This window comes from Klebsiella electrica, assembly GCF_006711645.1.
Classification (GTDB): domain Bacteria; phylum Pseudomonadota; class Gammaproteobacteria; order Enterobacterales; family Enterobacteriaceae; genus Klebsiella; species Klebsiella electrica.
In genome coordinates this window covers 1,610,287-1,667,748 of the sequence record NZ_CP041247.1, presented here as the reverse complement: position 1 = coordinate 1,667,748, position 57,462 = coordinate 1,610,287, and the positions used below count along the sequence as shown (strand labels likewise).

General features: G+C 57.1%; 49 protein-coding genes, 2 pseudogenes and 1 riboswitch (2 of these 52 cut by a window edge). Of the genes and pseudogenes, 20 read left to right on the top strand and 31 right to left on the bottom strand.

The features are described from left to right. On the bottom strand, positions 1–955 hold the 5' portion of the coding sequence (gene fbaB / locus Electrica_RS07990; RefSeq protein WP_015583867.1) for a class I fructose-bisphosphate aldolase. It extends 98 nt beyond the left edge of the window; only the first 955 of its 1,053 coding nucleotides appear in the window; the start codon lies at positions 953–955; the stop codon falls past the left edge of the window. 247 nt (positions 956–1,202) lie between these two features. Here fbaB and Electrica_RS07985 point away from each other — a divergent pair, with 247 nt between their 5' ends. Genes Electrica_RS07985 through Electrica_RS07975 form a run of 3 tightly spaced genes read left to right on the top strand, consistent with a single transcriptional unit; the run spans position 1,203 to position 4,443 of the window. Beyond that, positions 1,203–2,480, top strand: a complete 1,278-nt coding sequence (locus tag Electrica_RS07985) for a nucleoside permease (RefSeq protein WP_100685256.1) — start codon at positions 1,203–1,205, stop codon at positions 2,478–2,480. Continuing rightward, complete coding sequence (locus Electrica_RS07980) at positions 2,477–3,481, top strand: ADP-ribosylglycohydrolase family protein (RefSeq protein WP_141964218.1); 1,005 nt, start codon at positions 2,477–2,479, stop codon at positions 3,479–3,481. Before Electrica_RS07985 ends, Electrica_RS07980 begins: the two co-directional genes overlap by 4 nt. Next, a complete protein-coding gene (locus Electrica_RS07975) occupies positions 3,478–4,443 on the top strand; it encodes a PfkB family carbohydrate kinase (protein WP_141964217.1) in 966 nt (321 codons plus the stop codon). The genes Electrica_RS07980 and Electrica_RS07975 overlap by 4 nt, the downstream gene beginning before the upstream one ends. Here the strand turns inward: Electrica_RS07975 and Electrica_RS07970 are convergent. From Electrica_RS07970 to Electrica_RS07955, 4 genes are all read right to left on the bottom strand, one after another. Beyond that, complete coding sequence (locus tag Electrica_RS07970; RefSeq protein ID WP_100685259.1) at positions 4,417–5,163, bottom strand: GntR family transcriptional regulator; 747 nt, start codon at positions 5,161–5,163, stop codon at positions 4,417–4,419. The genes Electrica_RS07975 and Electrica_RS07970 overlap by 27 nt on opposite strands. Before the next feature lie 41 nt (positions 5,164–5,204). Then, entirely contained in the window at positions 5,205–6,005 is an 801-nt protein-coding gene (thiD, locus tag Electrica_RS07965) for a bifunctional hydroxymethylpyrimidine kinase/phosphomethylpyrimidine kinase (RefSeq protein ID WP_141964216.1), read from the bottom strand. Next, a complete protein-coding gene (thiM, locus tag Electrica_RS07960; RefSeq protein ID WP_141964214.1) occupies positions 6,002–6,778 on the bottom strand; it encodes a hydroxyethylthiazole kinase in 777 nt (258 codons plus the stop codon). The genes thiD and thiM overlap by 4 nt, the downstream gene beginning before the upstream one ends. Positions 6,779–6,812: 34 nt before the next feature. Then, positions 6,813–6,909, bottom strand: a riboswitch (TPP riboswitch). Between the two features lie 204 nt (positions 6,910–7,113). After that, positions 7,114–8,460: a glycoside hydrolase family 28 protein gene (locus Electrica_RS07955; protein ID WP_141964212.1), complete on the bottom strand. Its 1,347-nt coding sequence runs from the start codon at positions 8,458–8,460 to the stop codon at positions 7,114–7,116. 498 nt (positions 8,461–8,958) lie between these two features. On the opposite strand from Electrica_RS07955, the gene Electrica_RS07950 reads away from it, so the two are divergent. Next, entirely contained in the window at positions 8,959–9,381 is a 423-nt protein-coding gene (locus Electrica_RS07950; RefSeq protein ID WP_131048138.1) for a universal stress protein, read from the top strand. Here Electrica_RS07950 and Electrica_RS07945 read toward each other — a convergent pair. Continuing rightward, entirely contained in the window at positions 9,365–10,306 is a 942-nt protein-coding gene (locus Electrica_RS07945; RefSeq protein WP_141964210.1) for a LysR family transcriptional regulator, read from the bottom strand. The genes Electrica_RS07950 and Electrica_RS07945 overlap by 17 nt on opposite strands. 124 nt (positions 10,307–10,430) lie before the next feature. Here Electrica_RS07945 and Electrica_RS07940 point away from each other — a divergent pair, with 124 nt between their 5' ends. Then, on the top strand, positions 10,431–12,242 hold the full coding sequence (locus Electrica_RS07940; RefSeq protein ID WP_141964208.1) for an adenine deaminase: 1,812 nt from the start codon (positions 10,431–10,433) through the stop codon (positions 12,240–12,242). Positions 12,243–12,244: 2 nt separating this feature from the next. Beyond that, on the top strand, positions 12,245–13,588 hold the full coding sequence (locus Electrica_RS07935; protein ID WP_141964206.1) for an NCS2 family permease: 1,344 nt from the start codon (positions 12,245–12,247) through the stop codon (positions 13,586–13,588). Here the strand turns inward: Electrica_RS07935 and Electrica_RS07930 are convergent. Then, positions 13,585–14,511: a LysR family transcriptional regulator gene (locus Electrica_RS07930; RefSeq protein ID WP_141964204.1), complete on the bottom strand. Its 927-nt coding sequence runs from the start codon at positions 14,509–14,511 to the stop codon at positions 13,585–13,587. The genes Electrica_RS07935 and Electrica_RS07930 overlap by 4 nt on opposite strands. Positions 14,512–14,698: 187 nt before the next feature. Here Electrica_RS07930 and Electrica_RS07925 point away from each other — a divergent pair, with 187 nt between their 5' ends. Next, the gene (locus Electrica_RS07925; protein WP_100685271.1) at positions 14,699–15,016 is read left to right on the top strand and encodes an RcnB family protein; all 318 of its coding nucleotides are present in this window, start codon (positions 14,699–14,701) and stop codon (positions 15,014–15,016) included. 91 nt (positions 15,017–15,107) lie between these two features. Here the strand turns inward: Electrica_RS07925 and apbC are convergent, their stop codons facing one another. Further along, on the bottom strand, positions 15,108–16,217 hold the full coding sequence (gene apbC / locus Electrica_RS07920) for an iron-sulfur cluster carrier protein ApbC (RefSeq protein WP_131048141.1): 1,110 nt from the start codon (positions 16,215–16,217) through the stop codon (positions 15,108–15,110). Between the two features lie 152 nt (positions 16,218–16,369). On the opposite strand from apbC, the gene metG reads away from it, so the two are divergent. Both metG and Electrica_RS07910 read left to right on the top strand, forming a co-directional pair. After that, a complete protein-coding gene (gene metG / locus Electrica_RS07915) occupies positions 16,370–18,403 on the top strand; it encodes a methionine--tRNA ligase (protein WP_131048274.1) in 2,034 nt (677 codons plus the stop codon). A gap of 169 nt (positions 18,404–18,572) precedes the next feature. Continuing rightward, positions 18,573–19,034 (top strand): YehR family lipoprotein, encoded by a 462-nt coding sequence (locus Electrica_RS07910; RefSeq protein ID WP_141964202.1) that lies wholly within the window; start codon positions 18,573–18,575, stop codon positions 19,032–19,034. 310 nt (positions 19,035–19,344) lie between these two features. Here the strand turns inward: Electrica_RS07910 and Electrica_RS07905 are convergent, their stop codons facing one another. Genes Electrica_RS07905 through Electrica_RS07895 form a run of 3 tightly spaced genes read right to left on the bottom strand, consistent with a single transcriptional unit; the run spans position 19,345 to position 22,267 of the window. After that, entirely contained in the window at positions 19,345–19,812 is a 468-nt protein-coding gene (locus Electrica_RS07905; protein WP_141964200.1) for a YehS family protein, read from the bottom strand. Between the two features lie 53 nt (positions 19,813–19,865). After that, positions 19,866–20,585 carry a two-component system response regulator BtsR gene (gene btsR, locus Electrica_RS07900; protein WP_131048143.1) on the bottom strand — a complete coding sequence of 240 codons (720 nt, stop codon included), beginning with the start codon at positions 20,583–20,585 and terminating at the stop codon, positions 19,866–19,868. Further along, complete coding sequence (locus tag Electrica_RS07895) at positions 20,579–22,267, bottom strand: sensor histidine kinase (protein ID WP_141964198.1); 1,689 nt, start codon at positions 22,265–22,267, stop codon at positions 20,579–20,581. Before Electrica_RS07895 ends, btsR begins: the two co-directional genes overlap by 7 nt. Before the next feature lie 209 nt (positions 22,268–22,476). On the opposite strand from Electrica_RS07895, the gene Electrica_RS07890 reads away from it, so the two are divergent. Continuing rightward, positions 22,477–23,208, top strand: coding sequence for a MerR family transcriptional regulator (locus tag Electrica_RS07890; RefSeq protein ID WP_141964196.1), 732 nt, complete (start codon positions 22,477–22,479; stop codon positions 23,206–23,208). 59 nt (positions 23,209–23,267) lie between these two features. Then, positions 23,268–23,381, top strand: a complete 114-nt coding sequence (locus Electrica_RS07885) for a protein YohO (protein WP_004103838.1) — start codon at positions 23,268–23,270, stop codon at positions 23,379–23,381. Here Electrica_RS07885 and Electrica_RS07880 read toward each other — a convergent pair. The 5 genes from Electrica_RS07880 to bglX all read right to left on the bottom strand — a co-directional run bounded on the left by Electrica_RS07880 (position 23,356) and on the right by bglX (position 29,597). Further along, a complete protein-coding gene (locus Electrica_RS07880) occupies positions 23,356–24,093 on the bottom strand; it encodes an ABC transporter permease (protein WP_141964194.1) in 738 nt (245 codons plus the stop codon). The two genes, Electrica_RS07885 and Electrica_RS07880, sit on opposite strands and share 26 nt — an antisense overlap. Beyond that, the gene (locus Electrica_RS07875) at positions 24,077–25,024 is read right to left on the bottom strand and encodes an ABC transporter ATP-binding protein (protein ID WP_141964192.1); all 948 of its coding nucleotides are present in this window, start codon (positions 25,022–25,024) and stop codon (positions 24,077–24,079) included. The genes Electrica_RS07880 and Electrica_RS07875 overlap by 17 nt, the downstream gene beginning before the upstream one ends. Continuing rightward, complete coding sequence (locus Electrica_RS07870; protein ID WP_141964191.1) at positions 25,017–26,174, bottom strand: ABC transporter permease; 1,158 nt, start codon at positions 26,172–26,174, stop codon at positions 25,017–25,019. The genes Electrica_RS07875 and Electrica_RS07870 overlap by 8 nt, the downstream gene beginning before the upstream one ends. 7 nt (positions 26,175–26,181) lie before the next feature. Next, positions 26,182–27,099: a glycine betaine ABC transporter substrate-binding protein OsmF gene (gene osmF, locus Electrica_RS07865; protein WP_141964189.1), complete on the bottom strand. Its 918-nt coding sequence runs from the start codon at positions 27,097–27,099 to the stop codon at positions 26,182–26,184. A 200-nt stretch (positions 27,100–27,299) separates the two neighbouring features. Next, positions 27,300–29,597: a beta-glucosidase BglX gene (gene bglX, locus Electrica_RS07860; protein WP_141964187.1), complete on the bottom strand. Its 2,298-nt coding sequence runs from the start codon at positions 29,595–29,597 to the stop codon at positions 27,300–27,302. A 194-nt stretch (positions 29,598–29,791) separates the two neighbouring features. Here bglX and dld point away from each other — a divergent pair, with 194 nt between their 5' ends. Continuing rightward, positions 29,792–31,537 carry a D-lactate dehydrogenase gene (dld, locus tag Electrica_RS07855; RefSeq protein ID WP_100682674.1) on the top strand — a complete coding sequence of 582 codons (1,746 nt, stop codon included), beginning with the start codon at positions 29,792–29,794 and terminating at the stop codon, positions 31,535–31,537. Between the two features lie 85 nt (positions 31,538–31,622). Further along, the gene (locus tag Electrica_RS07850) at positions 31,623–32,177 is read left to right on the top strand and encodes a GNAT family N-acetyltransferase (RefSeq protein WP_100682675.1); all 555 of its coding nucleotides are present in this window, start codon (positions 31,623–31,625) and stop codon (positions 32,175–32,177) included. A 170-nt stretch (positions 32,178–32,347) separates the two neighbouring features. Here the strand turns inward: Electrica_RS07850 and pbpG are convergent, their stop codons facing one another. Both pbpG and Electrica_RS07840 read right to left on the bottom strand, forming a co-directional pair. Next, a complete protein-coding gene (pbpG, locus tag Electrica_RS07845) occupies positions 32,348–33,295 on the bottom strand; it encodes a D-alanyl-D-alanine endopeptidase (protein WP_131048151.1) in 948 nt (315 codons plus the stop codon). A gap of 218 nt (positions 33,296–33,513) precedes the next feature. Beyond that, positions 33,514–34,101, bottom strand: coding sequence for a Yip1 family protein (locus tag Electrica_RS07840; protein WP_100682677.1), 588 nt, complete (start codon positions 34,099–34,101; stop codon positions 33,514–33,516). Positions 34,102–34,480: 379 nt separating this feature from the next. Between Electrica_RS07840 and Electrica_RS07835 the strand changes: the two genes are divergently transcribed. Further along, positions 34,481–35,050 carry a DedA family protein gene (locus tag Electrica_RS07835; RefSeq protein ID WP_141964185.1) on the top strand — a complete coding sequence of 190 codons (570 nt, stop codon included), beginning with the start codon at positions 34,481–34,483 and terminating at the stop codon, positions 35,048–35,050. Positions 35,051–35,105: 55 nt separating this feature from the next. On the opposite strand, the gene mdtQ is transcribed toward Electrica_RS07835, so the two are convergent. After that, a complete protein-coding gene (mdtQ, locus tag Electrica_RS07830; RefSeq protein WP_141964183.1) occupies positions 35,106–36,551 on the bottom strand; it encodes a multidrug resistance outer membrane protein MdtQ in 1,446 nt (481 codons plus the stop codon). A 123-nt stretch (positions 36,552–36,674) separates the two neighbouring features. On the opposite strand from mdtQ, the pseudogene Electrica_RS07825 reads away from it, so the two are divergent. Then, positions 36,675–36,752 (top strand): annotated as a pseudogene (locus Electrica_RS07825) (SAM-dependent methyltransferase); the annotation flags it as partial. A gap of 212 nt (positions 36,753–36,964) precedes the next feature. Here the strand turns inward: Electrica_RS07825 and Electrica_RS07820 are convergent. The 5 genes and pseudogenes from Electrica_RS07820 to Electrica_RS07800 form a co-directional block, all read right to left on the bottom strand. Beyond that, positions 36,965–38,356 (bottom strand): glycoside hydrolase family 1 protein, encoded by a 1,392-nt coding sequence (locus Electrica_RS07820; RefSeq protein ID WP_141964181.1) that lies wholly within the window; start codon positions 38,354–38,356, stop codon positions 36,965–36,967. Between the two features lie 15 nt (positions 38,357–38,371). Then, positions 38,372–40,340, bottom strand: a pseudogene (gene bglF, locus Electrica_RS07815) (PTS beta-glucoside transporter subunit IIABC). A 32-nt stretch (positions 40,341–40,372) separates the two neighbouring features. Then, a complete protein-coding gene (gene bglG, locus Electrica_RS07810; protein WP_100682682.1) occupies positions 40,373–41,206 on the bottom strand; it encodes a transcriptional antiterminator BglG in 834 nt (277 codons plus the stop codon). A 164-nt stretch (positions 41,207–41,370) separates the two neighbouring features. After that, the gene (locus Electrica_RS07805) at positions 41,371–43,050 is read right to left on the bottom strand and encodes a glycoside hydrolase family 43 protein (RefSeq protein WP_141964178.1); all 1,680 of its coding nucleotides are present in this window, start codon (positions 43,048–43,050) and stop codon (positions 41,371–41,373) included. A 19-nt stretch (positions 43,051–43,069) separates the two neighbouring features. Next, positions 43,070–44,398, bottom strand: coding sequence for a glycoside-pentoside-hexuronide (GPH):cation symporter (locus tag Electrica_RS07800; RefSeq protein ID WP_242627879.1), 1,329 nt, complete (start codon positions 44,396–44,398; stop codon positions 43,070–43,072). Between the two features lie 210 nt (positions 44,399–44,608). Between Electrica_RS07800 and Electrica_RS07795 the strand changes: the two genes are divergently transcribed. Next, positions 44,609–45,469, top strand: coding sequence for a helix-turn-helix transcriptional regulator (locus Electrica_RS07795; RefSeq protein ID WP_131048158.1), 861 nt, complete (start codon positions 44,609–44,611; stop codon positions 45,467–45,469). A gap of 39 nt (positions 45,470–45,508) precedes the next feature. On the opposite strand, the gene Electrica_RS07790 is transcribed toward Electrica_RS07795, so the two are convergent. After that, complete coding sequence (locus tag Electrica_RS07790) at positions 45,509–46,873, bottom strand: carbohydrate porin (RefSeq protein WP_141964174.1); 1,365 nt, start codon at positions 46,871–46,873, stop codon at positions 45,509–45,511. A 353-nt stretch (positions 46,874–47,226) separates the two neighbouring features. Further along, positions 47,227–48,159, bottom strand: a complete 933-nt coding sequence (gene dusC, locus Electrica_RS07785) for a tRNA dihydrouridine(16) synthase DusC (protein WP_141964172.1) — start codon at positions 48,157–48,159, stop codon at positions 47,227–47,229. Positions 48,160–48,527: 368 nt separating this feature from the next. On the opposite strand from dusC, the gene Electrica_RS07780 reads away from it, so the two are divergent. The 4 genes from Electrica_RS07780 (at position 48,528) to sanA (ending at position 51,472) form a co-directional block, all read left to right on the top strand. Further along, on the top strand, positions 48,528–48,935 hold the full coding sequence (locus Electrica_RS07780; protein ID WP_100682688.1) for a CidA/LrgA family protein: 408 nt from the start codon (positions 48,528–48,530) through the stop codon (positions 48,933–48,935). Beyond that, positions 48,925–49,620 (top strand): CidB/LrgB family autolysis modulator, encoded by a 696-nt coding sequence (locus Electrica_RS07775; protein ID WP_100682689.1) that lies wholly within the window; start codon positions 48,925–48,927, stop codon positions 49,618–49,620. The genes Electrica_RS07780 and Electrica_RS07775 overlap by 11 nt, the downstream gene beginning before the upstream one ends. Before the next feature lie 127 nt (positions 49,621–49,747). Further along, positions 49,748–50,632 carry a cytidine deaminase gene (gene cdd, locus Electrica_RS07770; protein ID WP_141964170.1) on the top strand — a complete coding sequence of 295 codons (885 nt, stop codon included), beginning with the start codon at positions 49,748–49,750 and terminating at the stop codon, positions 50,630–50,632. 126 nt (positions 50,633–50,758) lie between these two features. Then, entirely contained in the window at positions 50,759–51,472 is a 714-nt protein-coding gene (sanA, locus tag Electrica_RS07765) for an outer membrane permeability protein SanA (RefSeq protein ID WP_100682691.1), read from the top strand. 99 nt (positions 51,473–51,571) lie between these two features. On the opposite strand, the gene mglC is transcribed toward sanA, so the two are convergent. The 5 genes from mglC to yeiB all read right to left on the bottom strand — a co-directional run. After that, complete coding sequence (mglC, locus tag Electrica_RS07760; RefSeq protein ID WP_100682692.1) at positions 51,572–52,582, bottom strand: galactose/methyl galactoside ABC transporter permease MglC; 1,011 nt, start codon at positions 52,580–52,582, stop codon at positions 51,572–51,574. Between the two features lie 15 nt (positions 52,583–52,597). Beyond that, positions 52,598–54,118: a galactose/methyl galactoside ABC transporter ATP-binding protein MglA gene (gene mglA / locus Electrica_RS07755; protein ID WP_131048160.1), complete on the bottom strand. Its 1,521-nt coding sequence runs from the start codon at positions 54,116–54,118 to the stop codon at positions 52,598–52,600. A 176-nt stretch (positions 54,119–54,294) separates the two neighbouring features. Continuing rightward, positions 54,295–55,293: a galactose/glucose ABC transporter substrate-binding protein MglB gene (gene mglB, locus Electrica_RS07750; RefSeq protein WP_100682694.1), complete on the bottom strand. Its 999-nt coding sequence runs from the start codon at positions 55,291–55,293 to the stop codon at positions 54,295–54,297. A 293-nt stretch (positions 55,294–55,586) separates the two neighbouring features. Next, a complete protein-coding gene (gene galS, locus Electrica_RS07745) occupies positions 55,587–56,609 on the bottom strand; it encodes an HTH-type transcriptional regulator GalS (protein WP_141964168.1) in 1,023 nt (340 codons plus the stop codon). A 155-nt stretch (positions 56,610–56,764) separates the two neighbouring features. After that, positions 56,765–57,462, bottom strand: partial view of a DUF418 domain-containing protein YeiB gene (gene yeiB, locus Electrica_RS07740; RefSeq protein ID WP_141964167.1) — the 3' portion only. It continues 460 nt past the right edge of the window; the window shows 698 of its 1,158 coding nt (coding positions 461–1,158); its start codon lies beyond the right edge, outside the window; its stop codon occupies positions 56,765–56,767.

Below are 57,462 nucleotides of genomic sequence, written 5' to 3'. Positions count from 1 at the left end.
GAATCAGCCCCATCCCGCCCGCGCGCTTATTGATAACCGCGGTACGTACGGCATCCGACAGGTCAGTTTCACCGCCCGCCGCGCCACCGGAGTTAATCAACCCGGCGCGCCCCATATAGCAGTTCGCCAGCTGATAACGCACCAGATCGATAGGGTTCTCCGAAGTCAGCTTGCTATAGACGCGATCGTCGGTATAACCAAAGTTCACCGCCTTGTAGCCGCCGTTATTTTCCGCCATTTTCTGCTTGACGATATCAGCGCCGATGGTGGCCGCCAGATGGTTAGCCTGCCCGGTTAAATCGGCCGACACATGATAATCAACGCCATCTTTCTTAAACGCCGGGTTGCGCAGATAGGCCCACAGTACCGTCACCAGTCCCAGTTCATGCGCGCGTTCGAACGCCGCGGAGATCTCTTCAATCTGCCGACGCGACTCTTCCGAACCGAAATAGATAGTCGCTCCTACCGCCACCGCGCCCATATTAAAGGCCTGCTCAACGCTGGCGTACAGCGTCTGGTCGAAGGTGTTCGGGTAACTCAGCGTCTCGTTATGATTGAGCTTCACGAGGAAGGGAATGCGGTGCGCATAACGCCGCGATACCGAGGCCAGCACGCCATAGGTGGACGCGACGCAGTTACAACCGGCTTCGATAGCCAGTTCGACGATATTTTTCGGATCAAAGTAGAGCGGGTTGGCGGCAAAAGAGGCCCCTGCCGAGTGTTCCACGCCCTGGTCTACCGGCAGGATGGAGAGGTATCCGGTTCCGGCCAGGCGCCCCGTATTGTACAGGGTCTGCATATTACGCAGCACCGCCGGCGGACGATTGTTATCCACCATCACCCGGTCAACGTAATCCGCCCCCGGCAGATAAAGCTGGTCGGCTGGAATGGTCATACAACGGTGCTGTAAAAGGCTGTCGGCATCTTTGCCAAGCAACTGCGTAATATCAGTCATAGCTATGCTCCCGTAAGTACCGGCCGCAGCCGGCATGTATTTTCCTGACCCACTTATTTGGGCAGGTTAAGCCTGGTACCGTCTTAGCATATTTTCCAGCCGGGATCGCATTTTTCAGCCATTTCAGCTGGCACGATTCAGGAATAAAAAGTGTTAGCCTGTTCAAAAAAACCACCCAAAGGTATTTTAAAGGTATTATCAAATGGTATCTTAAAGGCGTACCCTACCTGTCATGAAGGATCTAAAGATGAAAACTACAGCAAAGCTGTCGTTCATGATGTTCGTTGAATGGTTTATCTGGGGAGCCTGGTTTGTCCCCCTCTGGCTGTGGCTGAGCAAAAGCGGCTTCAGCGCCGGTGAGATCGGCTGGTCCTACGCCTGTACCGCCATCGCAGCGATTGTTTCGCCGATCCTGGTGGGCTCGCTGACCGACCGTTTCTTTTCCGCACAGAGAGTGCTGGCGGTGCTGATGTTCGCCGGGGCGATATTGATGTACTTCGCCGCGCAGCAGACGACCTTCGCCGGCTTCTTCCCGCTCCTGCTCGCCTACTCGTTAACCTACATGCCGACTATCGCGCTGACCAACGGCATCGCCTTTTCTAACGTGGCGGACGTTGAGCGCGATTTCCCGCGGATCCGGGTAATGGGGACCATCGGCTGGATCGGCTCCGGCCTGGTGTGCGGATTTTTACCGCAGATGTTCGGTCTGAGCGACATTTCGCCCACCAACGTCCCGCTGCTGATTGCCGCCGGCAGCTCGGCGCTGCTCGGCGTCTTTGCCCTGTTCCTGCCGGACACACCGCCGAAAAGCCGTGGAAAACTGGACCTGAAAGTGATGCTGGGGCTGGATGCACTCATCCTGCTGCGCGACAAAAACTTCCTCGTCTTTTTCTTCTGCTCTTTCCTGTTTGCCATGCCCCTGGCCTTCTATTACATCTTCGCCAACGGCTACCTCACCGAAGCCGGCATGAAGCACGCCACCGGATGGATGACCCTCGGCCAGTTCTCTGAAATCTTCTTTATGCTGGCTCTGCCGTTCTTTACCAAACGCTTTGGTATTAAAAAGGTTCTGTTGCTTGGTCTGATTACCGCCGCGATTCGCTACGGCTTTTTTGTCTTCGGCGGCGCGGAGAACTATTTCACCTATACGCTGATGTTCCTCGGTATTCTGCTGCACGGCGTCAGCTACGATTTTTACTACGTTACCGCCTATATCTACGTCGATAAGAAAGCGCCGGTATCGATGCGCAATGCGGCCCAGGGGCTGATTACGCTCTGCTGCCAGGGCTTTGGCAGCCTGCTCGGCTACCGCCTCGGCGGCGTGATGATGGAAAAAATGTTCGCCTATTCGCAACCGGTCAACGGACTCACCTTCAACTGGGCGGGCATGTGGACATTCGGCGCGATCATGATTGCGATTATCGCCGTGCTGTTCATGGTGTTTTTCCGCGAATCGGACAAAGAGATTACGACCATCGACGTCGATACAGAACATGCTGAGCTTAAACAAGGGGAAGTGAAATGAAAGCAGAACGTATTCTCGGTGCTCTTTACGGGCAGGCGTTAGGGGATGCGATGGGTATGCCGTCGGAACTATGGCCACGAACACGGGTGAAAGCCCATTTTGGCTGGATCGACCGCTTCCTGCCAGGCCCGGCGGAGAATAACGCCGCCTGCTACTTTGCCGAGGCGGAGTTTACCGATGACACCTCGATGGCCCTGTGCCTCGCCGACGCCATCATGGAATGCGACGGGCAAATCGTCCCGGATGTCATCGGCCGACATATTCTGCGTTGGGCAGAAGGCTTTGATGCATTTAATAAAAACGTCTTAGGACCGACATCGAAAATTGCCCTCAACGCGATTCGCCACGGCAAACCGGTGAGCGAGCTGGACAATAACGGGGTGACCAACGGCGCAGCGATGCGCGCCTCGCCGCTGGGCTGCCTGCTGCCGGGCGACAATCTCGATGCATTTATCCGCGACGTGGCCGCGGCCTCCAGCCCGACGCATAAATCGGATTTAGCCATCGCCGGCGCGACGGTTATCGCCTGGGCTATCTCCCGCGCCATCGACGGCGTCGGCTGGCCAGCGATTGTGAACGCCCTGCCGGCCGTGGCGCGTCACGCGCAGGAAAGGAAGATCACCACCTTCAGCGCCTCGCTGGCGCTGCGTATTGAGCTGGCGCTCCGCACCGTACGCGAGGCCGAGAGTCCCGAGTCCGCCAGCGAGCGGCTTTATCAACTGATTGGCGCCGGCACCAGCACCATTGAATCCGTCCCGTGCGCGATAGCGATGGTTGAACTGGCCGGTACCGACCCTAACCGCTGCGCCATTCTCTGCGCCAACCTGGGCGGCGATACCGACACCATCGGGGCCATGGCGACGGCGATTTGCGGCGCGTTACACGGGATTTCCGCCATCGATCGCGCGTTTAAAGCGCAGCTGGATGAGGTCAACAAGCTGGACTTCACGCGCTACGCCGATGCCCTGATGCACTATCGCCAGCAGCGGGAGGCCAAATGAATGCCCGACAGTTAACGGCTAAACTGGCCGTGCTGAAAGCGCAGCGTCCGGTCACCGTCCTCGGCGCCGCGGTGATTGACGTGATTGCCGACGCCTATGCCCTGCCCTGGCGCGGGTGCGATATCGAACTGCAACAGCAGAGCGTCAATGTCGGCGGCTGCGCGCTGAACATCGCCGTGGCGTTAAAAAGGCTGGGGATCGACGCGCAAAATGCGCTACCGATTGGCCAGGGCGTGTGGGCGGAAATTATCCGCCAGCGCCTCGCCAAAGAGGGATTAACCAGCGTCATCAGCCAGGCAGATGGCGACAACGGCTGGTGCCTGGCGCTGGTTGAGCCGGACGGCGAGCGCACCTTTATGTCCTTCAGCGGCGTGGAAAATCAGTGGTGCGATGCGTGGCTCGACCGGTTGCATTCCCCCTCCGGCGGCCTGGTCTATCTTTCCGGCTATCAGCTGGCATCCGCCAGCGGCGAACGGCTGGTCTGCTGGCTGGAGCGGCAGCCGCAGGTAAGCGCCTTTATCGACTTTGGTCCGCGGATTGCCGATATTCCCGGCACGCTGATGGCACGCCTGATGGCCCTGAAGCCGCTGGTGTCCGTCAATCGCCAGGAGGCCGCCATCGCGGCCGAAGCGCACGGATTCTCGCCCGAGGTCAGCGCATTTGGCGCCGCCTGGCTGAACAAATATGCCGCCCCACTGATCGTGCGTCTGGATAAAGAAGGCGCCTGCTATTTCAGCCCGCAGGAGAGCGGCCTCGCCGCCCCTTTTCCGACCGAGGTCGTCGATACGATCGGCGCCGGGGACAGTCATGCCGGCGGTACGCTTGCCGGGCTGGCCGCTGGCTGGAGCCTGGGGGAAGCGGTTACGCTGGGTAATGCCGTCGCCGCCTGGGTCGTGGGTCATCGCGGCGGCGATTGCGCCCCGCACCGCGAAGCGCTACTCCTCGCACACAAAAACGTATAGGTCGCTGCGGCAATAGCTGATGCTGTATTCGATGGGCTGCTGGTACTGATCGAGGGCAACCTGCTTGATAACCAGCACCGGGATGGCGCTGTCCATCTTAATATGCGACTGAAATTCGGCGTCTGGCATCCGGGCGCTAACGCGCGAGCGGGTGCGCTGCGGCAGAATCTGCTGGCTGCGAAAGTAGTCATACAGCGAGACGCTGATCGCATCGACGTCATGGATCAGATGCGCAGGCACCCAGGACTCTTCGAGCGAGACCGCGTCCTCGTCAACATAGCGAATGCGTTTGAGCATAAACACATCGCTGCCCGCGGCGATTGCCAGCTGCTGGGCAACCTCTTCCGGACATTTGACCACGCGTTTGTTCACCCACAGCGTATCCGGCTTCTTACCGCGTAACACCACCTGCTGAGTAAATCCGCGCGCTTCTTTCAGCGAATATTCAAAGATATTATTGATTTGTGTCCCGTAACCCCGCGAGCGGGTCACCACGCCCTCGTCTTCCAGCAACTGGAGCGCTTTGCGTACGGTGATGCGCGATACGCCGGTCAGCTGGCTGAGATCGCGTTCACCGGGAAGAATATTGCCATTTTCCAGCCAGCCGCTGCGCACGGCATCCTTGATCGTGTCGGCAAACTTCAGATAGAGCGGCGCGTTATCCGACGCCGCAATCCGTTCAACAAGCTGGCTAATTAACCGGGTATGCGCCTGTTCCATTTATCTTTTCCTGGCAGAATCCTCACGCCAGTATATCAGGCTTACCACCACGCGTGGAAATGGTGAACCGGCCCGATACCGTGGCCCACCTCCAGCGAATCCGCCTGCGCCAGCGCCGCAGAGAGCCAGCCTTTGGCCTCGGCCACCGTCTCTCCCCAGTCGCGATAGCGTGGGCGCAGCGCCGCCAGCGCCGCGGAGAGCGTACAGCCGGTTCCGTGGGTATTTTTAGTCTGGACGCGCGGCGCGGTGAAGCGCTGCTCGCCATCGCGGGTAAACAGCCAGTCCGGGCTTTCCGCGTTGTCGAGATGACCGCCTTTCATCAGCACCGCGCCACAGCCCATCGCCAGCAGCGCCCGCCCCTGCTCCAGCATCTCTTTTTCATTCTGCGCGTGTGGCGCATCCAGCAGCGCCGCCGCCTCCGGCAGATTCGGCGTGATCAGCGAAACCTGCGGCAGCAGGCGAGTGCGTAACGTCGCCACCGCCGAAGCCGGGAGCAGCGGATCGCCGCTTTTCGCCAGCATCACCGTATCCAGGACAACGTTGTTAATCCGATAGCGCGCTAAACGCTCCGCTACGGCTTCGACGATATCCGTTTCCGCCAGCATGCCAATTTTCGTGGTATCGATGCGGACGTCGCTGAATACCGAATCCAGCTGCGCGGCAACAAAATCCGGGTCGATGCGATAGACCGACTGCACGCCGCGGGTGTTTTGCGCCACCAGCGCGGTGATCACCGAACAGCCGTAGGCCCCGAGGGCAGAGAAGGTTTTCAGGTCGGCCTGGATCCCCGCGCCGCCGCTGGGATCGGTACCGGCGATGCTCAGCGCATTAATGCGTTTCATCCGTTGTTCTCCCCGTACAGCGCGTCGAGAAACGCCGGGATAAAGCTGCCCGGTCCTCTGCCGTGCGCCGCCGCGCCGCCCGCCTGTTTCATCAGGCCGCAGGCGGCGGCGACGTTTTCGAGACGATCGCCTGGCATGGCGGTACTGGCCGCCACCACCGCCGAAAGCGCGCAGCCGGTCCCCACGACACGGGTCATTAACCGATCGCCGCCGGTAACCGCACGTGTTCTCTGGCCGTCGGTGATGTAATCCACTTCACCGGTCACCGCGACGATGGTATTGATCTGCCGCGCCAGTGCCTGCGCGGCGGGCAGTGCCGCCGCCGCGGTATCGGTGGTATCGACCCCGCGCCCGCCACCGCTCATTCCGGCCAGCGCCATAATCTCGGACGCATTGCCGCGAATGGCGGCCGGTTGCAGGCTCAGCAATTCATGACAAAACGCGCTGCGCAAAGTTAACGCCCCGACCGCCACCGGATCCAGCGCCCACGGCTTGCCTGCGCTTTGCGCACTGAGCGCCGCAGCGCGCATTGCCTGCGCACGATCGACGGTTAAGGTTCCGACGTTAATCAGCAGCGCATCCGCTATCGCCGCAAACTGGCTCGCCTCCTGTGGATCAATCACCATTGCGGGCGAGGCGCCGACCGCCAGCAGGACGTTGGCAGTAAAGGTCTGTACCACATCGTTAGTCATGCAGTGAACAAGGGGGGAATGATGGCGAAAGAGATGTTGCAGATGCGCAATATGCGCGGAATTGAGAGGCTCAGCTTGCATCGTTAGCTCCAGCCAGGCGATGAAGAAGCAACGACCCTTTGGTCTCTGACTTCCCTACGCTGGCATTATCCAGATCAGGTGGTACGGGTATTTCTCAGCCTTCACGAAGAAGGGCACCCCGAGTCATTTAAATCAAAATCAAATACTTGCGATTAACGTCGCGTTAATCCCTGCTGAGGATAATGCCAGCGGGAAGTCCAACAAACAAGCGTTAAAACCTGCATGTGTCCCGGATGGTGTCCCAGGCGCTTCTTTAAACCGGGATCATCAATATCCTCCGCTATCGCCGGAGGTTTATCAGATGCGCCTGCCCGCTGAGTGAGAAGCCAATACCACTATGCCGGAAAAGGAACCCATTGCTCAGAGCAGTCAATCGGTGAGTAATGCGCGGCTACAGGGTTAATGGTTGCTGGTGGCGAGGGCTGTATACCGTTTGCGCCAGATGTTAAGCGGGCAAATTCTGTTACCCATTGGGTGCCGGGGCTGAATGTTACGCCATCCATCCGGACCATAAGAGGATGTGAAGCGTCATACCCCCGCAGAATGACCGTGGCAGGCCGGTCGCCGCTGGCATTGACATCCCGCAGTATAATATTCCGGTATTCCGGGAGAGATGTACCGGAAGCTGTCGGCGAATAGTGGGTATCAAACGAAACGGGCCAGCGCGTGTTGCGCATACAGATGTGCGAATACAGAATATCGCTGACCAACCCTCCACGACTGGCATCACTTTTAATACGTAATCCTGATGTGGTCCCGTCAAGCGTAAGGTTACGTACCAGTACGTCGCTGACGCCCGCGTTCACCTCACTTCCGATAGACATGCCGTGCCCTGAATAGAAGTGATTGTTCGTGATGGACAGGTGTCGTGAAGGCCCGCTTCCGGCTTTGATGGCAATATTGTCATCACCGGTACGAATGAAACTGTGAGTAATGGTGACATCCTGCGAGGCGCCGGGGTCTATTCCGTCCGTATTTCTTGCCGTCGCAGGCGTATCAATAATAACGCCCCACAGAGTTGCCCCCTGGACATGGTTGAGAACGATATGAAAGTTTGGAGCATGACGCAGGCGCACGCCATAAATGACAATATCATGCGCATCATCTATCTGAATTAACCTCGGGGCGTTCTGCCTGCCGCCGGTAACAGATTGGGCACGGCGCGCCATTTCCCACCATGTTTCATTCTGACCGACTATTCGTTCACCTCCCTGCCCGTCAATCGTCCCTTCCCCTTCAATCCCGCCGCCGACGCTGTTGACCATAGAAATAAAAGCCCTGCAGCCGCCCCCTTTCTGGTCGATGGTTCCACAATGTCCCTGTCCTGTGTCATAGCGTCGGGGGTCATTATCTGCGAGCAACACACTCCCTGCATCAAGTCGCAGAAATACGCCAGAGGGTATTTGTAACGGACCACTTTTGAACGTATTGCCCTGCGGACCAGAGGTCAGGCGTACGGCCTGACCTGCGGGACATTGGTTCAGAGCCTGCTGCAGACGGTGCTGTACGCTGGTGCTGCTCTGATGCGCTTCCGGTGAGAGGGTCGTACAAACAGGTTGCGACAGCTGTGGTGGTCGAACAACGCGGCGGTCGCCGGAAGCCTGCGCGCTAGTAGCGAAAAGTAATATTATTCCGCTCAAGGAAACGACGACGGACTGACATATTCTGATACGTTTAATCATCGTATGATCGCCTTAGGGTAAATATCCAGAATGGATGCAGGTCTGTTTTCATTGCGTAGTTTATATGACTTTCACCCGGATTGGATCCGCCGCGGGTAACAGAACCTCAGCGTCATTTAAGGCGACGGCAGAGTGAGGGCCCCATCAGCGCTATACGTTATCCCGGTGAGTTCAAAGATTGGTTACGTGTCAAGATGATAATATCCATCACTGGTGTTGCTTTATTATTTATGCTGTTAGTAGTTTTATATTTTCCGCCGTTAATTGAAAGGGGAAATAAAAACCACAGGGCATACACCTGGCTATTTTTTTAAAAAATTTGCCACTCGCAATGGTTTCCATTAATCACATAAGAAAGTGAAGATAAAGGGAATAAATGTAAATAATGCTGAGTGGTTCTGCCATTAGCCATTTATCCGTTTGCTTTCAGGTCCAGGCGGGCACAAAATTAACCTCAGGGGCCCGTGTTTTCAGTTACTCATATCTCGAGGTACGGCTATGCCCGTTTATCATCATGCCCTGGTGCTGATTAACAGCAGCCAGGACGGCGTTCCGCTGCTCCAGCATGCAGCCAGAATGGCGGAAGAGAACGCTATGCGCATCACGCTCGCCCATATCAGCACCGACTATCGGACGCTGAATTACGTTTCCGACAGCCTGCTGAATGATGATGTGTCTCAGGAGGTGCTGCAGGCGAAAGTGCTGCTCAATGAACTGGCGGCCAGCGTCTCACTGCCGGTGCAAACCCTGTCGCTGGTCACCACCCGCCGTTTTGAAGATGTCGAAGCCTGCGTAAATCAGCGGGGGATCGACCTGATTATCGCCGGGCACCGCAACCGCCTGCTGGGAGTGATGGCATCTCATTCGCTGGAGTATATTAATCATCTGACGATAGACGTGCTGATCAGGCATCTGCCCTGAACCGCGCGGACGACTCGCGTAGCGAATTGAGCAGCAGCGTAAAGCACTGCTCAATCAGCGGCGGCAATGGCTGCGGCCCGCGCATTAACGCCACGGTCCGCGCCAGCGCCGGCTGCTGGAGCTGCGCGATTTTCAGCACCGGGTCCTGCAGATGGGCGGTATACAGTTCGGGCAGGATGGCAATCGCCAGACGCGAGCGCACCAGGCCATACAACGTTTCAATATAGTCCACCTGAAAACGCGTGTTCAGCGTCAGACGATGGCTCTCCGCCAGCGCGCCAACCAGCCGCTGGATATTCCCCTTCGAGAACACCGCAATATCGCGTCCGGCCAGAAGTTTCCACGGCAGGTGCGGCTGATCTGCCAGCGGATCGTCACCATGCAGCACTGCCACAAACGGGTCTTCACGCAGCGGGTAGACCTGTAACGCGGCGGGTAGCGAGCTGTCTATGGCGCCGATACCGAAATCAATCTGCCCGCTTTGCAGCTCACGCACCAGCGCATCATTGGTCTGATCGTGGAACTCGACCCGCAGGCGGGGAAAAGTTTGCGCCAGCACCTGCGGCAGCAGTGGAAAGAGCAGCGAGCTCACCGAAGGCACCAGACCAATACGTACGGTACCATCGCCGCCGGCCGCCACGATCTGTTCCATATCATGAAACGCCAGCTGGGCCACGCTCAGCACGCGCCGGGCGTGCGGCAGAATGGCGGCGCCCAGTTCGGTCAGCGTGACCGACGAGGCGGTGCGGTTCACCAGCTTGCCGCCCAGCACCGTTTCGATTTGCCGCAGCGCGCTGCTCAACGCCGGTTGGCTGATGGCCAGACGACTGGCGGTATCGGTAAAATGACGCAGCTCCGCCAGGGTAACAAAGTACTGCAGCTGTTTAAGAGAAAGCGCAGGCAGGCGCTGCCACGGTTCGGTCATCTTATTCTTCGCTAAGGGTAATCGGGCAGAATAACCCGGGCTTATCGGGTGATAAATTTATTCATCTGGGCAAACGTTTGCCGTGCCCCTAGAGTAGCCCCATTATCCTTGTGCCGGAGTTGTTATGTCCAGCAATGCTGAAAACCGCCGCCGCGCCGTCATGGCCGCCCGGGGTGAAATACCTTTTGACCTGCTCCTGACCGGGGCGCAGATAGTCGACATGGTCACCGGCGAAGTCCGCGAAGCCGATGTCGGCATCACCGGCGAAATGATCGCCAGCGTGCACCCGCGCGGCAGCCGCGCCGATGCCCACCAGCGCCATGCGCTGGATGGCGCCTATCTGTCACCGGGGCTAATGGATACCCATGTCCATCTCGAAAGTTCCCACCTCCCTCCCGAGCGCTACGCGGAAATTGTCCTCGCCCAGGGCACCACGGCGGTCTTCTGGGACCCGCATGAGCTGGCCAATGTCCTCGGAGTCGAAGGCGTGCGCTATGCCATCGCCGCCAGCCGCCACCTGCCGCTACAGGTAATGGTCGCCGCCCCCTCCAGCGTGCCCTCGACACCGGGGCTGGAAATGTCCGGCGCCGATTTTGCCGGGGCGGAGATGGCGACCATGCTGGCATGGCCGGAAGTACGCGGCGTGGCGGAAGTCATGGACATGCATGGCGTACTTAACGGCAGCGCCCGCATGCAGGAGATTGTTCAGGCCGGTCTCGACAGCGGCAAGTTGATTGAAGGCCACGCCCGCGGGCTGAGCGGTGCCGATCTCCAGGCCTACCTCGCGGCGGGCGTCACCTCCGATCATGAGCTGACCTCCGCGGAAGACGCGCTGGAAAAGCTGCGCGCCGGCTTGACCCTCGAAATTCGCGGCTCGCACCCGTATCTGCTGCCGGATATCGTCAAGGCCCTGAAAACCCTGCCGCACCTCTCCTCGCAGATAACGGTGTGCACCGACGATGTGCCACCGGATCTGCTGCTGGAAAAAGGCGGCATTATCGCCCTGCTCAACCTGCTGATTGAACTCGGTCTCGCCGCCACCGACGTCCTGCGTTTCGCCACGCTGAACGCCGCCATTCGCCTGCAGCGTCACGATTCAGGGCTGATTGCCGCCGGTCGCCGCGCCGACCTGGTGGTCTTTGATTCGCTGGAGAAGCTCAAGGCCCGTGAAGTGTACGTCGCCGGGAAACTGGTCGCCCGCGACGGCGCGCTGCTGCTGTCCATTCCTGCCGCCGGGGGGGTCACCCCGCCGCGCAATACGCTGCGTCTGGCGCCGCTGAGCGCGGATGATTTTGTGCTACGGGTACCCGGTATTGTCCATGGCGTTGCCCGCCTGCGGCATATTCGCGGCGCGCGCTTTACGCAGTGGGGAGAGGTCGAGGTGCAGGTGCGCCACGGCGAAGTTCAGCTGCCGGAGGGATTTATCCTGATTTGGGTGAAGCATCGCCACGGCCGCCATCAGGCGACGCCGCAAATCGCCCTGCTTGAAGGCTGGGGTGAGCTGCGCGGCGCTATCGCCACCAGCTACTCGCACGATTCACACAATCTGGTGGTGCTGGGACGCAGCGCGGAGGATATGGCGCTGGCCGCCAACCGGCTGATTGCCTCCGGCGGCGGGATGGCGCTCTCCCGCCAGGGGGCCATTCTCGCCCATGTGGCGATGCCAATTGCCGGCATGCTCTCCGAACTTCCAGCGGCGGAGCTGGCGCGGCAGTTCGGCGAATTACGCGACCTGAGCGCAGAAATTGCCGACTGGGAGCCGCCCTACCGGGTATTTAAGGCCATCGAGGGAACCTGCCTCGCCTGCAATGCCGGTCCCCATTTGACCGATTTAGGTTTGACCGACGGCACCACCCGCCAGATTGTCGAACCGCTGATAGACTGCCGGGAAACCCCGGCCACCAACCCTCACAACAATAATCACCGGGGAGCCTGAGCATGGCCGACAACACACTGCACACCGCAACACAAGGAAGCTGGCTGGAGCGCCGTTTTGCCCTGCGCTCGCGCGGCAGCACGCTACGTACCGAGTGCCTCGCGGGAGTCACCGGCTTTCTCGCCGCCGCCTATCTGCTGGTGGTCATCCCCGGCCTGCTGGCGGCGGGTGGCATGGACAAAGGCGCCGTCACCACGGGAACGATTCTGGTTTTCGTCGCCAGTACGCTGCTGATGGCGTTTTACGCTAACCTGCCGTTTATCGTTGGTCCAGGCATCGGCGGCTCGGTGCTGGTGGGCGTCACGCTGGCCGGTAGCGAAGGGATCGGCTGGCAGACTGGCCTCGGCATCGCCTGCTGGTCAGGCATTCTGTTCTTTCTGTTAACCAAATTCGGCCTGCGCGAAGTGGTCACCCGTTCGGTTCCCCAGTCGATCAAACTGGGGCTGACGGCCTCTATCGGGCTGTTCGTGGCGGTGCTCGGTTTTCGCAATGCTGGCCTGGTGCTGGCGAATGCCAAAACCAATGCCCTGATGCTGGGTGATTTCTTGTCTCCCGGCGCGCTGGTGGCGCTGTGCGGCCTGTTTCTGGCCATTGCGCTACAGGCGCGGCGCATACCGGGCGCCATTTTATGGGCGATTCTGTTTGCCACCCTGGTGGGGATTCCGGCGGGGGTCACCCGTCTGCCGGACAGCTTTATCGCGATGCCGCACTCGCTGGCGCCGGTCTTCGGCCACGTCGATATGCTGGGTGCGCTGAATATTGCTTTCCTGCCGTTCCTGTTTGTCTTTTTCGCCTCTGAGTTTTTCTCCACCATGGGCACCACGCTGGCGGTGGGCGGCGAAGCGGGACTGCTGGATGAAGAAGGCAATATGCCGCACATCAACCGGCCGTTTATGGTCGACTCGATTGCGGCGGCCATCGGCCCGTGGCTAGGGATCCCGGCAGCGACCGCGCTGATCGAATCTTCCGCCGCCGCCGAAGCGGGCGGCAAAACCGGGCTCACCGCGCTGACCGCGGCGGTGATGTTCCTGCTGATGCTGCTGTTTACGCCGATCGCCCTGATGATCCCAAAAGAGGCCACCGCTCCGGCGCTGATCCTGATTGGCCTCAACATGTTCAGCGGCCTGCGCAAAGTCGATCTCTCCAGCTTCACCGACGGGCTGCCGGTATTAATGATGGTGATGATCACCCTGATTGCCAACAGCTTCGGCACCGGTATCGCCGGCGGACTGCTGTTTTACATCATGATTAAAACGGTTGCCGGAAAGTGGCGAGAAATCCCGCTCGGTTTATGGATCCTCGCCGTTCCGCTGGTCTATTATTTCGCCACCCTGGTGAAGCACTAAGCGTCTACAGGCCCGCGTAGCGCGTCAGCCTGCACCGTTTCACAGTGCGCTTTGACCTCTTCATAGAGCAACCGCACCGCCGCAGAAAGCTGCTTGCGGTGCGGACAAATCATATTGAGCGGGACGCGGTCGCCCTGATAGTGCGGCAGCAGCACCTGCAGGCGCCCGGCGCGAATATCGTCGCTGACATCCAGCGCAGACTTATAGGCAAAGCCCTCCCCCGCAATGGCGAGGCGGCGAATCACCTCGGCGTCGTCGCTGATGATGGCGCCAGAGACCTGCATATGTTCAACCACCCCGTTGAGACTTAAGGTCCAGCGATCGAACTGCCTGCCGCGCAGTACGTACAGTAGCGCATTGTGTTGCGCCAGCGCCTCCGGCGTTTGCGGATCGCCGTGCCTGGCGATCCACTGCGGAGAAGCCACCAGCACCCGTCGGTTTTCCGGCGCCACGGGGAGGGAAATAAACGAGGCGTCGTCGTTGTCGCCATAGCGAAAGGCCACGTCGACCGGATCTTTAAACACATCGGTCCGATGGTCGGAAAAGAGAATGCGCAGTTTCAGCGCCGGGTGCCGCTGGCGGAAGGCGCGAAAAACGTTCAGCAGCAGATTGCGCCCCAGGTCGGAGGGCACCGCAATTTGCAACGTCCCGCGGACCTCGTCATCCGGGACCTGAATTTTTTGCAGCCCGGCATGCAGCGTATCCAGCATCTGGGTGGCATAGGGCAGCCAGGTTTCCCCTTCGGGCGTCAGACGTAAGCTGCGGGTGGAGCGCGCGAAAAGACGAATATTGAGCGTGGTCTCCAGGCGCTTAATCGCCGCGCTCACCTGCGCCGGCTGCTGCCCGACCTCCCGCGCCGCATCGCTGAAGCTACCCAGCGCCGCCGCCCGAACAAATAGCGTCAGATCTTCCAGTCTGAACATATCGACTCCCGAATCCTGTTACCCGGATTGTTCTCAAAACAGCCGCTCAGCGCCAAATCAGGCAACCGGCCCATCGTTTTCTTACATTTTTAACGCAACCAACGCTTGCCTTCCCGGCCATGCTTCAGGAATGATACGAGGCTGCAATTTTGTGTCCAGGGTAATCCAGGATAATAATGAGGAAATTATGCGTAAAACAAAAATGATGCTGCTGGGCGCACTGTTGGCCTGCACCAGTAGCGTTTGGGCGGCTTCCGCCGCTGAACTGCAGAAATATGAACTGGACGGGGTCACTTCGGACTTCCAGCAGTTTCGCGTCGGCGATACCGTACCCGCGTTATATATGACCCCGGAATACACCATTAAACAGTGGCAGTTGCGCAATCTGCCCGCCCCGGAAGCCAATAGTCACTGGACCTACATGGGCGGTAGCTACGTGCTGGTCACCGAACCTGAAGGCAAAATTGTCAAAATTTACGATGGCGAGATCTTCTATCAGCACTAATTGCCGCCAGATATCGCGCTAACGCAAACGCCCTGCGTTTCTTCTGTCCATAACGGATAGCGAAACACAGGGCGTTTGTCATAGGGCGGCGTTAAACCGCGCGGAAGGCAATCTCACCGGGAATCACTTCCCCCTGCCAGTAGAGTCGGGCCGCCACGCGCCCCGCCAGCTGACGGTAAATTTCGCTGAACTCGCTCTCCGGACGGGCGACCACGGTCGGCTTACCGTTATCCAGGTCTTCGCGCAGATTGATGTGCAGCGGCAGCTGGGCCAGCAGCTGAGTGTGATATTGCTCCGCCAGTTTTTCGGCGCCGCCGGTGCCGAAAATCGGCTCATGGTGACCGCAGTTGCTGCAAATATGCATGCTCATGTTTTCGACGATGCCCAGCACCGGAACGTCCACCTTCTCAAACATCACGATGCCTTTTTTCGCATCGATCAGCGCGATATCCTGCGGCGTCGTCACCACCACCGCGCCGGTGACCGGGATATTCTGCGCCAGCGTCAGCTGAATGTCGCCAGTGCCCGGCGGCATATCCAGCACCAGGTAATCCAGATCCGGCCACAGCGTCTCCTGCAGCATCTGCAGCAGCGCCTTGCTGGCCATCGGACCGCGCCATACCATGGCGTTATCGTCGGTCACCAGGTAGCCGATGGAGTTGGTGGCGAGGCCAAATTTCATAATCGGCGCCATATGGGTGCCGTCTGGCGAGGTCGGCCGCTGATCTTCCGCCCCCAGCATGGTGGGAATTGACGGGCCATAAATATCGGCATCAAGGATCCCGACCTTGGCCCCTTCCGCGGCCAGCGCCAGCGCCAGGTTCACCGCCGTGGACGATTTACCCACCCCACCTTTGCCGGAGCTGACGGCAATAATATTTTTGACCCCGTTGACGCCCGGCTGATTTTTTACCCGCTTCAACGTGGCGATGTTGTGCGACAGCTTCCAGTCAATCGCCTGCGCGCCGGTAATGCGCAGCAGGTCGGCGCTACATTGCTCTTTTAAATCTTCAAAAGCGCTGTGCCAGACGAACGGCATCTGGATCTCGATATGCACGGTATCATCGAGCCAGGCGACGTGGTGCAGTGCTTTCAGCGCGGTGAGATTATGCTGCAAAGTGGGGTGCTGGAAATTAGCCAACGTTCCGGCGACCATCGCGCGTAGACGTTCGGGGGATTTGGCCTGGGATTGCGAATTCATCCCGACTCCTTTGTTGTTATGAGAGGCTTTCAGTAATTACTGAGTTTATCACAGCTGAGATTATCCATATATGGTCAGCCATTTATGGCGCACCCAGTGCCCTTTTGGTAATATCAAAAGCCCTTTTTACAACAGAAGATGTAATGCCCACTATGACTCAAGTCGCGAAGAAAATTCTGGTAACGTGCGCGCTGCCGTACGCTAACGGCTCAATCCACCTCGGCCACATGCTGGAGCACATCCAGGCTGATGTCTGGGTCCGTTACCAGCGAATGCGCGGCAACGAGGTCAACTTCATCTGCGCCGACGACGCCCACGGCACGCCGATCATGCTGAAAGCTCAGCAGCTTGGCATCTCTGCGGAGCAGATGATTGGCGAAATGAGTCAGGAGCATCAGACCGATTTTGCGGGCTTTGATATCAGCTATGACAACTACCACTCGACGCACAGCGACGAGAACCGTGAGCTGTCTGAGCTGATCTACGGCCGCCTGAAAGAGAACGGGTTTATCAAAAACCGCACCATCTCTCAGCTTTACGATCCGGAAAAAGGCATGTTCCTGCCGGACCGTTTCGTAAAAGGCACCTGTCCGAAGTGTAAATCAGCGGATCAGTATGGCGATAACTGCGAGGTGTGCGGCGCGACCTACAGCCCGACCGAGCTGATCGACCCGAAATCCGTGGTGTCCGGCGCCACCCCGGTGATGCGTGAATCCGAGCACTTCTTCTTCGACCTGCCGTCCTTTAGCGAAATGCTGCAGGCGTGGACCCGCAGCGGCGCGCTGCAGGAACAGGTGGCGAACAAAATGCAGGAGTGGTTCGAATCCGGCCTGCAGCAGTGGGACATTTCCCGCGACGCGCCGTACTTTGGCTTCGAAATTCCCAACGCGCCGGGCAAATATTTCTACGTCTGGCTGGATGCGCCGATCGGCTACATGGGCTCCTTCAAAAACCTGTGCGACAAACGCGGCGATAGCGAAAGCTTTGACGCCTACTGGAAGAAAGACTCCGATGCCGAGCTGTATCACTTTATCGGCAAAGATATCGTCTACTTCCACAGCCTGTTCTGGCCGGCGATGCTGGAAGGCAGCGGTTTCCGCAAGCCGACCAACCTGTTCGTTCATGGCTACGTGACGGTCAACGGGGCCAAGATGTCCAAATCACGCGGCACCTTTATCAAGGCCAGCACCTGGCTGAACCATTTTGACGCCGATAGCCTGCGCTATTACTACACCGCCAAGCTCTCTTCCCGCATTGATGATATCGACCTGAACCTGGAAGATTTCGTCCAGCGCGTGAACGCCGATATCGTTAACAAAGTGGTTAACCTCGCCTCGCGCAACGCCGGTTTTATCAATAAGCGTTTCGACGGCATGCTGTCCGCTGAGCTGGCCGATCCGGCGCTGTACAAAACCTTCACCGATGCGGCAGCAAGCATTGGCGAAGCGTGGGAAAGCCGCGAGTTCGGCAAAGCCATCCGTGAAATCATGGCGCTGGCCGACGTGGCTAACCGCTACGTTGATGAGCAGGCCCCGTGGGTGGTCGCCAGACAGGAAGGCCGCGATGCTGACCTGCAGGCCATCTGCACCATGGGTCTGAATATGTTCCGCGTGCTGATGACCTGGCTGAAACCGGTTCTGCCGCAGCTGGCCGCGCGCGCCGAAGCGTTCCTCAACAGCGAACTGAGCTGGGATGCTATTCAGCAGCCGCTGCTGTCGCATAAGGTCAACACCTTCAAGGCGCTGTACAACCGCATCGAGATGAAGCAGGTTGAAGCCCTGGTGGAAGCCTCGAAAGAAGAGGTGAAAGCCACCGCCGCGCCGGTCACCGGCCCGCTGGCGGACGATCCGATTCAGGACACCATCACCTTTGACGATTTCGCCAAAGTCGATCTGCGCATCGCGCTGATTGAAAACGCCGAATTTGTCGACGGTTCTGACAAGCTGCTGCGCCTGAGCCTCGATCTGGGCGGCGAGAAACGTAATGTCTTCTCCGGCATTCGCAGCGCCTACCCGGATCCGCAGGCGTTGATCGGTCGCCTGACGGTGATGGTCGCCAACCTGGCGCCGCGTAAAATGCGCTTCGGCATCTCGGAAGGGATGGTGATGGCGGCAGGTCCTGGCGGGAAGGATATCTTCCTGTTAAGCCCTGACAGCGGCGCCCAGCCGGGTCAGCAGGTAAAATAATCCCGCATCAAGCGCTGCTCCGGCAGCGCTTTTTTTTCGTCCTTTCGCCCCCTCCGCCGGACGATTCTGCCACCCTCTGCGCATTGCGCGCGACGGCAATCGTGACAATAATCAATCGACATATCGTCTGATAAACGCGACGCCCCTCATGACCAACATAAGGACTGTGATGAAACTTTACCGCAAGCTGGCGGCCGCTGTGGCGGTCTGCCTGCTGGTTGTCGGCCTCTCGGGCTGCGATAACCCAAAAGAAGAGAGCAAAACCTTCACCCGTACCGCCAACGGCGTCGAGCTGAGTTTTACCTACCATTACACCGGTGACAAAGTGCTGCGTCAGGATGCGAATAACACCATTCCCTATCAGAGTATCGGTGCCGCCAGTAAAGAGCAGGCGCAGGCGTTGATCGAGCAGATGAGCAACGTTTATCACCATGTAAAGGGTGTGGAACAGCGCATCGATTATCAAGACAGCTATGCCCTGGAGCATCTCAGCGTTGATTTTACCCAGGCTCAGATTAGCGAACTGTGTAAGCTGCCGGGGTCGATGTTCACCAACTGCGCGCTCAAGGAGGTCTCGATGGCGGAGTCAGAGAAATTGCTTAAAGAGCAGGGATTCCAGGAAGTGAAGTAGACCGCAGAGTATTCCCGGGTCGCAAACGGCTGTAATCCGTAGCCCGGCTGAGCGCAGCGCGAGCCGGGAAGATAGCCTGAAGCGGCGGGCTTTCCCGGGTCGCGGCGTCAACGCCTTACCCGGGCTACCGACCGCAAACGGCTGTAACCCGTAGCCCGGCTGAGCGCAGCGCGAGCCGGGAAGATAGCCTGAAGCGGCAGGTTTTCCCGGGTCGCGGCGTCAACGCCTTACCCGGGCTACCGACCGCAAACGGCTGTAACCCGTAGCCCGGCTAAGCGCAGCGCGACCCGGGAATGAAGCGGGGGTAAATTCAGGGCTTAGCGTGGACGCGCTCGGTCAGCCCGCGCAGGAAATAGCGCAGGAACTGATCGCCGCATTCACGGAAATTCTTATGCTCCGGCGCGCGCATCATGGCGGTGATTTCCGGCATCGAAACGCGAAACTTCTGCTGGGTCATAATGGCAAGAATATCATCGGTCTTCAGGGAGAAGGCGATGCGCAGCTTTTTCAGCACGATATTGTTATTCACCCGACGCTCAACCGCCAGCGGCGGGGCCGCCTCGTCTTTGCCACGTTTGTCATAGATCAGGCCGTTGAGGAAGAGCGACAGCATAATGTCCGGGCAGCGCTGGAAGCCCTCTTCGTCCTCCTTTTTCAGCCACGGTACCAGCTGCTCTGCGCTGACGACGGAATCGCCCAGCGCAAAAATGCGCGCCAGGTCGTTATTATTAGTTTTCAGGATGTAGCGCAGGCTACGTAAAATATCGTTACTGATCATAATGCCTTCATGATGAAAAATGCTGGCGCTAAGTCTACCATGATTCCGTCGTTTTACAGACCAATCGCCTCTTTCAGACTTTTTAAGTAGCGGCGGCTCACCGGCACGGTTTGTCCGGCCCGCATCAGCAGCTCCGCCTGGCCGTTTTCCTCAAGGCGAATCTCTTTCAGGTGGGCCATATTCACCAGATACTGCCGATGACAGCGCAGCAGCGGCGTCCGGCTCTCAAGGGTGCGTAAGGTCAGCTCCGTGAACCCCTCCTTCCCCTCGCGGTCGGTAACATAAATTCCGCTCATTCGGCTACTGACAAAGGCGACATCCTCCATCTGCAGCAGCCAGATCCGGCTGTGACCGGTGCAGGGAATATATTTCAGCGCCTGCTGGGTATCGTCGAGCAACGAGATATCCTGCAGACTGCGCTCCTGGCGCAGGCGCGCCAGGGTCTTTTCCAGCCGCGGCGCCTCGATGGGTTTCAGCAGATAATCAAACGCATGCTCTTCGAACGCCTTCACCGCATACTCGTCGAAGGCGGTGAGAAACACGATGTAAGGCCGGTGTTCAGGGTCGAGCATCCCGACCATTTCCAGGCCGCTGATGCGCGGCATCTGAATGTCGAGAAACAGCACGTCCGGGCGCAGCTTGTGCACCGCGCCAATCGCCTCAACCGCGTTGGCGCACTCCCCGACTATCTCCATGTCGCTGGCGGACTCCAGCAAAACCCGCAGATTTTCTCGTGCCAGCGGCTCATCATCAACTATCAACACTTTTAACACGCGCTCTCCTCCAGAGGCAGTCGCAGCGTGACGCGGGTGAAACGTTCCGCTTCACAGGTCACGGTAATGCCGCAGTCAGCGCCGAAACGCGCCCGTAACCGGCGGTCAACCAGACTCATTCCCAGCCCGCTGGCGTTGGGATTGTCCTGGTACAGGCCGGCGTTATCCTCAATATCTAATTGCAGCCAGCGCTCGTACTGGCTGGCGCGAATGGTAATTTCCCCTACCCCGAGATGCTGCGACGTGCCGTGTTTAATGGCGTTTTCAACAATGGGCTGCAGCGTAAACGCCGGCAGCTGATGGTGAGCCAGCGTGTCGGGCACCAGCATCTGAATCTGTAAATTGGCCTGGAAACGCGCTTTCTCAATTTGCAGATAGGCATTCACGTGCTCAATCTCATCCGCCAGCGTCACAAACTCCGACGGCCGTTTCAGATTCTTGCGGAAAAAGGTCGACAGGTACTGCACCAGTTGCCCGGCCTGATCGCTGTCGCGGCGAATCACCGCCTTCAGGGTATTCAATGCATTAAACAGAAAATGGGGATTCACCTGCGCGTGAAGCAGCTTGATCTCCGATTGCGTCAGCAGCGCCTTCTGCCGCTCATACTGCCCGGCGAGGATTTGCGCCGACAGCAGCTGGGCTATCCCCTCCCCGAGCGTGCGGTTGATGGAGCTGAACAGGCGGTTTTTCGCTTCATACAGCTTGATAGTGCCGATCACCCGCTGGTTTTCGCCGCGCAGCGGGATAACCAGCGTCGACCCCAGCTTGCAGCCGGGATGAATGGAACAGCGGTAAGGAACCTCGTTGCCGTCGGCATACACCACTTCGCCGCTATCAATCGCTTTTTGCGTATAGGAAGAAGAGATAGGCTTGCCCGGCAGATGGTGGTCGTCGCCAATACCGGTGAACGCCAGCAGCTTGTCGCGATCGGTGATGGCGACCGCGCCGATATCAAGTTCCTGAATAAGCACCTGCGCCACCTTCATGCTGTTCTCTTCGTTGAACCCCTGGCGCAGGATCCCCTCGGTCGAAGCCGCCACCTTGAGCGCAGTGGCGGAAAACGCCGAGGTGTATTTCTCAAACATCGCCCGCTTATCGAGCAGGATACGCATAAACAGCGCGGCACCCACGGTGTTGGTGACCATCATCGGCGCGGCGATGCTTTGCACCAGATGCAGCGCGTCCTGAAACGGACGGGCGATCAGCAAAATGATCATCATCTGCACCAGCTCGGCAAAGAAGGTGATCGCGCCGGCGGTGAGCGGGCTGAAGACCTTATCCGGGCGCCCGCGTTTGACCAGCACGCTGTGGACCAGGCCACCCAGCAGCCCTTCGACAATCGTCGAAACCATGCAGCTTAATGCCGTCATGCCGCCGAGGGAGTAGCGATGCAGACCGCCGGTCAACCCCACCAGGCCGCCAACGACCGGGCCGCCGAGCAGGCCGCCCATCACGGCGCCGATGGCGCGGGTATTGGCGATCGAATCTTCGATATGCAGACCGAAATAGGTCCCCATAATGCAAAAAATGGAGAAGGTCACGTAGCACAGCAGCTTATGTGGTAAGCGAACGGTAACCTGCATCAGCGGGATGAACAGCCGCGTCTTGCTCATCAGCCACGCGATGACCAAAAACACGCACATCTGCTGAAGCAGCAGCAACACCAGATCAAACTCGTACATACCCACAGACCACGCTTCACTCGAAAGCGCGTAACATACACTGCCCGGTCATCACTTTCTTTGAAGCACTACAAGAAAATCACAAATCATGGTCAGGATCACACTTCTTGCCCGCCTTTCGCCGACTAAATGAACAAAAAATAAGCGAATATTTCCTCTTCCGTAAACAGCTTCTACAGTTATAGGGGAGACTTTGCGGGAGGGGATATATGGCGCTTTATACGATTGGTGAAGTGGCTCAGCTTTGTGACATCAATCCCGTAACGCTTCGCGCCTGGCAACGGCGCTATGGATTGCTGAAACCGCAGCGCACCGACGGCGGGCATCGCCTGTTTAACGAGCAGGAAATTGACCGTATCCGCGAGATTAAGCGCTGGATTGATTCCGGCGTTCAGGTGAGTAAGGTCAAAACCTTGCTTAACGACAACATGAGCGGAGAAGAAGACGGCTGGCGGCAGCAGCAGGAGATTCTGCTGGGGTATCTCCACGACGGCAACTACTCGCGTTTACGGCTGTGGATCAAAGAGCGCAACCATAGTTATACGGCGCTGACCCTGGTCAACCATCTGTTTATCCCCTTACGCCACCGCCTGCTCAGCCCGCAGCCGACGCTTAGCGCCTTGCGCAGCATCCTCGACGGGATTCTGATCAACCATGTCGCGCATAGCCTCGCCAGCGCCTGGAAACGTCCGGGCAGCCATGCGCTGGTGCTCGGCTGGAATGTCAACGATACCACGCGGCTGTGGATGGAGGGCTGGATCGCCTGCGAACAAGGCTGGCGGGTCGATGTCCTCCCCCACTCTCTGACGCAGATTCGCCCCGATCTGTTTCCTGACAGCACCCTGCTGGTCTGGTGCGGCGAAACGCCGACCCTCGCGCAGCAGGAGCAGCTCCAGGCCTGGCAGCAGCAGGGTCACGTTATCTGGCTAAATAGCAATTAATGTTTCATTAACACCTGTGCTTCACCGTATAATCCCTCCGTTAACATCAGGAGCCTGTTATGAAGCCAGCGAAAATTGCGGTTATCACCCTCTTCTTATTCATGGCCATCAGCGGCATCGGCGGCGTCATGCTGGCCGGTTACTCGTTTATTGTGCGCGGTGGTGTCGGCTGATTCGCCGGTGCAACCGCTCAAAGCCGCGGTCGACGATAATCGCCGCCAGCGCCACCAGTAGCGCCCCCTGAATAACATAGGCGGTATTAAATCCGCTCAGGCCGATAACGATAGGCGTGCCGAGCGTATTCGCCCCGACCGTTGACGCAATGGTCGCCGTACCGATATTGACGATGGTCGAGGTGCGGATACCGGCCAGCATCACCGGTGCGGCCAGCGGCAGCTCCACGCGGATAAGTCTCTGCCAGCCCGTCATGCCCATCCCTTTAGCGATACTCACGCCCCCCGGCGGCACGGCGCTCAGTCCGGCCAGGGTCCCCTGCAGGACCGGCAATATGCCATACAGCGCCAGCGCAATCAGCGCCGGCTGCCAGCCAAACCCCAGCACCGGAACGGCAATCGCCAGCACCGCCACCGGCGGGAACGTTTGCCCCATCGCGGCAATGGTCTCCACCAATGGACGAAACTCGCGGCCAGCGGGACGCGTCACCGCCACCCCGGCCCCGACGCCCACCGCCGTCGCCGCCAGGCTGGAAAACGCCACCAGCCAACAATGGGCAAAAGTCAGGGCGACAAAACTCTCCTGCTGATACACCGGGCGCGGCAGATCGGGAAACAGCGCGCTGAACAACGGCGTGCTGTAAGGCAGCAGCAGCAAAATAGCGATAAACAGCGCCAGCAGCCACAGCAGCGGATCACGAAGTACGCGCATGCCGCACCTCCTCGCCGAGCAGATCGGCAAAATGCAGCGTCCCGCACGCTTGCCCCTGTTCATCCACGACCGGCAATACTTCGCAGCGATGGGCAATAAACTGCGACAGCGCTTCGCGCAGCGTCATCGCGACGTTCAGCGTATCGCCGGTAAGCCGTTCATCGCGCCGCAGATAGTCGCCCACCCCGCGCAGCGACAGCAGCCGGACGCCCAGTTCGCTGCGGCCAAAAAAAGTCTCGACGAAGGTATTTTCAGGCTCAAGCAGCATCTGCAGCGGCGTCCCCTGCTGCACCACCTCGCCGCCGTCCATCAGCACCAGGTGATCCGCCAGCCGCAGCGCTTCATCAATATCGTGGGTCACCAGCACAATCGTCCGCCCGAGCAGCCGATGGATGCGGATCATCTCCTGCTGGAGCGCCTCCCGGGTAACCGGATCCAGCGCGCCAAACGGTTCGTCCATCAGCAGGACTTCAGGATTGGCCGCCAGCGCCCGCGCCACGCCAACGCGCTGCTGCTGTCCGCCGGAGAGCTGATGCGGATAGCGCGCCCGCAGCGTCGGCTCCAGCCCCAGCAGCGCCATTAATTCGTCAATGCGCGCGGTGATTTTGCGCGCCGGCCATTTTTGCAGCTGTGGGACGGTGGCAATGTTCTGCGCGACCGTCCAGTGCGGAAACAGGCCGATAGACTGAATGGCGTAGCCCATCCGCCGACGCAACGTCAGCACCGGCTGCTGGCGAATATCCTGCCCGGCAAAACGGATGGTGCCGCTGTCATGCTCGACCAGCCGGTTAATCATTTTCAGGGTGGTCGATTTCCCCGAGCCGGAGGTGCCGATCAGGACCGAGAACGCGCCTTCGCGCAGGTGCAGGTTCAGGTTTTTCACCGCCGGCAGCCCGGCGAAGGATTTGTTCACCCCGTCAAATTCAATCACCCGCCTCTCCTTTCAATAATGCCCCCCACAGCGCAAACAGCGCGTCGACGACCACCGCCAGCGCAATCGTCGGAATCACCCCTAGCAGTACCAAATCCAGCGCGCTGCTCAACAGTCCCTGGAACACCAGCGCGCCAAACCCGCCGGCGCCGATCAGGGCCGCGACCACCGCCATGCCGACGGTTTGCACGCTCACCACCCGCAGACTGCGTAGCAGAACCGGCAGCGCCAGCGGCAGCTGCACGTGCCAGAAGCGCTGCGCGCCGCTCATCCCCATCGCCGCAGCGCTCTCCAGCGCATCGCGCGGTACCTGCTGTAAACCGGTAACCACCCCGCGAACCAGCGGCAGTAACGCATACAGCACCAGCGCAATCAGCGCGGGCGTCATCCCGGTGCCGGAAATACCGCGTTCAGCCAGCCCGGGAAAATGGCGGGCGAGGCCGGCCAGCGGCGCGATCAGCAGACCAAAGAGCGCGACGGAGGGAATGGTTTGAATAACATTGAGAAAGGTGAACACCGGGGCCTGCCAGCGCGGCCGACGCCAGAGGCCGATGCCCACCGGCAGCCCGATCAGCAGACCCGGCAGCAGCGTGCCAAACAGCAGGGTCAAATGTTGACGCAGGGCGTCATCAAACACCTCCTGGCGGTTGGCATACTCTTTCAGTAGCGAGAGCTGATTCAGCGCTCCGCTGCCGAGCAGCACACAGGGAATCAACCAGATTTGCGCATTGAGCAGCCAGCGCCAGTGTGCCCGGGTGGTCAGACGCCGGATAGTCTCGCTGGCCAGCAGTAAGCACAGCGCCAGAGCCAGCCACAGGCCGCTTCCCGGTGACGTGCGGGCCAGCGGGGAGCCGCTGTGCGCCAGCTGTACCGCCGTCTGCCCCGTCCCCCAGAACAGCAGCGCCAGCAGCGCATCCAGCATCAGCAAGCTCAGCAGCAGCGGCCTGCGCCCCGGCAACCAGCAGAGCAGAATCAGCAGCAGCGCGCCGCCGACCTGTAGCGCCATCAGCCACGGCGCGAGCTGCCAAAGCCAGCGCCCTTCCCCGGACAGCAGACGGTTAGGCGCATAGTTGACGAACGGCAGGGCCACCACCAGCAGCAGTAAACTGGCCAGCAGCAGCGATACGCGGTTATAACAGCGAATAGCCACGAATAATCTACTTCAGCAGCCCTTTTTGCTGCAGATAATCTGCGGCAACTTTTTTCGCGTCCAGCCCTTCCACGGCAATGCTGGCATTGAGCTGTTGCAGCGTTTTCTCGTCAAGGCTGGCAAAGACCGGCTGCAGCCACTGGCCGATTTGCGGATAGGCTTTCAGCACCGCTTCGCGCACCACCGGGGTCGGAGCATAGATCGGCTGTACGCCCTGCGGATCGCTGAGCGTTTGCAGCCCCAGCGCCGCCACCGGTCCGTCGGTTCCGTAGGCCATTGCCGCATTCACCCCGGAGGTTTGCTGGGCCGCCGCTTTGATGGTCACCGCCGTATCGCCCCCGGCCAGCGACAGCAGTTGACTTTGCTTGAGCTTGAAGCCGTAGGCTTTTTCAAAGGCCGGGAGCGCATCCGGGCGTTCGATAAATTCGGCGGAGGCGGCGAGCTTAAAGTCGCCCCCTTTTTGCAGCCAGGTGCTGAGGTCGGCCAGCGAGGTCAGATGATTTTTTTCCGCCAGATCCCGACGCACGGCAATGGTCCAGGTGTTATTGGCCGGCGCGGGCGTCAGCCAGATAAGCTTATTCTTCTGCGCATCGAGGGTTTTGACCTTCTCATAACCCTGCAGTGCGTTCTTCCACGCCGGATCGTTTTCGTCTTTAAAGAAGAAGGCGCCGTTGCCGGTGTATTCCGGGTAAATGTCCAGTTCCCCCGCCGTAATCGCCCCGCGTACCACCGGGGTGGTGCCCAGTTGGATCTTATTCACGGTTTTCACGCCATGACTTTCCAGAACCTGCAAAATGATATTGCCCAGCAGCGCCCCTTCGGTGTCGATTTTTGAGCCCACTTTGACCGGCTCCGCCGCCTGAAGCGGCAGGCTGATCAGCGCGGCCAGCGCCAGCGCACCTGACCAAATACGTGCCTTTATCATCCCCGCGTCCCTCTTTAATTTGCGCTCCATTAACAGGAGCTTAAGAGAAAAGCGTAGTTCATTTAGCGCTGCGTAAAAAGAAAAGGCCGAATATTCGGCCTTTGCGACTGCTGACAAACCTGTTTTAAACGGGGCGCCGGCGTTTCCGCCGGGCGACGACGGGCGCCTTACCCGGCCGGTGAAACCCGCCGCGTCCCCTGTTAGAGCAGCTCAAACTCACTCTGCTTGACGCGGGCGGAGTCGACGCCAATAAAGACGTTAAATTTGCCCGGCTCGGCGTCGTATTTCATTTTCTGATTCCAGAACTTCAGCGCATCCACCTCAATCGGGAAGCTGACGGTTTGCGTCTCGCCTGGTTTCAGCGTCACCCGTTTGAAGCCACGCAGCATTTTCACCGGACGACTCAACGAGGCGGTCACATCCTGCAGGTAGAGCTGAATCACCGTCGCCCCTTCGCGTTTACCGGTATTGGTCACCTGCACGCTGGCGGTGACGCTGCCATTGCGCGGCATGGTCGGCGCCGACATTTTCACGTCGGAGACGCTAAAGGTGGTGTAGCTCAGACCGTAGCCAAACGGATACAGCGGGCCATTCGCTTCATCAAAGTAGCGGGAGGTGTATTTGTTCGGTTTGTCAGCATTGTACGGACGGCCGGTATTGAGGTGGCTGTAGTACACCGGAATCTGCCCCACCGAGCGCGGGAACGACATCGGCAGTTTACCGGACGGGTTGGCATCGCCGAACAGCACATCGGCAATAGCATGGCCGCCCTCGGTCCCGGCGAACCAGGTTTCGAGGATAGCGTCAGCCTGCTGATCCTCTTTCACCAGCGCCAGCGGACGACCGTTCATCAGCACCAGTACCAGCGGTTTGCCGGTGGCTTTCAGGGCGCTAATCAAATCGCGCTGGCTCTGCGGCAGGGTAATGTCGGTGCGGCTGGAAGCCTCATGGGCCATGCCCTGCGCCTCGCCCACCACGGCCACCACCACGTCGGACTGTTTCGCCGCGGCTACCGCTTCATCGATCATCGCCTGCGGCGAGCGCGGATCGACCTGCACCGCTTTCTCATACAGGTTAAGGAAATCGACAATGCCCTTATCGTCGGTCACGTTGGCGCCGCGGGCATATATCACCTTGCCTTTGTCACCCAGCGCGTCTTTGATGCCGGTCAGCACCGTTACCGACTGATCCGCCACGCCCGCCGCCGACCAGCTGCCCATCATGTCGCGCTTGCTGTCGGCCAACGGCCCGATAACCGCAACGGTCGCCGATTTGTTCAGCGGCAGCGTCTCCAGACGGTTCTTCAGCAGCACCAGGCTTTGCTGCGCGACTTCGCGCGCCTCTTTGCGATGCAGACGGCTTTCGGCGTTGGTATCCTGCGGGTCGGACCCCTGCGGGCCGAGGTGGCTGTACGGATCGTTAAACAGACCCATATCATATTTGACGTTGAGTACGTGGCGCGTCGCATCATCCAGCTCCGCCATCGTCACCTTACCGGATTTAACCAGTCCCGGCAGGTATTTGCTGTAGTACTCATCGCTCATGCTCATGTTGATGCCCGACTTCAGCGCCACCCGTACCGCATCTTGTGGATCGGAGGCGACGCCGTGTTTGATCAGCTCTTTGATTGCGCCATGATCGGAGACGGTGATGCCTTTAAAGCCCCAGTCATCGCGCAGCACCTCTTTCAGCAGCCAGGCATCGGAGGTCGCCGGCGTGCCGTTGAGCGAGTTGAGCGCCACCATCACCGCGCCGCTCCCGGCATCCAGCCCCGCTTTATACGGCGGCATATAGTCGTTGAACAGGCGCTGCGGGCTCATATCGACGGTATTGTACTCTTTGCCCCCCTCCACCGCGCCATAGGCGGCAAAGTGCTTCACGCTGGTCATCACCGAGTAGCGATCCGCCGGGCTCTTACCCTGCATCGACTCGACCATCGCCCGTCCCATTTCGGTGGTCAGATAGGTATCTTCGCCGAAACCTTCCGAGGCGCGGCCCCAGCGCGGATCGCGGGAGACGTCGACCATCGGCGCCCAGGTCATGTTGAGACCGTCGTCAGCGGCTTCATAGGCCGAAATACGCCCCACCGTACTGACCGCATCCAGGTTAAAGGAAGAGGCCAGACCCAGGCTTATCGGGAACACCGTGCGCTGGCCGTGAATCACGTCATAGGCGAAAAACAACGGGATTTTCAACCGGCTGAGCTGCATGACCTGGTCCTGCATCGCGCGGATATCCGGGCGGGTCACGGTATTAAAGATAGCCCCGACCTGACCGTCTTTGATCATCTCGCGGATCGCCTCTTTCGGGTTATCCGGCCCGACGCTGATCAGCCTTAGCTGGCCAATTTTTTCATCGACGGTCATCTTCTTGAGCAGTTCACTCACAAACGCATCGCGGGCCTGCGGCGTCAGAGTGTGATTGCCGAACAGTTCATCCGCCAGAGCGGGTTGCAGCGCCAGACTGACGGCGACGCCTATCGTGCAGAGCCATTTCATTTTTATCTCTCTTTCTCTCAGAACCGGGATTACGGCAAAACATAATAAAAACCGCAGTTTGCCATATATATAAACAAGACGCCTGCACAATGCTAAGGTTCTTCTCTGATTTTTCGACACATTCGCGCACAAAATTGTCATACAAAGCGCTATGCTTAATGCCGATATTTCGGTACCACCACAAGGAGTGGAACATGTCACCTGCAACAACATCGAAGAATTCTGATTTTCTGGCGGAACTGGCAAGACTGGTTGGCCCCTCCCATCTGTTAACCGATCCGGCAAAAACCCAGCGCTACCGTAAAGGTTTCCGCTCCGGCCAGGGCGACGCGCTGGCGGTGGTCTTCCCCGGTACCCTGCTGGAACTATGGCGCGTGCTGAGCGCCTGCGTCGACGCCGATAAAATCATTTTGATGCAGGCGGCGAACACCGGACTGACCGAAGGTTCAACCCCCAGCGGCAACGACTACGACCGCGAGATAGTCATCATCAGCACTCTGCGCCTCGATAAGCTGCACCTGCTGGATAAAGGCGAACAGGTGCTGGCGTTCCCGGGCACCACCCTCTACTCGCTGGAAAAAGCGCTGAAGCCGCTGGGTCGCGAGCCGCATTCGGTGATCGGATCGTCCTGCATCGGCGCCTCGGTGATCGGCGGGATCTGCAACAACTCCGGCGGTTCGCTGGTACAGCGCGGCCCGGCCTACACCGAGATGTCGTTATTTGCCCGGATTGACGAAAACGGCAAGCTGCGGCTGGTGAACCACCTCGGGATTGACCTCGGCACCACGCCGGAACAGATCCTCAGCCGCCTCGACGACGATCGTATCAAAGACGATGATATTCAGCACGATGGCCGCCACGCCCATGACCACGATTACGTCACCCGCGTGCGCGACGTTAACGCCGACACCCCTGCGCGCTACAATGCCGATCCGGATCGTCTGTTTGAATCCTCCGGCTGCGCCGGCAAGCTGGCGGTATTCGCCGCGCGCCTCGATACCTTCCCGGCGGAAAAACGCCAGCAGGTCTTTTACATCGGCAGCAATAACCCGGCGGTGCTGACGGAAATCCGTCGCCATATCCTCGCCGGGTTTGAGCATCTGCCGGTGGCGGGCGAGTACATGCATCGCGATATCTACGACATCGCCGAGCGCTACGGGAAAGACACCTTCCTGATGATCGACAAGCTCGGCACCGACAAAATGCCGTTCTTCTTCACCATGAAAGGCCGCACCGACGCCATGCTGGAGAAAGTGTCGCTGTTTAAGCCGCACTTTACCGACCGCTTCATGCAAAAGCTCGGACACGTCTTCCCGGCGCACCTGCCGGAGCGGATGAAAAGCTGGCGCGATAAATATGAACATCACCTGCTGCTGAAAATGGCCGGCGACGGCATCGAAGAAGCGCAGGCCTGGCTGAAGGAATACTTCCGCAATGCCGAGGGCGATTTCTTTGCCTGCACGCCGGAAGAAGGCAGCAAAGCGTTTCTTCATCGCTTCGCCGCCGCGGGAGCCGCCATCCGTTATCAGGCAGTACACGCCGACGAAGTGGAAGATATTCTGGCACTGGATATCGCCCTGCGCCGTAACGATACCGAGTGGTTTGAGCAGCTGCCGCCCGAGATAGACAGTCAGCTGGTGCATAAGCTCTATTATGGTCACTTTATGTGCCACGTCTTCCACCAGGATTACATCGTCAAAAAAGGCGTCGATGCCCACGAACTGAAAGAGAAGATGCTGGAACTGCTGCAGGCGCGCGGCGCGCAGTACCCGGCCGAGCATAACGTCGGCCACCTCTATGAAGCGCCGGAAAGCTTAAAGCAGTTCTACCGCCAGAATGACCCGACCAACAGCATGAACCCGGGGCTCGGTAAAACCAGTAAGCAGAAGTACTGGGGCGAGCGCCAGGCAAACGGGAGCCATGTCTCTGAAGAGCACTAATCAGGGATGACGAGCGACGGGATTCTGTATTACGCTGCACGCCGGAGAAACGCCTCTCCGGCAAACCTGGTTAAGGAGTCCCGTCATGTCCGAAGCGGATATGTTGCACGGCGCTGAATTAGAGATCCGCGAAGCTCTGCCCGATGACGCGCACGCCATCGCGGCGCTGTATGTCTGGCACGTGCTGAACGGGCGCGCCTCCTTTGAAGATATTCCCCCCACCGTCGACGAAATGCGCCAGCGGATCAAAACCGTGCGCGACAACGGGCTGCCCTGGCTGGTGGCGCTGTGGCGCGGCACGATTGTCGGCTACTGCTACGCGACGTTTTACCGTCCTCGCCCCGCCTATCGCTACACGCTTGAAGAGTCGATTTATGTCGAGTCCGGCATGGGCGGACGCGGCATCGGTAGCGCCCTGCTCTCTCGCCTGATTGAAAAGTGCGAGCAGGGTCCGTGGCGACAAATGCTGGCGATTATCGGCGACGGACACAGTAACGTCGGGTCGATTGCTATACATAAGAAATTTGGTTTTAGCGTGGCGGGCCAACTGCGCAGCGTCGGTTACAAAATGGGCGACTGGCGGGATACCTTGATTATGCAGCGCCCGCTCGGCGATGGCGACTGGACGCTGCCGGAGTGATATCAGGCTGCGAAATCCCCGGCTCGCGGCGTAAACGCCTTAGCCGGGCTACCCATGCGCAGTTCTGTAGCCCGGCTAGGCGCTACCCTTGCGCAGTTCTGTAGCCCGGCTAAGGCGCAACGCGCCGCGAGCCGGGGGAAGTCGGGAAGTCGGGGGAAGCCGGGGAAAAATTAATCGTTCTGCGCGGTCTGCGTGCCGCCTTTGAGCATCGCATCCGCCATTTGCGCTTCACGCTGCTTTTTATAGCTCAGCGCGGACGCTGGAACCGGCATCACCTTCCCGGTTTCAACCCACGTACGCAGACGGCTGGCGTCGGCAAAGTGAGTATATTTCCCGAATGCATCCATCACCACCAGCGCCACCGGGCGCTGATTAATCACCGTTCTCATCACCAGGCAATGGCCCGCAGCATTCGTAAACCCGGTTTTGGTCAGCTGGATATTCCAGTTATCCCGATAGACCAGGTGGTTGGTATTGCGAAACGGCAGCGTATAGGCCGGATGGGCGAAGGTGGCGGTGTCTTCTTTGGTGGTGCTCAGCTGGCCGATCAGCGGATATTGCTCGGTGGCCATCAGCAGCTTCGTCAGGTCGCGCGCGGTCGATACGTTGTGAATCGACAGGCCCGTCGGTTCAACGTAGCGCGTATGGGTCATGCCCAGCGCCTGAGCCTTGGCGTTCATGGCGCGAATAAAGGCGTCATAGCCGCCAGGATAATGGTGAGCCAGGCTCGCGGCGGCGCGATTTTCGGAAGACATCAGCGCCAGCAGCAGCATATTGCGGCGGCTGATTTGGCTGTTCAGACGCACGCGTGAATAGATGCCTTTCATCTCCGGCGTGTGGCTGATATCAACGGTGAGCATCTCGTCTAACGGCAGATGCGCATCCAGAACCACCATCGCCGTCATCACTTTGGTGATCGACGCAATGGGGCGAACCAGATCCGGCTGGCTCTGGTAAATAATCTTTTTGCTCGCAAGATCAACGATCATCGCGCTGCCGGAAGCAATTTCCGGCTGTAGGGCCGTCGCGGCCACGGGGGTTTTTGCTAGCGCCTGGGGCGCAAAAGGCACAGCCAGAAGCAAGGTCAGGCTGAGCAAAGAAACTCGAAATTTCGGCATCGTGAGCATTCTGAAAAGTATTCTTGCACGTTATAAACGTACGCTGCGTGGCCGGGGAAACAGGCAACGCTGGCAAACCCTATCATACCCCGGCAGAATGCTGGCTGACTAATAAGAATCGTGAACAAATGCTGCATTGCCGGCATAAATATCCATTCATGCCGGCAATATATTTACTCATCAAACGATTCAGGCGACGGTCGCCTGGCGCAACGGCATTAAAACAGTCGGTAGCCGTATCCCCAGAGAATCACGGTTATCGCCAGCAGGACTTCAAGCACCAGCACCCCGATGGCGAGGGTGGAACTGGCAAAACTGAGTCCCTCTTCTTTATTGATGCTCAGGAAGGTCGGGATACCGAGATACAGCAGGTAGCCGGTGTAAAACAGCGCGATCGTCCCCACCAGCGCGCACAGCCAGACCAGCGGATAAAGCGCAACCAGCCCGCTGAGAAACAGCGGCGTGGCGACGTACCCGGCAAACACCATGCAGCGTTTAAGCGATGGCCGCTGCGGGTAGTTTCTGGCCATCCACCAGATAATCCTCCCCATCACCGCTACCCCGCCCAGCATCACGGCGTAGAACACCACCGCCAGCGCCAGACCGGTAAACAGTGAAAGTTTTACCACGGTGCCATCGCCAAAGTTCCAGCCAAGCTGCGTGGTGCCAATAAAGGCGCAGATAACCGGAACCGCTGCCATGACCAGCACATGGTGCGTATAGTGATGCGAAATGGTCTCGTTTTCGCTCTTGATAACGCTCATCTCTTGATTCGGATGAGAGAATAGTCCCCAGACATGGTTCATAGCGTCCCCCTTGTCACGGCCTGGTACAGCACTGATCCAAGTATAATTCACCCTCAGAGATTATTTTATGTACAGCAATAAAAATGCGCTCACAGCCTGTCCTGCCAGGCGTGATTGGCGACAGGGTGGCGAAACCGGAGCGTACACCTCTTCTGCCCGCCCTGAAGGACGTTCCCGAATAACGCCTGGTGAGCGCTGACGGGTTCAAATGACAAGCAAAATAGTCTTAATCAGACAGGCGGTTAACGTGGTTTTAAGCCCCAGGGTGTATGATTAACCCATTAATGATTGATCCCGTTGATTCTTCACGTTGCCTGACCGGCACGATTAGCCGCCAGACACGCGGCGGAAGCACAAGGGTAAGGGAGTTTATTTTTTCATGGATATCAATAATTTGATTTCCCATTATGGCTACGCTGCGCTGGTGATTGGCAGCATAGCGGAAGGTGAGACCATCACCCTGCTGGGCGGCGTGGCCGCGCATCAGGGCTTATTAAAATTTCCCCTGGTCGTTATCTCGGTTGCCCTGGGCGGAATGATTGGCGATCAGCTGCTGTACCTTCTGGGTCGACGCTTTGGCGGCAAGCTGCTGAAACGCTTTTCCCACCATCAGGCGCGGATACGCAAGGCACAGCGCATGATTCAGCGCCGCCCCTATCTGTTTGTGATTGGGACCCGTTTTATGTACGGTTTCCGGGTGATCGGGCCATTATTGATCGGCGCCAGCCGTCTGCCGCCAAAAGTATTCCTGCCGCTGAATGTGCTCGGCGCGCTGGTGTGGGCGCTGTTATTTACCACGCTGGGCTATCTGGGCGGGGAAGCCATTGGACCGTGGCTGCATCATCTTGATGCGCATCTGAAGCACGGGATCTGGCTTGTTCTGGCGGTCGCGCTGGTGGTGGCCGCACGATGGTGGTTCCGGCGCCGCGAGGCGAGAAAGAAAGAGTAGCGACGAACCGGCGCGGCCGGGAGGCCCGGTCGCGCAGAAGGTGCCTTGCCAGGCGTTAATCCGACCCGGTGGTCTGGTGGTAGCCGCCGCCCAGCGCTGAGGTCAGCTGAATACTGGCATCCAGCCACTGGCCACGCAGGCGCAGCGCGGTAATGCGCTCCTGGAGCGCAGGCAGCCTGGCCATACTGACACGCGACCCAGGAAGGATCCCGGCGTTCCTGCGGGCCTCCGCCAGATTCACCGTCCGCTGCGCATCCTTTTCAACCTGTTGCTGCCGCTGGTTCTTCTCCATCAAGGTCTCAACCTGGCTTGCGCTCTTCGCTACCTGGTTCACCGCGTCAACAACCGCTTTGTTATATTTTGCCACCGACAGATTATTCTGCGCGCTGGCAATATCGAGGTTGGCGTTCAGCCTGCCGCTATCGAAAACAGGCAGCGTCAACCCGGCGGACAGCCCCATCTGCTGCGCGGAGTGACGGAACAGATCGCTTAAGTGCAGCGCATCCTGCTGCAGGAAGGCCATCAGATTGATGTCCGGATAGAACGCCGCTTTCGCCGCATCGACCTCGCTCAGCGAGGCCTCGATATACCAGTGGGCCACCTGCAGATCCGGGCGACGCGCCAGCAGTTCATACCCCAACACCGTCGGCATCTGCGCGCTCACCGGCGGAAGATTAACCGGATGCAGATTCAGCGCCTGGCTCTGGCTGTTGGTCAGCGCCATCAGACGTGCTTCGATCTCTTTCATGTTGCCCGCAGCGTCCGCCAGCTGCTGGTCGGTTTTACTGACATTGATGTTGTTTTCCGCTCCTGCGGCCGAGTTGGTGATCCCGCGCTGATACAGCGACTGGTCTACGCTGACAATATTATTTTGTTCGCTTTTCACCTGCTGGAGCACGGTTTTCACCGCGGCCTCGGTCTGCCACTGCCAGTAGAGTCGCGCCACGCTGCTGACCAGCAGTTCGCGGGTTTGCGCCTCTTCCGCCACTTGCGCTTTGAGTTCACCAATACGGGCTTTCACCAGCGCCCGGTTTTTCCCCCACAGATCCAGATCCCAGCCCGCCGTCAGGCCAAAGGTGCCGTTGGTGTACCAGGGCCCGGTATTGCCGCCGCTGTCCGTGGCAAACGGCCCCGTCAGCCCCTCCGCCGACATTTTCTGCCGTTCAACATCGGCGGAGAAATCCATCTCCGGCCCAAGACTGGCTTGCGACATTCGTGCCTGTGCTTCCGCCAGCCTGATGCGCTGAGCGGCAATCTGCATATCCGGCGCATTCGCCAGCGCGCGCTGAATCAGGCTATTCAACTGCGGGTCGTGGTAATCCTGCCACCAGTTGCTTTGCGGCCAGCCATTTTTAACCGCCGCGGGCAGATCCATTGACACATGAGAGGCCGGTGTCTGCTGCGCAGGCGGATGGCCAATATCATGGGACGGCGCGCAGCCAGCCAGAACGATGACCAGGGGGAACCCAGCCAATACGCGTTTTCTCAGAGTAAGATTCATCAGACAGGTCAGGTAACTCAACAAGGTTGGTTATACTAAATTAAATGGAATTAAGCCGTTTAGTAAAGTGTGTGACTAAATGCTCAGATAATTAAAAATAAACAAATAATTCATGGAGTGATAATGAGCCAGAACATCTATGACGATGCGGAATTTTTTGCAGGATATGCCACTCTCGACCGCCCGGTAAAAGGGCTCGACGACGGAGCACATCGCCGCTCAGCCGGGGCTGGATGAGGAAAAAGAGTGGCCGATGCTCTTTGTGCCGCATGCCCGTAAGCCGACATAATCAGCGCAAAGGCCCGGGATTATCCGGGCCTTGAGCAGGGTGACGACGCGATTTTAGCGGCTGTGCCCGCCGCTCTTCGGGTGGCGGTTAGCGCTTTCCCGGCCACCGGAACCGCAGGCGGTGACTATTTTAAGCTGCCGCCATTGCTGGCAATCACCTCTTTGTACCAGTAGAAGCTTTTCTTCTTACTGCGCGCCAGGGTGCCGTTGCCGCTATCATCGCGATCGACGTAGATAAAGCCGTAACGTTTGGACATCTCCGCCTTCGACGCGCTGACAAGGTCGATGGGCCCCCAACTGGTGAAGCCGAGCAGCTCCACGCCGTCTTCAATAGCTTCTCGCGCCTGCACCAGATGGTCGTTCAGGTAGCTGATACGGTAGTCATCGTTAATGCTGCCGTCAGCCTCCACTTTATCTTTCGCCCCCAGCCCGTTTTCAACGATAAACAGCGGCTTCTGATAGCGATCCCACAGCACGTTAAGCAGCGTCCGCAGACCCAGCGGATCGATCTGCCAGCCCCACTCGGAGCTTGCCAGATGCGGGTTTGGCACCATGCTGAGGATATTGCCGCGCGCCTTTTTGTTCAGCTCCTCGTCGGCGGTGACGCAGCCGGTCATGTAATAGCTGAAGGAGATAAAATCCACGGTCTCTTTCAGCGCCGCACGATCGGCCTCGGTGATGGTAATATTCATTCCGTGGTCGCGGAAGTAGCGCAGCATGTAGCCCGGATACTCGCCCCGACACTGCACGTCGCCGAAGAACTGCCAGCTGCGATTCTGTTGCAGGGTTTCAAAGATATCTTCCGGTTTGCAGCTGAGCGGGTACATTAAACCACCGAGCAACATATTGCCGATTTTGCCCTCGGGCACGATGTCGTGACAGGCTTTTACCGCCAGAGCGCTCGCCACCAGCTGATGGTGAATAGCCTGATAGACCGCCTCTTTACTGCTCCCTTCCGGCAGGCCGACGCCGGTCATCGGGGCGTGCAATGACATATTGATTTCGTTAAAGGTCAGCCACAGTTTGACCTTGTCTTTATAGCGGGCGAATACCGTTCTGGCGTAGCGTTCAAAGAAGCCAATCACCTCGCGGCTCCCCCAGCCGCCGTAGTTTTTCACCAGCCCCCACGGCATTTCATAGTGCGATAGCGTCACCAGCGGCGTGATATTGTGCTGCGCCATTTCCGCAAACAGGCGGTCGTAAAAGGCCAGACCGGCCTCATTTGGTTCAGCATTGTCGCCATCGGGGAAAATACGCGTCCAGGCAATCGACACCCGCAGGCAGTTGAAGCCCATCTCCGCAAACAAACTGATATCTTCCGGATAGCGATGATAAAAATCGATCGCGATATCTTTGATGCCGCTGTCGCCCGGTACACGTTCAACGACGTCGCCGAAGACGCCTTGCGGCTGTACGTCTGAGGTTGATAATCCTTTGCCCTCTTCCAGATATGCGCCTTCTACCTGGTTTGCCGCGGTTGCGCCACCCCATAAAAACGTCTGCGGGAATCTCTTCATCTTTCTCTCCTCTGATTAATGGCTGACAGACAACAGCGGCTGGCCGGCATCGGCCTCGCTGGCGGATACGATGTCTACGGCGCGATAATCGTCGCTGTTGCTGATAATAATCGGGGTTGCCAGGTCATAACCGGCGTCCAGAATGGCCTGGCGGTCAAATTCGAGCAGCAAGTCACCGGCTTTGACCTTATCACCTTCTTTCACATGGGCGGTAAACGGCACGCCATCAAGCTTCACGGTGTCGATACCGACATGAATCAGCAGTTCAATGCCGCTATCGCTGAGCAGGCCAATCGCATGTTTAGTCTGGAATAGTGACGCCACCTCTCCGGAAAACGGCGCAATCACTTTGCCGACGGAGGGAATAATCGCCACGCCTTTGCCCAGCAGACCGCTGGCGAAGGTGCTATCAGGAACCTGATCCAGCGCCAGTACGGTTCCGGACATCGGGGCAAGAATATCGTTTTCCGTTACCGGGGCAAGCGGAACGTCCGATGCTTCCGCCCGGCTCGCGGGCAGCCCGGCAATAAAGGTCAGCGCGCAAGAGATAACCAGCGCAGCCACGATGCCAATTGCTCCGCCCCATACGGTGTCGTCGATTCCGTGCGGCGGAATCATCTGCGCCAGGGTGAAAATATTGGCAAAGCCAAAGGAGTAGACGTGACTGTCGCTCAGGCCAACGATGGCCCCACCGATGGCGCCAGCCACACAGCCAAAGATAAACGGGCGACGCAGCGGCAGAGTCAGGCCATAAATCGCCGGCTCGGTGATGCCAAAGATCCCGGCGGATACCGCAGAGCCGGCCAGCACTTTTTGCCGCGCATCGCGGGTGCGCAGGAAAATCCCCAGCGCCGCCCCGACCTGACCCATCACCGCCGGCAGCAGCATCGGTAGCATCGAGTCCTGTCCCAGCACCGTCAGGTTATTAATCATCAAGGGGATCAGTCCCCAGTGCAGGCCAAAAATAACGCACACCTGCCATAGCGCGCCCATCGCCGCGCCCGCCAGCCACGGCGCGACCGTGTAGATAATCTGGTAGCCGTGGGCCAGCAGTTGACTGAGCCAGGTGGCCACCGGGCCGATAGCGAGGAAGGTCAGCGGAACCACGACGGCGATGCAAAACAGCGGCGTAAAGAAGTTTTTCATTGATGACGGTAGCAGCGCATTGCTTTTACGCTCCAGCCAGCAGCTCACCCACGATGCGAGGATAATCGGGATCACCGAGGAGCTGTAGTTGATAAAGGTCACCGGGATGCCGAGAAAGTGCGCCGCCTCCGAGCCGGGAAGCTGTGCCGCGTCGAAGGCCTGAATCATCATCGGATGGGTCAACGCCCCGCCGATCACCATGGTAATAAACGGATTACCACCAAATTTTTTCCCGGCGGTATAGCCCAGAAACAGCGGGAAGAAAAAGAACAGCGCGTCGCTGGCGGCAAACCAGATTTTATAGGTCCCCTGCTGCGGAGTCAGCCAGCCGCAAACCACCGCCAGCGCCAGCAGCCCTTTGAGGATCCCCGATGCCGCCAGCACGCCGATAAACGGCGTGAAGATACCGGAGACCACATCAATTACCTGGCCAAGCAGCGAGGTTTTCTCCCCGGAACTGGCCAACGGTTCGCTGTCGTCCGTCAGACCCGCTTCATTGCGTACCGCCTGCCAGACATCGTGGACGTGGTTACCAATCACCACCTGGAACTGACCCCCGCTTTCCACCACCATGATGACGCCAGGGTTGGCCTTCAGTCCTTCCGCGTCCGCCTTCTTGTTTTCTTTGAGCTTAAAGCGCAGCCGTGTAGCGCAGTGAACCAGACTCACAATATTCTCTTTGCCACCAACCCGGCTAAGAATATCCTGCGCGAGTGCTTTATATTCCATGCTGTTTTCCTTACTTCCGCTGCCCGCAGGCAACCGTGACTGAGTGTAAAAATAAAAAAACCCGAGAACCACGCCGGATGGCGTCGCGCTCAGGTTTTGCCTGCGTTATGCAGTAACAATCCAGTTTTCAGGTAAGGGCAATTAACGCCCTTCTTTTCTCACCCGCTCGATATGGATGGCGAGAAACATAATTTCTTCCGTCGTCAGCGATCGCTGATAGCTTTTCTGTAGATGCATGGCGACGGTTTCCGCGCATTTCCACGCTTTCGCGTAGTTATCTTTCACCGCGCTGTGCAGGGTGACGTCATCATCTGCCACCACCGTGCGCGTCAGCATCCGCTGGGCGAAAAACTTCAGGTGGGTGACAAAACGCTGGTAGCTCAGCGACTCTTCGTCATAATTGAGCTGCAGTTGATACTTCACCAGTTGCAGGATTTCCTGCATCACCCGGGTGACGTGCATCACTTCCGGCATTTCGCTGTTGAGCTGGGCGGTGACCAGGTGCAGCGCAATAAACCCGGCTTCATCTTCAGCGAGCTCAACGCCGAGCCGCCTGGCGATAATCGCCCGCGCCTCCTGCCCCAGCTCAAACTCCTTCGGATAAAGCCGCTTAATTTCCCACAGCAGAACGTTGCGAATCGTCATCCCATTCTTTTGCCGTTCAATGGCAAAATGGCAGTGGTCGGTCAGGGTGATATACAGACTCTCCTGCAGCTTGCCCAACCGCCCGCGCGCCAGATCAATAATCCGATCGCAGGTGGTCATCACTTCTAACGGTATCTGACTGAGTAATTCGCCTAAACGGCCAACCAGTTCATCGCTCTGCAGCGCGAAGATCTTTTCAATTTTACTTTCGTCCAGTGAGTCACCGACGCGTTTCTGAAAGGCTAGCCCTCGCCCCATCACCACCTGTTCGCGTCGCTGCTCATCTAAAACAACCACCACATTATTGTTAAGAACTTTGGCGATTAGCATATAAACCCCAGAAACAAAAAAACCTGACCCCCGACAAATGCCAGGAAATCAGGTTTTGCCTGCCGAAGCAGTAGCAATCCAACACCCGCACTCTAGCAATTTCTTCCGCCGTCTCAACCAGCGAAGTAGTAAAACGTGATACGGATCGCGACTAATCCACTGATTTACTCCGGTTGGGGTAACGAACGCTGCTCAAACGCGCGATATTCCAGCGAGTAAAACGCCGCCTGCCGCCGATGGTAGGCGGAATCCACGCAGCCAATCCCGACAAAGGCGCCGGTAAATTCGCCATAGCGGCTGTACTCATCGGAAAACAAGGCGGTGCTGTAGGTCTGACCTATCGCATGAAAGGTCTGATTGTCTGGCGACCAGAAAAACCGCGTCGACTTGCCGTCAATCGCCAGCCGCAGATACACCGGCCCCTCGACGCCAGCCACCGTTCCCAGATGATCTTCCCGCTTCAGACCGTTATCGACATGAATGACATAAAAGCGCGAGCACCGCAGCCGATCGTCAAAGGTTTTGTGCAAGAACAGATAGTTCATATTGTCGTAGTACAGCACCAGCCCGGCGCTGTGCTGGAACACCTCGGGTTGAAAATCCATGCATGCCGTCAGCGTGGCGTACACCGAGGTCAGCTTCCGCGCCAGCAGACTGACGCGGTTCTCCGAACACAGCGACTCCTGACCGCGTAGCATCAGAGCGCCTTCTTCGGGCGCATAGCGCGTAAAGTCCGCAGGCGGAATACGCGGCGCGTACCAGCCAGGCGGCAATACCTGCGCAGCAAAATCGACTCGCTCAACCCGCTCCGCCTGCTCATCAACGGCGGTCGATGGCCCCAGCCCGACATATTCCTGCGCCAGGTTGCCGCCCGCACTCAGGCGCAGCCACCCCTCCTCAGTCCAGCGCATTTTTTGAATGGCGGTCTCCCGCCCCAGCGTACAGGCCAGTTCCGGAAGCAGCGGCCTGGCGCACAGGTGGGCCATAATGACATTCCCATGGTCATCTTCGACATAGCTGGCGTGACCGGATTTTTGCAGCGCCGACGCCGGGTTAAAACACTGCCGCCGCAGATAATCTTTATCAAACGCCGATGCCGAGGTTTTCTCGATATGTACCGGCTTTTGCAAATCCTCCGCTCGCGCCGAGGTTAGCAGCGGGCTGTGCGGATCTTTTTCATAAGGGCCGAGAATATGCCGCGCCCGTCCGAGGGTTACGCAGTGGCCGTAGCCAGTGCCGCCCTCGGCGCACATTATGTAATAATAGCCATTGCGCCGGGTGATATGCGCCCCTTCCGCCATGCCATACACCCCCTGCCAGATACGCTGCGGATAGCCAATCGTCATTTTCGACTGCGGATCGTACTCCACGATGGAGATCGCCCCGGTATAGTCATCCCGGGTCTCCCAGTCGACGGCGACAATCCATTTTCTGCCGTCGTCGTCGTGGAAAACAGAGGCGTCATAGCCCACGGAGTGGATGTAGACCGGCTCGCTCCACGGACCGCGAATGTCCGCCGCGCTGACCAGATAATTATCGACATCAAAATAGCGGCCATTCATAGCGTTCATGATGCCGTACACCACGTAAAAGAGCTGGTCGGCTTCACACCAGGTCAGACAGGGTGCCCAGATACCCTTGGCGGAGCGCAGTTTGCGCAGATCCAGCGTGTGTGGATCGTTGAGCACATGGGCGCATAACGTCCAGTTCTCTAAGTCGGTGGAATGATAGACCGGAATGCCGGGAAACCACTCGAATGACGAAACGGCAATATAATAGTCATCGCCCCGCCGACAGATTGCCGGATCAGGATTAAAACCACGTAATACTGGATTTTTAATCATTAACCACGTCCTTTTTAAATTATAACGTACTGGTTTTTTCCACCATCGCCAGCGACCGATCGGATAAAGAATAACGGCGCATAATGATCACCAGCGCCAGCACCAGAACCGCCGGTAATACGGTAAAAATAAGTTTAATCGTCAGAATGGCCATCGGCGGTTGCTGCGCCGCGCCACCGATATAACCACTCCATGACAATAGCCAGCCCATTAGCGCGCCGCCGATTGCAATACCTAATTTGATGGCAAAAAGATTGGTGGAAAAAACGATACCGCTCATTTTCTTACCGGTATCTCTTTCAATTGCATCGACGACATCCGAGAGCATCGCCCATTGCAACGGTGTGGCCGCCAGTTGAATAAAATTAATCACAATAATAAAGGCAAAAATAATGATTAGCGACGACTGGGCAAAGACATAGAGCAGCGCAAGTAATATCGCTTCAAGCAACATCGCCAGCTTAAATCCCCGGACTTTATCCATACCACGGAAAATATAGACCGATAAAATTGTCCCGGCTAACCCAGAAATAATGGATACGGTGATCATCATGCTGCTTAGATCGCTGCGTCGCAGAACATAATTACAGAAGTAAATAATGATCCCCATTTTAAAGATAACCGCCACCAGATTGACGACGTTGAGCGTAAAGAGAATACGCCAGTCGCGGTTTTTCAATAATATACGCAGATCCTGCAACAGACTCCCGCGATTGGCATCGATTGCCGCGATCGCGGTCTCTTTGGTCAGGAAGAAACAAAGGTAAAACAACATAATACCCAGGCTACTAATCAGCACCATGGCATAAAAATAGCCGTGCTGGATATTCCCTTTCCCCAACCACGCCACCGCAGGAAGCGCGGCCACGGAGACTAATAGCCCGCCGGCGGAGCTCATGGCGAAGCGCCACGATTGCAACGACACCCGTTCGACGGAGCTCTGGCTGATATTGTTAATCATCGCGCAATAGGGAACATTAATAGCACTATATAACAGCGAGAGCAGGGTATAAGAAACGTAGGCGTAAATCAGCTTGCCGGTATAGGAAAAATCTGGCGTATAAAAGGTCAACATGCACATTACGCCAAAAGGAATGGCGAACCACAGTAAATAAGGGCGAAATTGACCATATTTGGTCCGCGTGCGGTCCGTCACTGCGCCGATCCCCACATCAAAAAAGGCATCAATTACCCGGACGGCTAAAAACATGGTCCCCATATGCGCCGGTGACAAACCAAATATATCCGTATAAAAATAGGCCATAAATAACATGATGGATGACCAGACCAAATTACAGGCGGTGTCTCCAAGTCCATAACCCATTTTCTGATACCAGTTTAATGGCATTATTTTGTTCATTGACGATAACCCCATACAAGGAAAGGTTGTTGCTGCTGACAAGGCCATTGTAGGCCCATCGGCTTCTTCAATATGTATAAAGAGAGGATAGCTATATAATAAAAGTGAACCTGCCCTGTGATGGCTATCGCATTTACATTAAGAACGCTTTTTATTTTATTTGCCGTTCGGCATATAGTATAAAAAAGGAGGCGTTTTATGCATGATGACCCGGTAACATATGAAAATATCATTACGCTGACCCAGGAACTCTACTACCTGCAGCAATATCAGCTTCCCGAGTATTCCGGCGATGATGTGAAGACACATTTTCACTTTATGTATGAATTAATGTGGTTCGATCGTTCCTGTGGTTATTTTGGCATCAACGATCGACAGATCCCGATAAAAAACGGCACCTTGATTTTCGTTCCGGCGCTCATTCCCCATGCGATGTACCTGATCCCAGAGTACAATCACAACCGCTATCTGTTCCAGTTTGAATTTGATTTTTTAAACCCGCTGGCGGTGAGCCATTTTTCCCGGCAAAAGGATCGCATCCGGGTGCTGTATCCGGATCCCGCAACCGGCGTGCAGTTGACGGCGCTTTTTGACTGGGCCATTGGTCTGGGAAAGAAAGCGGATAACCAGGCGGTATTTTTGAAAAGCATCGCTCTGCTGATGGAGTTCGTTTTCTCGCTCAACCACGACGATGAGACGTTCCCCCATGTTCCCGGCGGCGACTTTGTGAGCAGGGTGCGGCAATTATTGTATGAGATTGAAGAGCATAAAGCCTGGGAGACCACCACGCTGGAGGCGGCGCAGCGGTGCCAGGTGTCGAAGTCCTACTTTTCACGCATGTTTAAGCAGCTGTTTAATATGACGTTTAAAGAGTATATTTTTCTGCGTAAGCTCAAGGTGGCGGTACAACTGCTGACCTCCAGCCAGCTAAAAATTGTCGATGTAGCCCAGACCGCGGGCTTTACCGATAGCGCCTATTTCTGTTTACGCTTCCGCCAGCACCTCGGCTGCACGCCGCTGGAATTTCGCGACCGTCTGGACAACCGCCGCGTCGGATGACACCCGCCCGCACCGCGGGCAGCTGTCCGTCCTGTCGATTCAGAAAGTCACCACGGTTTTCCACTCGATGACCCAGGCATCCTGAGTCTGAGCGACGCCACCCGGGCGATGCCAGTACTGCAGGCCCGGCTGCAGCTCAAGCCACGACACCGGACGCAGGCGGTAGTACAGTTCAGCATTCACCGAATGCCCGGCTACCGGCTGATAGTTTGCCGCAGAATAGTCCGTAGCCCCGCTGACCTCATTCCTGTACTGCTGGTTGCGCGCGTAATGGTTGCTCATATCCATCCAGGTCAGGCCAAAGCCCAGCCAGTCTTGCGGGCGGGCGTCAAAGAGGCCGCGATAGCGCATTGATGCGGCCACGGAGGTATGGATGTAGTTGCTGCGCTTATCGCTATAGCTGCCGCTCAGCGAAACGCTCATCCCGCGCTCAGGGTCGTCAGCATGGCGGGTTATCTGCTGATTCAGCCCGCCATACAGAAACCAGGTGCGATCGTGTTGCGCATATCCTTGCGGGTCGCTGGCCCCGGGACCGCCGGATTTTCCCGTATACAGATCGTTCTGCGGGGCGTTGGTATAGAGCACGCCGAGGTTATACGCGCCGGGAAGGCCGTTGATCACCGGACGCGCTTCGATCTCTACCGGCAGCAAAATGCCCTTACTGCCTTTTGTCGACCAGCTCCACGCGTGGCTGCGGGAAGAGGCCTGCGGATTCTGCTCCATGACACCGCCCTTCAGCGTCAGCGTCGGGGTCAGCTTATATTCGACGGTCGTGCCCCAGGTATGGACGTTCCAGTTGTTCCAGGTCAGCGAGTTGGCAGACTTACCGCCACACTGTGAAAGCAACTGAAAATCGCAGGGGATAATCTGATCGAAGGTCTGCACCTTATTCATCATCCCGATACGCCAGGTCATACGACGCTCATCGAAGCTACGGGCAAAGGTCAGCCAGCCAAGACGGGTAATGGACTGGCCTCCCCAGCTTTCCTGCGCCAGATCGTTAAAATTAACCCGCGGATCCTGTAGCCGCTGGGTGGTCAGGTTGTCATCGTGGTTACGGTTAACGATATTGCCCTCAATGCGCGCATCCGGGATCCCGGTCCAGCGCTCCAGGTCCTGGGTAAAGGTCAGGGCGACCTGATCGATATAAGCCAGCTGTTTGTCATGGTTATATCCGCCGCCGGCGTTGTATCCCATTTCATTGAGGTAGCCGAGATTATAATTAAATCCGTTATCTTCGAGGATCGGACGAATCCCGGCCATCTCCCCGAGCAAGCCTTTTTGCGGCTTCTCAAAACCTAATACCGTACCGTTCCATTTTTCTGTTTCCGCAGCGAACGCGCCGGGAGTCAACAGAGTCAATGTCACTATCAACAGAAGGTGATTTATTTTTTTGTTGTGCATAATGATATCCATTGTGACTGAATAAGGGTAATAGCTGGCCCCAGGCAATAAACCTGCCCGTTTTTAGTCTTTATATTTATTTTTCAATACCTGCCCGTCAGCCATTCAACCGCTTTATTAGCGCAACCGATTCGAGCATAACCTATTGTTTTAGATAATCATTTAATTCCTCAAGAAATAAAAAGCAAAAAAAAACCTAAGCACTCCAGCCACGAATGGCGGAAGTGCTTAGGTTTTGCCTGTAATCAGTAGCAACCCTGAATATATGAATACTACAATATCACTCAGCGGCAGAAATGCCCATCAGCAGATGCTCCCGGAGTAATAAAGTGTGAGCGATTTAACAATATTCCCTAATAACGGGCTATGGCCAGCGCAATGTCCGCAGAGGTTTTCAGCGTACGTATTTCATTAAACACGATCAACGCCTCATCATATTCTTTGCGTAAATAACTGAGCCACTGTTTAATTCGCGCAACATGATACAACCCGGTATCGCCCTGTTTTTCCAGACGCGTATATTTTTTCAGTAGCTCCACAACCTGTGGCCACGGCATGCGCGGTTCGTTATATTTGATGACCCGGCTTAAATTTGGCACGTTCAGCGCGCCGCGACCAATCATCACCGAGTCGCAGCCGGTGACCGCCAGACACTCCTGCGCGCTTTGCCAGTCCCAGATTTCGCCGTTAGCGATAACCGGAATTGACAGCCGCTGGCGGATTTCGCCAATCGCTGCCCAGTTGATCCGCTCGGCTTTATAAGCGTCTTCTTTCGTGCGTCCGTGAACCACCAGCTCCGTCACGCCGGCCTGCTCTACCGCATCGGCAATTTCAAACTGACGCGCTCCGCTGTCCCAGCCCAGGCGAATTTTGACCGTCACCGGCAGATGATCCGGCACCGCTTCGCGCATCGCTTTTGCACCGCGATAGATAAGCTCAGGGTCTTTAAGCAGCGTCGCCCCGCCGCCGCTGCCGTTCACCAGCTTTGACGGACAGCCGCAGTTCAGATCGACGCCCCACGAACCCAGCGCCACCGCCCGCGCGGCATTTTCCGCCAGCCATTGCGGATATTGCCCCAGCAGCTGCACCCGGACGCGGGTGCCGGAAGGCGTGCGGCTTTGATGATGAAGTTCCGGGCACAGTTTGTAGAACGATTTTACCGGCAGCAGCTGATCCACCACCCGTAGAAATTCGGTGATGCACAGATCGTAATCGTTAACCTCGGTCAGCAGCTCGCGCACCAGCGAATCGAGCACACCTTCCATCGGCGCCAGTAATACACGCATATTGTTACCCGGAAAAAAAAGAGGCGCTATGGTAGCGCCTCTGTGCGTCGGTTGAAAGATCTCAATGCGCTTCGGCTATGGTTAGCGGGTCGGGGCGTACGCGAAGGCATGGATACCGCCATAAGCATGATGCGTTTTTGCCGCGCAGGAGCGGCGAAGTTGCGTCGTGGTGGCGCAAAAAAACGCAGCGCTCCCGCTCTGCCTGAGCCATTCTCACTATTATTTATTGCCGGATTCATCAACATGCATTCCGCATGCCCGAAGGTTCCATTACTCTATTAAATCTATGCCTGGAATTCATGATGTGATCGATAGCACATTTCAAGGTTTAATTGTATGATGAATACGGTTCATCAAGGGTTATTACCATGAGTAAATCGCTGAATATTATCTGGCAGTACCTGCGGGCTTTTGTCCTGATCTATGCTTGTTTATACGCCGGGATTTTTGTTGCTTCCCTGCTGCCCATTACTATTCCCGGCAGCATTATCGGCATGCTGATTTTGTTCGTTCTTCTGGCGCTACAGATTATGCCGCCGAAATGGGTCAACCCCGGGTGCAACATATTGATTCGCTATATGGCGCTGCTGTTTGTGCCTATCGGCGTTGGCGTCATGCAATACTGGGATCTGCTGCGCGCGCAGCTCGGCCCGGTGGCAATCTCCTGCACGATCAGTACATTAGTGGTCTTCCTTGTGGTGAGCTGGAGCTCACATCTGGTTCATGGCGAACGTAAAGTGGTCGGTCAAACTAAGGACGTCAAAGATGATGCATGAAATCTGGTGGTCCTTGCCGCTGACGCTGATCGTTTTTTTCCTCGCCCGCAAGCTGGCCGCGCGGTTTAAATTTCCGCTGCTGAATCCATTGCTGGTGGCGATGATCGTAATCATCCCCTTTTTGCTGCTCAGCGGTATCTCCTACGATCGCTATTTTCAGGGCAGTAAAATTCTCAACGATTTGCTTCAGCCTGCGGTCGTGGCGCTGGCCTTCCCGCTGTATGAGCAGTTGCACCAGATCCGCGCCCGCTGGAAATCGATTATTACGATCTGCTTTATCGGCAGCGTCGTGGCGATGGTGACCGGCACTACCGTCGCGCTGCTGCTCGGCGCGACGCCGCAAATCGCCGCCTCCATTATGCCGAAGTCGGTCACCACGCCGATTGCGATGGCGGTCAGCGGAAGCATTGGCGGTATTCCGGCCATCAGCGCGGTGTGCGTTATTTTCGTGGGGATTCTCGGCGCGGTTTTCGGCCACAGCCTGCTGAACCTGATGCGCATTCGCACCAAAGCCTCACGCGGTCTGTCGATGGGCACCGCATCGCATGCCCTGGGGACCGCCCGCTGTGCGGAGCTGGACTATCAGGAAGGGGCTTTCAGCTCCCTGGCGCTGGTGCTGTGCGGGATTATCACCTCGCTGGTGGCGCCCTTTTTGTTCCCGGTGATTCTGGCTATCGTCGGATAAATGTGATCTTAATCACATTTATCAGTGCAACATAATAAAGTTGCATAAACAATGAGATATTAATCACATATACGGGCTCCCCTCGCCCGTACACTAGATTCCCATTACATTGTTAAGAGGCAACGCCATGCACCCACGTTTTCACGCTGCTCTTCCTCTTCTGGCGGCAGACCTGCAAGCGGCCATCGCCCCGATGCTGATCGACCCGCACTTCCCGGCTTTGCTGGATGCCGGTCAGGTCGCCACGCTGCGCAACGCAACAGGCCTTGATGAAGACGCGCTGGCCTTTGCGCTGCTGCCACTCGCGGCAGCCTGTGCGCGCGCCGACCTTTCCCATTTTAACGTTGGCGCCATCGCCCGCGGCATTAGCGGCACCTGGTACTTTGGCGGTAATATGGAGTTCCTCGGCGCCACGATGCAACAAACCGTACACGCGGAACAAAGCGCCATCAGCCACGCCTGGCTGCGCGGTGAACGCTCGCTCAAGGCCATTACCGTCAACTACACCCCCTGCGGCCACTGTCGTCAGTTTATGAATGAGCTGAACAGTAGCCAGCTCCTGCGTATTCATCTGCCGGGTCGCGAAGCGCATTCGCTGCAGCACTATCTGCCGGATGCCTTCGGTCCGCAGGACCTCGAGATTAAAACGCTGCTGATGGATGAACAGGATCATGGTTTCCCGCTGACCGGCGATCCCCTGGCGCAGGCGGCCATTCAGGCTGCCAACCGCTGCCATATGCCATACAGCAACTCGCCCTCCGGCGTGGCGCTGGAGTTGAAAGACGGCACCATTTTCGCCGGTCGCTATGCGGAAAACGCGGCCTTTAACCCAACGCTGCCGCCGCTGCAGGGAGCGCTCAACCTGCTGAGCCTCAACGGCTATGACTATCCGGATATTCAGCGCGCCATTCTGGCTGAGAAAGCCGATGCGGCGCTGATTCAGTGGGATGCAACCGTCGCAACGCTGAAAGCGTTAGGTTGCCAGAATATTGATCGCGTCCTGCTCGGCTAATTTTCCCGTCATGCGGGCCCCATTGGCCCGCATTGTTGAAAATCCCCGCAATTAAACGATGGTTTCTTGCTCTTGCCCGGCGGGTAAAGTAGCCTGATAGCTCCATTGTCCACATGAGTCAGGTGAATGTTAAAGCGTGTGTTATACAGCCTGTTAGTCCTGTTCGGCCTGCTGCTGTTGACCGTGCTGGGTCTTGACCGTTGGATGAGCTGGAAAACCGCCCCCTATATCTATGATGAACTCCAGGATCTGCCCTACCGCCAGGTTGGGGTGGTGCTCGGTACCGCCAAGTACTATCGCACCGGAGTGATTAATCAGTATTATCGTTATCGTATTCAGGGGGCGCTGAACGCTTACAATAGCGGCAAAGTGAACTACCTGCTGCTGAGCGGCGATAATGCGCTGCAAAGCTACAACGAACCGATGACCATGCGCCGCGATTTAATCAAAGGCGGCGTCGACCCGGCCGATATCGTGCTCGATTACGCCGGCTTCCGCACGCTCGACTCTATCGTGCGCACCCGCAAAGTTTTCGATACTAACGACTTTATTATCATTACCCAGCGCTTCCACTGCGAACGGGCGCTGTTTATCGCTCTGCATATGGGGATTCAGGCGCAGTGTTACGCGGTGCCTTCGCCGAAGGATATGTGGAACGTGCGTTTACGTGAGTTTGGCGCCCGGTTTGGCGCGCTGGCGGATTTGTACGTGTTCAAACGCGAACCCCGCTTTTTAGGGCCGTTAATTCCGATTCCGACGTTGCAGGAAGTGCCTGAGGGTGCGCAGTCCTATCCTGCCGTCACGCCGGAACAGCTGCTGGAACTGCAAAAGAGTCAGTGACGGGCCGTTGATATCGGCATACTTTCCCCCGGGTCAGTCGGCGTAAAAAAGACCCAAAAAAGCCCGCGCGAATGGCGCGGGCGGGATAGCAACGGACGATTATTTTTTGCGCGCGTATTTCAATGAATCCAGCGCCACGGCGAAGATAATGATCGCCCCTTTGATGATGTACTGCCAGTAGGGGTTGACGCCGATATAGGTCAGGCCGTAGTTGATGACGGTGAAGATAATTACCCCGGTCACCACGCCAAGCACCGTACCCACACCGCCGCTAAACGACACGCCGCCAACGACGCAGGCCGCAATCGCATCCAGCTCATACATAAAGCCGAGGTTGTTGGTGGCCGAACCGATACGACCGGCCTCCAGCAGACCGCCAAAAGCATAGAACACACCGGACAGGGCATAAATCATCAGCAGGTTCAGCGCCACGTTGACACCCGAAACTTTGGCCGCTTCCGGGTTACCGCCGATGGCAAAAATGTTTTTACCAAAACGGGTTTTATTCCACAGGATCCACACGAAGAAGACCGCAATCGCCGCGTAGAACGTAATGTACGACAGGCGGAACGACCCCAGCGCGATAAACCCTTGCGCGAAGTGCGAGAAGTGGCTGTCAAAACCGGAAATGGGCGATGCGCCGACAAAATCGTAGTACAGGGAGTTGATGCCGTAGACGATGATCATCGTACCCAGGGTGGTGATAAACGGCGTCACGTTCAGATAAGCGATAATAATCCCGTTAATCAGCCCGATAACCGCACCGATCGCGCAGACCAGCAGGATCACCAGCGGAATCGGCATAGTCGCCATATCCGGGAAGACCTTGTTGGCATTGTCGACCGCCTGCAGCATGGTCGCGGCGATAACCGCCGCCAGCCCGACCTGGCGACCGGCAGAGAGGTCGGTACCCTGGGTTACAATCAGTCCGGCAACGCCGAGCGCGATAATAATACGCACCGAAGACTGAGTCAGGATGTTACTCAAGTTCAGCAAACTTAAGAACGTGGGGTCCTGGAAAATAATAATCGCCAGCAAAACCAACAGCACAACGTAAATCCCACCGTCTTTCAGGTACGTGAGAAAACTTTTTTTATTTAACGCACTCATGAGAAGCCCCTGCTCTTAAAGATGCAACGACGCAAGACGTAAAATTTCGTTCTGCGTAGTCGTTTTTGTCTCAACAATTCCGGCAACGAGACCGTTGCTCATTACCAGAATACGGTCGGTAATACCCAGCAGCTCCGGCATCTCGGAGGAAATAATGATGATCCCTTTATTTTTATTCGCCAGCTCAGCAATCAGCTGATAAATTTCGAACTTCGCGCCAACGTCAATCCCACGCGTGGGTTCATCAAGCATCAGAATTTCCGGCTGGGTTAATAGCCAGCGACCAATAATAACCTTTTGCTGGTTACCACCGGACAACGAACCAATTTGCGTATGCTGGCCGGGGGTTTTCACGCGCATCGAGTCAATAACCCACTGGGTATCGCTTTTCATGCGGGAATTGTCCAGCAGACCCACCTTGTTTTTATATTTCTTAATATTGGAGATCAGCGAGTTAAAGCCAATATCCAGATACGCATAAATACCGGTGGAGCGGCGCTCTTCGGTGACTAACGCAAAACCATGGTTAATCGCTTCGTTCGCGCTATGGTTATTGATCTTCTTGCCGTGCAGCGTAATCGTGCCGCCTGATTTTTCGCGGATACCGAAAAGCGTTTCGACTATATCGGTACGCTTCGCTCCCACCAGCCCGGCGATACCGAGGATCTCCCCTTTACGCAGATCGAAGGAGACATCACGAATCGATGGCTGACGCAGCGAAGTCAGGTTGCGCACTTCCAGAATAGTTTCACCCGGCGTATTGTGTTTCTCCGGGAAGCGCTGGGTTAACGAGCGCCCTACCATCATGGCGATGATCTTATCCATATCCAGGCCTTCCAACGGCTGGGTGGCAATCCACTGACCATCGCGCAAAATCGTTATTTCGTCGCACAGCTGGAAGATCTCTTCCATCTTGTGAGAAATATAGACAATACCGCAGCCGCGTTCTTTCAGCTTGCGGATAATCTTAAACAGATGATTAACTTCTTTCTCGGTCAATGATGACGTAGGCTCATCCATAATGACGATTTTGGCGTCATAAGAAAATGCCTTGGCGATTTCAATCATCTGCATTTGCGATACGGATAACGTGCCGACGCGGGCACGCGGATCGATATCTATATCGAGCTCATCAAATATCCCTTTGGTATCGCTATACATTTTTTCCTGATCGACAAACATTCCTTTGGTGGGATAACGCCCCAGCCACATGTTGTCCATCACCGAACGCTGCAATACCAGATTTAATTCCTGGTGAACCATTGAAATACCGTTTTCCAGCGCTTCTTTCGCGGAATGGAAATCGATCTCTTGCCCCTGAAAAAGAATACTACCGGAATCTTTTTGATAGATTCCAAAAAGGCATTTTAATAATGTCGACTTACCAGCACCGTTCTCTCCCATCAATGCATGAATAGAATGAGGACGGACTTTCAGATTGACATTATCGAGTGCCTTGACGCCAGGAAACGATTTGTTGATATTGCTCATTTCCAACAAGAATTCGCCTGACCGTTCGCTATTATTGCTGACCATAGTTATACCTGGCTGCGTTCATGCACACCCCAACCGACGCATTCGCGCCGCCATCAGGGTCGGGTTCTGTATCAGGAATAATCGGGCGCGAATATCCGGATATTTCAGGTTGCCGCAGCATTCGCTGTCAGCAACCCGACCTGTTCCGGGGAGAGCTCACGCCCGTAACTCAATAATTATTTACCGATAAACTGGCTCAGATTGTCTTTATCTACGCCAACATAAGGTACGCGGACAATCTTATTCTCAATCTTCCACTTAGTACCCGCCGCCGCTTCTTTACCATCGGCCAGGTTTTTCGCCAGATCGAAGGTGGCTTTCGCCTGGTTGTTCGCGTCGTTCAGCACGGTACCGGCCATCGCGCCAGATTTTACCAGCGCCAGCGCTTCAGGCAGGGCATCGACGCCGAATACTGGAATGCTGCTCTTGTTATGCGCTTTCAGAGCTTCAACCGCGCCCATTGCCATCGCATCGTTATTGGCGATAACCACTTCAATTTTGTTGGCGTTCGGGCCAGACAGCCAGGCATCCATCTTATCTTTCGCCTGAGCGGTATCCCACATCGCGGTATCCATCTGCAGCTGCTGAGTCTTCAGACCTTTGTCATTCAGCTCTTTAATCACGTAGGTGGTACGCGCTTCAGCATCCGGGTGGCCCGGCTCGCCTTTCAGCAGAACATATTGAATCTGACCGTCTTTGTTCAGATCCCAGTTCGGATTGGCTTTCCAGTGCTTGGCAATCAGGTCGCCCTGAATAATCCCGGACTCTTTTGAGTCGGTGCCGACATAGTAAGCTTTGTCATAGCTGTCCAGCGCTTTGCGGGACGGCTCTTTGTTAAAGAACACCACCGGCACGTTCTGGCCGCGCGCTTTTTCGATAACGGTGCCAGCGGCTGCCGGGTCCACCAGGTTAATCGCCAGCGCCTTCACCCCTTTGGCCAGCAGGACGTCAATCTGATCGTTCTGTTTGGACTGGTCATTCTGCGAGTCATTCATCAGCAGCTGAACGTCTGGCGCTGATTTGCCGTCTTTCTCAATCGCCTTGCGCACGACCGACATAAAGTTGTCGTCATATTTATAAATGGTTACGCCGATACGGGTATCCGCTGCGTGTGCCGCGGCGCCAAATAACATACCAGCCATAACAGCAGACAGGGTTAACACCTTCTTATTCATGGAATCTCCGGTTTTATTATGCAGGGTCGTTGGTGTGAAAATAGCCGGCGGGGACTTGTTACATTAGTGTTACCGCACAACAACATTCACGACTATAAATTCTGTCTTCCGTGTAGGGTAACGCTCCAGAAACACGAATTAATTAAGCGTACTGCGCCTTATCCCTACGGTAAAAGTGATTAATCACCGTGATATAGTGGTTCAGACTAGTAAACGAGGCCATCATAATCAGTTGAATGTTAATATACTGTGAATTTACTCACAGATTGAAAACGGTTACATAAGACACATCATCAGTTAGTGATCGGCCCCGCAATTTGCTGCGGCATCACCGAATGGCGGCGTACCAGCGTCGGCATAAAGCAATGCCGCGCTTCATGATCGAGTTTGCCTGCCGCCCCCAGCAGCGCCAGCTCCGTTGCCAGTTTCGCCATTGACATAACAGGATAGCGCACGGTCGTCAGCTGTGGGTCGGTGTAACGAGAAATCGGGATGTCGTCAAAGCCGATAAGCGACAAATGCTGCGGTACCGCAATGCCATTATCTTTAAGCGTCGTCAGCGCCCCGGCCGCCATGCTGTCATTGTAGGCAAAGACCGCGGTCAGGCCTAAATTGCGCCCCAGTAGCTCAACCATGGCCGCCTCTCCGCCCTGCATATCCGGCGTACCCGAGCCAATCCAGCTGTCTGGCGCGATAATGTTTTGTTCCTGCAACGCCTTCAACCACCCTTCCCGGCGCATATCGTCATCTTCGATGCCATGGTTTGAAGAGAGGTAGCCGATGCGCTGATGACCGTTGTTCAGCAGCATCCGCGTGGCCATCAACGCCCCGCTGACATTATCCAGCCCCACGCAACGATGCGCGTAGCCGGGCACAATGCGGTTAATCAGCACCATCCCCGGCATATGCTCCATAAAGTCGCCAAGCTCTGCATCGCTGAGGGCTTTGGAATGGACGATCAGCGCCGAGCAGCGCTGGCGAATCAGCACTTCGATGGCATGACGCTCTTTTTCCGCCTCATGGTAGCTATTGCCGATCAACACATATTTCTGGTGCTGCTGAGCGACCGTATCCACCGCTTTCACCAGCGCGCCGAAAAAGGCATCCGACACATCCATCACCACCACGCCAATGGTGTCGCTGACCTGCGTCGCCAGCGCCTGCGCATTGGCGTTCGGCCGGTAGCCCAGCTGCGTTACCGCTTTCATTACATTTTCCCGCGTATCCGGGCTCACCAGCGCGCTGTTGTTCAGCACGCGCGAGACGGTCGCTACGGAAACGCCCGCCTGACGGGCGACATCACGAATGGTGATCATGCTTACCGCCCTTAAGAGAATTGCAATACGTCACACCCACCTCCTGTGTTCAGCAAGGTGGCTATTCTGGCAGCGACCCGCAGCGCGCTACGTGAGTGATGTCACAAGCCTGGAAACGGTTACATCCATTTTGTTAATGATTGTGATCGAGATCGTTATCTTGATGTGTTTTTTAGTGATGTCCCTGACGCACGCAGGGTTAACTGACGCCACAGCCATTCCACCGGCCCCTGACGGAAATGACGTAGCCAAAAGAGAGAGAAGGTGATATTTACCGCCCAGACCGGCACCACGAAAGCCAGCAGCTGCAGGCGGTCAAACTTCATAAACAGGCCAAAACGGTAAAAAATGGTAGTACAAACGAGCGTTTGCAACAGATAGTTGGTTAGCGCCATCCGCCCGACGCAGGCGATAGCCCCCACCAGCCGCAGCCTGCACAACTGCGGCCAGAAGCCCCATGCCAGCGAGGCATAGCCGATGGTTTGCAGCGGCGCGCCCAGCTCGCGAGGAGCCTGTAACAGGAACGCGCACCAGCGAGGATTCCACCCCAGATACCACTGGGCAAAAATAGCCGGCAGATTGACGAGCATACCGGCGACAATCAGCAGTGCGCCGGTGCGGCGATAGTGGCCGAGGCTAAACTGCCCTTTTAACCAGCCGCTGCGCATCAGCGCTGCCCCCATCAACATCATCCCCGCCAGCTGCCAGCCGTACTGCGCCCCTAGCGCCAGCAGATTATCGGAGAGCATATCGGCACGATTGCTGACCGCCTCCAGTCCGCCGTTCAGCTTCCAGTATTGCTCATACTGTAAATTCGCCGCATCGGGCACCCATGAACGGTTCGGCGCATCGC

Excerpts from the sequence above, each read along its gene's own strand:
- Electrica_RS07985 (WP_100685256.1), top strand. The coding sequence starts at position 1,203 with ATGAAAACTACAGCAAAGCTGTCGTTCATGATGTTCGTTGAATGGTTT.
- Electrica_RS07980 (WP_141964218.1), top strand. The coding sequence starts at position 2,477 with ATGAAAGCAGAACGTATTCTCGGTGCTCTTTACGGGCAGGCGTTAGGG.
- Electrica_RS07975 (WP_141964217.1), top strand. The coding sequence starts at position 3,478 with ATGAATGCCCGACAGTTAACGGCTAAACTGGCCGTGCTGAAAGCGCAG.
- Electrica_RS07970 (WP_100685259.1), bottom strand. The coding sequence starts at position 5,163 with ATGGAACAGGCGCATACCCGGTTAATTAGCCAGCTTGTTGAACGGATT.
- thiD (WP_141964216.1), bottom strand. The coding sequence starts at position 6,005 with ATGAAACGCATTAATGCGCTGAGCATCGCCGGTACCGATCCCAGCGGC.
- thiM (WP_141964214.1), bottom strand. The coding sequence starts at position 6,778 with ATGCAAGCTGAGCCTCTCAATTCCGCGCATATTGCGCATCTGCAACAT.
- Electrica_RS07955 (WP_141964212.1), bottom strand. The coding sequence starts at position 8,460 with ATGATTAAACGTATCAGAATATGTCAGTCCGTCGTCGTTTCCTTGAGC.
- Electrica_RS07950 (WP_131048138.1), top strand. The coding sequence starts at position 8,959 with ATGCCCGTTTATCATCATGCCCTGGTGCTGATTAACAGCAGCCAGGAC.
- Electrica_RS07945 (WP_141964210.1), bottom strand. The coding sequence starts at position 10,306 with ATGACCGAACCGTGGCAGCGCCTGCCTGCGCTTTCTCTTAAACAGCTG.
- Electrica_RS07940 (WP_141964208.1), top strand. The coding sequence starts at position 10,431 with ATGTCCAGCAATGCTGAAAACCGCCGCCGCGCCGTCATGGCCGCCCGG.
- Electrica_RS07935 (WP_141964206.1), top strand. The coding sequence starts at position 12,245 with ATGGCCGACAACACACTGCACACCGCAACACAAGGAAGCTGGCTGGAG.
- Electrica_RS07930 (WP_141964204.1), bottom strand. The coding sequence starts at position 14,511 with ATGTTCAGACTGGAAGATCTGACGCTATTTGTTCGGGCGGCGGCGCTG.
- Electrica_RS07925 (WP_100685271.1), top strand. The coding sequence starts at position 14,699 with ATGCGTAAAACAAAAATGATGCTGCTGGGCGCACTGTTGGCCTGCACC.
- apbC (WP_131048141.1), bottom strand. The coding sequence starts at position 16,217 with ATGAATTCGCAATCCCAGGCCAAATCCCCCGAACGTCTACGCGCGATG.
- metG (WP_131048274.1), top strand. The coding sequence starts at position 16,370 with ATGACTCAAGTCGCGAAGAAAATTCTGGTAACGTGCGCGCTGCCGTAC.
- Electrica_RS07910 (WP_141964202.1), top strand. The coding sequence starts at position 18,573 with ATGAAACTTTACCGCAAGCTGGCGGCCGCTGTGGCGGTCTGCCTGCTG.
- Electrica_RS07905 (WP_141964200.1), bottom strand. The coding sequence starts at position 19,812 with ATGATCAGTAACGATATTTTACGTAGCCTGCGCTACATCCTGAAAACT.
- Electrica_RS07895 (WP_141964198.1), bottom strand. The coding sequence starts at position 22,267 with ATGTACGAGTTTGATCTGGTGTTGCTGCTGCTTCAGCAGATGTGCGTG.
- Electrica_RS07890 (WP_141964196.1), top strand. The coding sequence starts at position 22,477 with ATGGCGCTTTATACGATTGGTGAAGTGGCTCAGCTTTGTGACATCAAT.
- Electrica_RS07885 (WP_004103838.1), top strand. The coding sequence starts at position 23,268 with ATGAAGCCAGCGAAAATTGCGGTTATCACCCTCTTCTTATTCATGGCC.
- Electrica_RS07880 (WP_141964194.1), bottom strand. The coding sequence starts at position 24,093 with ATGCGCGTACTTCGTGATCCGCTGCTGTGGCTGCTGGCGCTGTTTATC.
- osmF (WP_141964189.1), bottom strand. The coding sequence starts at position 27,099 with ATGATAAAGGCACGTATTTGGTCAGGTGCGCTGGCGCTGGCCGCGCTG.
- bglX (WP_141964187.1), bottom strand. The coding sequence starts at position 29,597 with ATGAAATGGCTCTGCACGATAGGCGTCGCCGTCAGTCTGGCGCTGCAA.
- dld (WP_100682674.1), top strand. The coding sequence starts at position 29,792 with ATGTCACCTGCAACAACATCGAAGAATTCTGATTTTCTGGCGGAACTG.
- Electrica_RS07850 (WP_100682675.1), top strand. The coding sequence starts at position 31,623 with ATGTCCGAAGCGGATATGTTGCACGGCGCTGAATTAGAGATCCGCGAA.
- pbpG (WP_131048151.1), bottom strand. The coding sequence starts at position 33,295 with ATGCCGAAATTTCGAGTTTCTTTGCTCAGCCTGACCTTGCTTCTGGCT.
- Electrica_RS07840 (WP_100682677.1), bottom strand. The coding sequence starts at position 34,101 with ATGAACCATGTCTGGGGACTATTCTCTCATCCGAATCAAGAGATGAGC.
- Electrica_RS07835 (WP_141964185.1), top strand. The coding sequence starts at position 34,481 with ATGGATATCAATAATTTGATTTCCCATTATGGCTACGCTGCGCTGGTG.
- mdtQ (WP_141964183.1), bottom strand. The coding sequence starts at position 36,551 with ATGAATCTTACTCTGAGAAAACGCGTATTGGCTGGGTTCCCCCTGGTC.
- Electrica_RS07820 (WP_141964181.1), bottom strand. The coding sequence starts at position 38,356 with ATGAAGAGATTCCCGCAGACGTTTTTATGGGGTGGCGCAACCGCGGCA.
- bglG (WP_100682682.1), bottom strand. The coding sequence starts at position 41,206 with ATGCTAATCGCCAAAGTTCTTAACAATAATGTGGTGGTTGTTTTAGAT.
- Electrica_RS07805 (WP_141964178.1), bottom strand. The coding sequence starts at position 43,050 with ATGATTAAAAATCCAGTATTACGTGGTTTTAATCCTGATCCGGCAATC.
- Electrica_RS07800 (WP_242627879.1), bottom strand. The coding sequence starts at position 44,398 with ATGCCATTAAACTGGTATCAGAAAATGGGTTATGGACTTGGAGACACC.
- Electrica_RS07795 (WP_131048158.1), top strand. The coding sequence starts at position 44,609 with ATGCATGATGACCCGGTAACATATGAAAATATCATTACGCTGACCCAG.
- Electrica_RS07790 (WP_141964174.1), bottom strand. The coding sequence starts at position 46,873 with ATGCACAACAAAAAAATAAATCACCTTCTGTTGATAGTGACATTGACT.
- dusC (WP_141964172.1), bottom strand. The coding sequence starts at position 48,159 with ATGCGTGTATTACTGGCGCCGATGGAAGGTGTGCTCGATTCGCTGGTG.
- Electrica_RS07780 (WP_100682688.1), top strand. The coding sequence starts at position 48,528 with ATGAGTAAATCGCTGAATATTATCTGGCAGTACCTGCGGGCTTTTGTC.
- Electrica_RS07775 (WP_100682689.1), top strand. The coding sequence starts at position 48,925 with ATGATGCATGAAATCTGGTGGTCCTTGCCGCTGACGCTGATCGTTTTT.
- cdd (WP_141964170.1), top strand. The coding sequence starts at position 49,748 with ATGCACCCACGTTTTCACGCTGCTCTTCCTCTTCTGGCGGCAGACCTG.
- sanA (WP_100682691.1), top strand. The coding sequence starts at position 50,759 with ATGTTAAAGCGTGTGTTATACAGCCTGTTAGTCCTGTTCGGCCTGCTG.
- mglC (WP_100682692.1), bottom strand. The coding sequence starts at position 52,582 with ATGAGTGCGTTAAATAAAAAAAGTTTTCTCACGTACCTGAAAGACGGT.
- mglA (WP_131048160.1), bottom strand. The coding sequence starts at position 54,118 with ATGGTCAGCAATAATAGCGAACGGTCAGGCGAATTCTTGTTGGAAATG.
- mglB (WP_100682694.1), bottom strand. The coding sequence starts at position 55,293 with ATGAATAAGAAGGTGTTAACCCTGTCTGCTGTTATGGCTGGTATGTTA.
- galS (WP_141964168.1), bottom strand. The coding sequence starts at position 56,609 with ATGATCACCATTCGTGATGTCGCCCGTCAGGCGGGCGTTTCCGTAGCG.